Below are 56,607 nucleotides of genomic sequence, written 5' to 3'. Positions count from 1 at the left end.
ATGAGCAACAGCAGCTCCAGAACGTTGTCGCGCTGCGACCAGATCATGATGGACTCGTAGGTGACATCGCCCACGGCGATGGCGGATGCAACAGCTGTCATCTTCACCAGATCGACCACGTTGTTCACCAGCGACGGCAACGCAAAGCGCAGCGCCAGCGGCAACTGCACGCGGGAGAGCAACTGCATGCGCGACAGGCCCAGCGACCTTGCGGCTTCGAGCGTTGTAGAGGGCACCGCCTCGATGCCCGCGCGAAGCGCTTCGGCATGGAACACGCCCTTGTGCAGCGACACCACGACCACCACCCAGATGAAAGGCGTGAGCGGATTGGAGCTCACGCCCCACTCGCGCAGTTGCTGCGTGATGAGCATGTTGAGCACGAGGAAGGCACAGTAGAGCTGCACCAGCGTCGGCGTGCTGCGCGTGATTTCCACGAAGGCGCGCGTCACGCCGGCCAGGGGCCGGTTGCCGGATGTCAGCATGGCGGCCAGGGCGATGCCTGCCAGCAGGCTGCATGGAATGGTCAGCAGGCACAACTCGAGCGTGACGCCCAGGCCCCGGATGAACGCGCCGCGCTCGCTTGCATCCAGCAGGAACTCGTAGTTCAGGCCTGTGGGCTTGAGCGCTTGAACCGCATCGGACAGCAGGGTGTTTTCGATCACGACGCCGTCTTGAGCCTGGTTTGCAGCTCGGGCAGCAGCGGGTTGGGCGGCGTGATGTTCAGGCGCCGTTCGGTATCGATCAGCCAGCCGCTGCGATGCCAGGATCGCACGACCTTGTCCACGGCGGCGATGGTGTCGCTCTCACCTTTGCGGGTCCACACCACGGAGTCGGCAGGCAGGATCTGCCCCTTGATCGGTGTTCCGTATTGCGACCATTCCGGGTTCTGGTTCAGCAGGGGATGGATGAGGGTGCTGTCGTGCACGGCCGCCACGCAGTTGCCTCCCTTGAGCGCGAGCAGCGAGTCCGAGGCGGACTTGTAGCCGTGTACCTGCGCACCATACTCGTTGGCGAGGGGCTTGGCATAGCTGCTGCCCTGCGAGACGCACACGGGCTTGCCGCGCAGATCTTCCCAGCGGGTGATGCCGCTGTCCTTGCGCACCGCGGCAGCGCCGCCCACGCGGTAGAAAGGCGTGGGCGCGTAGCCCAGGCTTTCTGCGCGATCCGGGTTGAGTTCCATTGACGCGATCAGCAGATCCACCTTGCCTGCCTGCAGGAACTGCACGCGTGTGGCCGTCTGAACCTGCACCAGGTCTGCCTGCACGCCCAGGCCCTTGGCCAGCGCCTGCGCGAGTTCGGGGTTCCAGCCCACAAGCTGTTGCGTGGCGGGGTCGATGGAGCCGAACGGTCCTCCGTTGATCAACACGCCGATGGTGACTTTGCCGCGCTCCTTGATCCTGTCCAGCGTGGCATCGGCGTGCGCGGCGCTGCCGCAGAGCATCGCGGCAAGGGCGATGGTGGTGATCAGGCCCGCGCGGTGCGGTGTGTTCAGCGATGCGGGCGCGGCGGAAGAAAATGAAATCACGGGAAAGGAATCCTCTTGAGTTGGAGGCGTGATCTTCCAGCGCGGCGTTTTCCTGAACAACAAAGTTTTTCGCGCATCCTTATGCAGTCTTCAGCGTGGCAATGCCTGCTGGAAGAGACAGTCACCGCGCGTCACCAACGCCGGTACGCGGCGGCAGATCACCTCGCCGGGCGCCGTGAAGGCTATTTCCGAAGGGCTGCGCCCGGGTGTCTGGGGAAAGTGAATGCGTGCGGCGGGCTGCCCGGCCTGCTGCTGCCATTGGCGCAGAAATCTTTCGCATAGGTTGCCTGCAAAGCAGGAATGGTTAACTATTGTTGAAATTCTTTGATCGATTTTTGCTAATGTCCTACAAGGGAATGAGACAACTCATCACAATACTCACGCCAGATTCCGTCAGAATGAAATCCAATTGTCGGACGGCTTCCATGCCACCTCCCGGCGCACAGAATTCATAGGAACCCCTCGCCCCCTAGTGGGGAATTCCGCCCCGGCCCCACTATGCGGCCGGGGTTTTTTTTGCTGCCGGGCCGCCTCGCGGCAAGAGCGGTCCCTGGGGGAAGCATGGGGTTGGCGGATCAGAACTTTCCGGGGAGATGGGTGGATTCCGCCGGGATCGAACGACAATATGCGCCATGAACGCCGCATCCCCCACCTCCACTTCTGCTTCGTCTTCGCAGCCTCGCGTCGATACCCTCACCATCACCCGGCCGGACGACTGGCACCTGCATGTGCGCGACGGCGAGCCGCTGCGCACCGTGGTGCCTCACACCGCCGCCCAGTTCGGCCGCGCGCTGATCATGCCCAACCTGCGCCCGCCCGTGACCACGGCGGAACAGGCTCTCGCGTACAAGCAACGCATCCTGGATGCCGTGCCCGAGGGCGTGCAGTTCGAGCCGCTGATGTCGCTGTACCTCACGGACAACCTTGCTCCCGAGGAAATCGTGCGCGCCAAGGCGGCGGGCGTGGTGGCGCTCAAGCTCTACCCCGCAGGTGCCACCACCAACAGCGATGCCGGCGTGACCGACATCCGCAAGACCTACCGTACGCTCGAGGCCATGCAGAAGGCCGGCATGCTGCTGCTGGTGCATGGCGAGGTGACCAGCAGCGACATCGACCTGTTCGATCGCGAGGCCGCATTCATCGACCAGCAGCTGATCCCGCTGCGCCGCGACTTCCCCGAGCTGAAGATCGTCTTCGAGCACATCACCACCAAGGATGCGGCCGACTACGTGAAGGCGGCCGACAGCCATACCGCCGCGACGATCACCGCGCACCACCTGCTGTACAACCGCAATGCCATCTTCACCGGCGGCATTCGCCCTCATTACTATTGCCTGCCCGTGCTCAAGCGCGAGACGCATCGGCTGGCATTGGTGGAAGCAGCCACCAGCGGCAGCGAGAAGTTCTTCCTGGGCACCGACAGCGCGCCGCATCCGGCGCATCTGAAGGAACACGCCTCGGGCTGCGCGGGCTGCTACACGGCCCACGCTGCCATCGAGATGTATGCGGAAGCCTTCGACAACGCGGGCGCACTCGACAAGCTCGAAGCCTTTGCGAGCTTCAACGGTCCGGCGTTCTACGACCTGCCGCGCAACAACGGCACGATCACGCTGCGCCGCGAGTCATGGACACCGCCCGCCAGCTTCGCGTTCGGCGAGGCCGAGCTCAAGCCGCTGCGCTCGGGCGAGGCGCTGCCGTGGAAGCTTGTGGGCTGATCCGGCACACGCGCATGGCAGCCATGCAGGTTGGAGAGGGGCGGGAGGCATGGGGGCTGGTGGATTGGCACCGCCCCTGGCTCGCAGGGATGGCGCAGGCCGGCCGGCCCGCTGCGGCGCGCATCCTGGCAGGCGCCAGCGTTGCTCAGGCACTGAACGAAGCGCTGGAAGGGGATCAAGCAGGAACCGAAGCGCGCGGCGCCATGCGCTTCGTCGCGCATGAATCCCTGGAGCATGGCGTGGCCTACGAGCGGTTCATCGACGAGCGGTGCTGCATTCCCACGCGCGATAACCTGCATGACTTCCTCAATGGGCTGATCTGGCTGCACTTCCCCCGCACCAAGCGCCTCTTCAATCGCTGGCAGGCGGATGCCATCCGGCAGCGGGGTGCGGGCGGGACGCGGGGTCCGCTGCGTGACGCGATCACCGTGTTCGATGAGAACGGCGCCCTGCTGCTGGCGTCGCAGCCCCTGTGCGAAGCGCTGCGGGAGCGTGCATGGCACAGGCTGGGCGTGCAGTTGCGGCCGCTGTGGCGCGAGGCACGATTGATCCCCTTCGGCCATGCGCTGCTCGAAAAACTGGTGCAGCCGCGCAAGTCGATCACGGCACATGTGGTGATTGCGGACGAGGGCGGCCGTGTGCAATGCGCCAGCACGGGGCCGGATGCCTGGATGGCTTCGCATTTCACGCAGGAATGGTTTGCACAGAAGCCGTTCAATCCCCTGCCGGTTCTGGGTGTGCCCGGTTGGTGGAGCGAAAACGAGAACTTTTGCTTCTATGATGACTCCATGGTTTTTCGCAGCGACGCCAGAAAAATAATCCAACAGCCCGAAATCGCTGCTGCCGCCCGTTGAAATGAGGGCGGGCCCACCCCATATTCGGGCAAGCGCCGGGTGGCACGGGCGGCATGTCCTCCGCCCCGCACAGCTCCCTTGCCGCAGAACGTTATCCCTTGTGGAGAACCAACGATGAAACGCATTGCATTGTTTTTGTTGACCAACATCGCCGTCGTGGTGGTGCTGGGCATTGTCGCCAACCTGCTTGGCGTGAACCGCTTTCTTACCGCGAACGGATTGAACCTGGGCGCGCTGTTGGGCTTCGCCTTCATCATGGGCATGGGCGGTGCCTTCATTTCGCTCCTGATGAGCAAGCCCATGGCCAAGATGAGCATGGGCGTGCAGATCATCAACGAGCCGCGCAACGCCGACGAGGCATGGATCGTGGACACCGTGCGCAAGTTCGCCGACAAGGCGGGCATCACCATGCCCGAGGTCGGCATCTACGAGGGCGAGCCCAATGCCTTTGCCACCGGTGCGTTCAAGAACTCGTCGCTGGTGGCCGTGTCCACGGGGCTGCTGCAAGGCATGACCCGCGAGGAAGTCGAGGCGGTGATCGGCCATGAGGTGGCCCACGTGGCCAACGGCGACATGGTGACCATGGCGCTGATCCAGGGCGTGATGAACACCTTCGTCGTGTTCCTCTCTCGGGTGATCGGCTATGCGGTCGACAGCTTCCTGCGCCGCAACGACGAGAACAGCTCGGGCCCCGGCATCGGCTACATGATCAGCACCGTGGTGCTGGACATCCTGTTCGGCGTGTTGGCATCGATCATCGTCGCCTGGTTCAGCCGCCAGCGCGAGTTCCGTGCCGATGCGGGTGCTGCGCAGCTCATGGGCCGCAAGCAGCCGATGGTGAACGCGTTGTACCGCCTGGGCGGCATGCATCCCGGCGCCCTGCCGCAGAACATGCAGGCGATGGGCATCACCGGCAACATCGGCAAGCTGTTCAGCTCGCACCCTCCGATCGAAGAGCGTGTGGCTGCGCTGCAGAACCTGCAGCAGGCCTGATTCCGGGGCGGCATGCTGTTGTTTGCCGCCTGACACGAGAACAACCGGCAAGAGGCCGCAGTGGCAGACACTGCGGCCTTTTTTGCGCAGGGGCACAATGGCTGTCATCCGATGGTTGTCGTACCGGCTTTGAAAGGAAGAAGATGTCGTTTCCCTTGCGTCCCCTGGGCCGCTCCGCGCTGCAGGTCTCGCCGCTGTGCTTTGGTGGCAATGTGTTCGGCTGGACCGCCGACGAGGCCATGAGCTTTTCGCTGCTCGATGCGTGGCTCGATGCAGGCATGAATTTTGTCGATACCGCCGACGTGTATTCGCGCTGGGTGCCAGGGCACGCGGGAGGGGAGTCGGAAACCATCATCGGCAACTGGCTCCGGAAAAATGCGGGCAGGCGCGACCGGCTGGTGCTGGCCACCAAGGTCGGCAAGGACATGGGGGACGGCAGGGTGGGCCTGCACCCGAGGTACATCCGCCAGGCCGTCGATGCTTCGCTCAAGCGCCTGCAGACGGACTATATCGACCTGTACCAGTCGCACGACGACGATCCTGACATTCCCTTTGAGGACGTGATGGGAACCTTCAGCGATCTCATCCGCGAGGGCAAGGTGCGCGCGGTGGGCGCCTCCAACTACAGCGCCGGGCGCCTGGCCGCCGCACTCGAATGCAGCGAGAAGCATCGCCTGGCGCGCTATGAAAGCCTGCAGCCGCTCTACAACCTGTACGACCGCGCGGTGTTCGAGAAGGAGCTGCAGCCGCTGTGCGAACAGCACGGGGTCGGCGTGATCAATTTCTACGCACTGGCCGCCGGCTTTCTGGCGGGCAAGTACCGCACGGAGGCTGACGTGAACAAGAGCGCGCGCGGCCCGAAGACGGTGGGGCTGTACCTCAATCCACGCGGGCTGCGCATACTCGGCGCGCTGGATGCGGTGGCTGCGCGCCTGAACGCGTCGCAGAGCGAGGTGGCCATTGCATGGCTGCTGACCCGCAAGGCGATTGCCGCTCCGATTGCGAGTGCGAGCAACCTCGCGCAGTTGCAGTCCCTGGTGCGCGCCGCCAGCCTGGTGCTCGACGATGAGGCGTTGAAGACGCTGGATGCCGCCAGCGCGGAGTGACGAGCCCCCGGCGCCTGGTTCTGCGCCTCGGGGCGTCAGTGCACGCTTCGCCAGGTCAGCAGCCGGAACGGCAGCAGCAACAGCAGCCCCATCGTCAGCTTCACACCGAGGTCGCCGAGCGCCCAGGTGAACCATGGGTCGCTGCCACCCGCGAAGGCGATGCTCCAGAACACGAAGGTGTCGAGGATGGCCGCCAGGATGGTGGCGATGAGCGGGGCCTTCCACCAGAGTCCCTGGCGCAGGCGGTGGAATACGCTGATGTCGAAGAGCTGCGAAAGAATGAACGCCGCCCCCGAGGCTATTGCGATGCGCGGCGGCGCCAGCAGCAGGGAGGCTGCGACGGCGACCGCGAAGCCCACCCAGGCCACGCGGCGCGCGGGGACAGGCCCGTGGCTGCGGTTGATCAGGTCGCTGACGAGGTAGGCCACCGGATAGGAGATGGCGCCCCAGGTCAGCCAGTCGTTGATCGGGTATTGAACAAGGATGTTGGACGCGAGCACGACCAGCGCCATGGCAAGCACGCCGAGCAGCATGCGTGTGGCGCTGGGCGTGCTGAAGTCGGCATGGGGAGAGGGCGGCGTCGGCATGGTGCGGCTGGCAAGAGGGAGTTCGTTGGACATGGGTGCGCGGGGGCAACCGCGTATTGTCCGTGACCTGCCATTTCCGCGCAGTTTTTCGCGCGCATTCCCGTGCGGGGCCCGCGCGAGTCCGTGATCGATCGGCCACGGGGAAGGTGTTCCGGCGTCACTCGCTACACTTGTCTCGCCTGAAGCCGCCGGGCAGGCTTGTCGCGGAGCTGAGGGCTGATATCTCAAGGAGTGTTTCCATGGCGCAGTCGGATCGCGAGGATGCTTTGAAGATGGATTTGCCGCTCGAAGGCGTGCGCGTGCTGGACCTCTCGCGCGTGTTCGCGGGGCCGTTGTGCGGCCAGGTGCTGGCCGACTATGGCGCGGAAGTGATCAAGGTGGAGCACCCCGTGCGCGGTGACGATACGCGCGACTGGGGCATGCGCATCGGCAAGACCGAGACCACCTACTACAACAGCATGAACCGCAACAAGCGCTCGATCACGCTGGACCTGCAGACCCCCGAGGCGCTCGCCATCATCCATGAGCTGCTGCCGCAGGTGGACGTGCTCATCCACAACTTCAAGACAGGCGGCGCCGAGAAGATGGGGCTGGGCTACGAGCAGTTGAAGGCCCTGAAGCCCGATCTCGTGTACTGCGCCGTGGCGGGCTATGACAGCAGCGGGCCCGAGGCCACCCGCCCGGGATACGACCTGGTGATCCAGGGGGAAGCGGGGCTCATGGCGCTCAATGGCTGTGCGGGCGATCCGCCGCTGAAGTTCGGGGTGGCCGTGGTCGACCTGATGACGGGCATGTCTGCAGCGCAGGCCGTCCTTGCGGCACTGTTCCGCCGCGAGCGTACCGGGCGAGGACGCTTCATCGAACTGGCGCTCTATGACCACGGCATCATGGTCACGGGGTATTACGGTCTCGATGCGCTCGAACTCGGGCATGACCCGCAGCGTTATGGCAACGCACACCCCTCCATCGTTCCCTACGGCATGTACGAGGCGGCCGACGGGCCGTTCATCATCACGGTAGGCAACAATGCCCAGTTCGACAAGCTCTGCCGTGTCGTGCTCGAGCGTCCCGACGTGGTGGAAGACCCGCGCTTCAGCACCAACGTGGAGCGCGCGAAGAACCGGAAAGAATTGATTCCGGTGATCACGAACGCGCTGGCGCAGTTTCCGCGCGATGTGCTGCTCGAGCGCCTGACGCGGGCGGGCATTCCCTGCGGGCAGGTGAAGGGCCTGCACGAAGCCTTGACCGGGGAGCGCACCCGCCGCAGCCGGCTCGTGCAGGATCTGCCGCACCCCGTGGCCGGCACCACGCCCGTGTTTGCGCCGCCCGTGCGCATGGACGGCAGGCGCCTGCCGATCCGCCATGCACCGCCGACACTGGGCGAGGGCACGCGCGAGATGCTCACCCGATTGCTGTACATGGACGACGCGCAACTGCAGGCGCTGCGCGACAAGGGCGTCCTGACGCTGCCCGACTGAAGGCCGCGATCAGCCGAGCCCCAGCATCTGTCGCGCCACGGCTTCGCCGACCTTGATGCCATCGACACCCGCGGAGAGGATGCCGCCCGCATAGCCTGCGCCTTCACCGGCCGGATAAAGGCCGCGCGTGTTCAGGCTCTGCAGGTCGTCGCCACGGCCGATGCGCAGCGGCGACGAGGTGCGCGTTTCCACGCCGGTCATCACGGCATCGGGCATGTCGTAGCCCCGGATCTTGCGGCCGAAGACGGGCAGGGCCTCGCGCATGGCCTCGACGGCGAATGCGGGCAGGGCCTTGTCGATCTCGGTGAGATGCACGCCGGGCTTGTAGGAGGGCTGCACGCTCGCCAGCGCCTTGGACGGGCGGCGCTTGAGGAAGTCGCCCACGAGCTGGCCCGGCGCACTGTAGTCGCTGCCGCCCACCACGTAGGCGTTCGACTCCAGCTGCCGCTGCAGCACGATGCCGGCCAGCGGATGGGTCTCGCCTGCCTTGATGTTTTCCACACCGTAGGATTTGCCGAGGTACTTCTCGAACGAGGCCGCGTCGCGGGGAAAGTCGCTCTCGTCGATGGCCACCACCATGCCTGCATTCGCATTGCGTTCGGCGCGCGAGTACTGGCTCATGCCGTTGGTCACCACACGTTCGGGTTCGCTGGTCGCGGCGACCACGGTGCCGCCCGGGCACATGCAGAAGCTGTACACAGCGCGGCCGTTGGCGGCATGGTGCACGAGCTTGTAGTCCGCGGCGCCAAGCAGCGGGTGGCCGGCATGCTTGCCCCAGCGCGCACGGTCGATCACGCTTTGCGGATGCTCGATGCGCACACCGATCGAGAATGGCTTGGCCACCATGGAGACGCCGCGCTCATACAGCATGGCGAAGGTATCGCGGGAGCTGTGGCCGAGGGCGATCACCACGTTGGATGCGGGCTGGAAGCTCTCCTTGCCCGTCTCCAGGTCGACCACGGTGAGGCCCGTCACGCGGCGCTCGCCCTCTGCGTCGGACTCGACGTGCACGTCGCTCACGCGCTGGCCGAAGCGCACCTCGCCGCCCAGCGCGATGATCTGCTCGCGCAGCGTCTCCACCACCTTCACGAGCTTGAACGTGCCGATGTGCGGATGTGCGGTGTACAGGATTTCGGCGGGTGCGCCGGCCTGGACGAATTCCTCCATCACCTTGCGGCCGAGATGGCGCGGGTCCTTGATCTGGCTGTAGAGCTTGCCGTCGGAGAACGTGCCCGCACCGCCTTCGCCGAACTGCACGTTCGACTCGGGCGTGAGAACACGCTTGCGCCACAGGCCCCAGGTGTCCTTGGTTCGCTCGCGCACCTGGCGGCCGCGCTCCAGCACGATGGGCTTGAATCCCATCTGCGCGAGCACCAGGGCGGCAAAGATGCCGCAGGGGCCGAAGCCGATCACCACCGGGCGCTCCTGCAAGCCGGAAGGAGCCTGGCCCACGGGCTTCCAGCGCATGTCGGGCGTGGCGTGGATGTGCGGATGCTTCTCGTTGGCGGCCAGCAGTGCGGCCTCCTTCGACGGATCGGCGAGATCCACATCGACGATGTAGACCGCCATGAGTTCCACCTTGCGTGCGTCGAAGCTGCGCTTGAAGACCTGCAGCGCGGCGATCTCGGCGGGCGCGATCTGCAGCGTCTGCGCGACCTGCTCGCGCAGCGCGGCCTCGGGGTGGGTGTCGGCGTCGTATTCGCCAGCGGGCAATGCTGCCAGCGGCAGCTTGATTTCGGAGATGCGGATCATCGTGCGGGTGGCCCGTATCGATCGGGCTGGGCAGGTGGATGGGGGACGGGATTTTATCCGATGGACCGCTTTTCACGCTTTCACAGCACCGGCGCCATCATCCCGATGAAGTTCTGGATCAGTCGCCGGTGGAATGGGCAGGTGCGCGCCGCATCCAGCGTCACCGGATGGCTGACCGAGAGGTAGCGCCGTTGCCGTTCGCGAATCTGCGCCGTGACCTCCCGGTCGGCGATGAGCAGGCTGTTCTCGTAGTTGAGTTCCAGGCTGCGCCTGTCCATGTTGGCCGAGCCCACGAGGGCCAGTTCGCCGTCGATGGTCATGGACTTGGTGTGCAGCAGGCCGAGCGGATACTCATGGACCTCGACGCCGCTGTGCAGCAGGTCCAGATAGGTGCTTCCGCAGGCATTGCCCACGAGCCACGAATCGTTGCGCGCGGGGAAGATGATGGTGGTCTTCACGCCGCGCCGGGGAGCAGCGCAGATCGCGCGCAGTATGGATTCGTCGGGCACGAAGTAGGGCGTGGTGATCACCAGTTCGCTGCGCGCCGCATAGATGCAGGCCACGAACATGTCCGACATGGCATTGAAGCGCGCGGTGGGGCCGGTCTCGAAGGTCTGCGCGACGCTGGTCCCCGGTGCGGGGTCGCCCGGGACCCGCGCGGGCAGGGTGTCCAGGCCTGTCTCGCCCGTTTCGGGAATCCAGCCGCTCAGGAACAGGTACTGCGCCTGCCGCACGATGGGGCCCTCGCAGCGCAGCAGCATGTCGATCCATGGCGCGAACCGTGCCTTGACGCGGAATTCGGGCGAGGCGAAGTTCTGGCTTCCGCAGAACGCGATGCGGTTGTCGATCACCGCGATCTTGCGGTGATCGCGCAGGTCCACGCGGCTGAACGCCATGTGCCGCATGCGCGAGATATCGCTGAGCGTGGCATGCAGTCTCGCACCGGCTGCTGCCATGGCCTTCCAGGTCCCGCTTCCCACGAATTCGCGCGAGCCGAACGAGTCCACCATCACGCGGCACTGCACGCCGCGTTGCGCGGCCGCCGTCACCGCATCAGCGATCTTGCGGCCCACGTCATCGTCGAGCCAGATGTAGACGGCGATGTGCACGTGTGCGTGGGCCTGGCCGATGTCGGCAATCAGCGCGTCGATGGCGGCCAGGGAGTCGCGCCGGGGATCGTCGGCCGGAGCGGAGGCATCTCCGAGCACGGTGATGCGGTTGCCCCCCGCGACCTCGAAGCCGGTGATGGAGCGGCAGAAATCGAACAGCGATGCGGCACCGGGGGCCATGTCCTGCGGTGCGCACGGTGCGCCGCCGGGCTTGGACAGGCGCTCTTCAGCGCGGCGCATGCGCTGGATGCGTGCCTGTCCGATGCTGGTCTCGCCCAGCAGCAGGTAGCCGATCATTCCTGCCAGCGGCACCAGCATGATTACCGAGAGCCACGCGATGCGCGAGGCCGGCGTGCGGTTGGGGCGCGTGAGCGCGCGCAGGGCCACCAGAAAGTGCGCCACGAACAGGACCAGTGCCCAGGAAAGATTCAGGAAATGGTTCATCTTGCATGCGGGGCTGCCGCCGTTCGTCCGGCAGGCCCCGGGGACCATCGTAGCGGAAGTGAGCGCAAGCAGGCCGCGCCGGAACGGGGCAGGCACGCCGCCAAGGAACAACGCCCGTCCAGCGGCTTCGCAGCCGCCGGACGGGCGTTGTTCACCGGGCCTGGGGCTCCGGGCGGTCAGCTTGGCAGGAATCCGTCCACCGACAGATAACGCTCGCCCGTGTCGTAGTTGAAGCCCAGCACGCGGGCGCCGGCAGGCAGCTCGGGCAGCTTCTGTGCGATGGCGGCCAGTGTCGCGCCGGAGGAGATGCCCACCAGCAGGCCTTCCTCCCGTGCCGAACGGCGGGCGTACTCACGCGCGGGTTCGGCGTCGACCTGGATCACGCCGTCGAGCAGCGAGGTGTCGAGGTTCTTGGGGATGAAGCCCGCGCCGATGCCCTGGATCGGATGCGGTGCGGGCTGGCCGCCGCTGATCACCGGCGATGCCACGGGCTCGACGGCGTAGACCTTGAGCTGCGGGAACTTGCCTTTGAGCACGCGCGCCACGCCGGTCAGGTGGCCGCCCGTGCCCACGCCGGTGATGACCGCATCGAGTCCGTCGGGGAAGTCGGCGAGGATTTCCTGCGCCGTGGTCCGCACGTGCACCTCGATGTTGGCAGGGTTCTCGAACTGCTGCGGAATCCACGCGCCGGGCGTCGTGGCGGCCAGTTCCTGGGCACGTGCGATTGCGCCCTTCATGCCCTTCTCCTTGGGCGTGAGGTCAAAGGTCGCACCATAGGCCAGCATGAGGCGGCGGCGCTCGATGGACATGCTCTCGGGCATCACCAGCACCAGCTTGTAGCCCTTGACCGCCGCCACCAGCGCGAGGCCGATGCCGGTGTTGCCGGAGGTCGGCTCGATGATGGTGCCACCCGGCTTGAGCGTGCCGCGCTGCTCGGCATCCTCCACCATGGCCAGGGCGATGCGGTCCTTGATCGAGCCGCCGGGGTTGCTTCGTTCGGCCTTGACCCAGACGTTGGCGCTGGCGCCGAACAGGCGGTTGATGCGCACGACGGGCGTGTTGCCGATGGTCTGCAGGATGTTGTCGAATTTCATGGGAAGTCTCCAGCAACGATGAATGGAACAAAAAGAGGGCTTTGAATGGACCGTCACCGACGGTAACGGCCCATTGTGTCCTAGTTGTTCTCACTTATCGGTATATGGATATGCAGCCTTTGCTGGCCCACCTGTGGTCCACCTGATGCCTGCCCGGCTCAGGGGGTGTCCATGTTCCCGGGGCGCGCCGCCATGCTGCTGCCCGTGGCTTTCCTCGTGCGGGAGAGCGGGGTGATCCACTTTTCGGCAAGCACCACGCCGGCGATCGTGAGCGCGCCGCCCACCCAGTGGTAGGCGTGCAGGTGCTCGTCGAGCCACAGCGACGCGACGATGGCCGTGCTGATCGGGGTGAGATTGAAGAAGATGCTCGACCGGTTGGGCCCCAGGCGCGAGACGGCCGTCATCCAAAGCGCGGGTGCGGCAATCGAGGCCATGGTTCCGGCAAAGGCCACGAGCGCCCAGTTGTCCGCATTGATGCCGGTCTTTTCGCTGGCCAGATAGACGGGAAGCTGTGCGACCACGGCCACCAGCATCTGCAGGTACAGCAGCTGGAAGGTGGGGATCGCGGGCGACATGCGCCAGCGCTTGAGCAGGATGTTGTAGATCGCATAGGCCAGCGCCGCGACGATCATCAGCACGTCACCGCGGTTGAAACCCTGGGCGAAAAGCACTTGCGGCTCGCCGTTGGTGACCACGTGGACCACGCCGGCCAGCGCGATCAGGCTGCCCAGCGCACCGCCCCAGGTCAGCGGCTGGCCGAGCACGCCCACCGAAATCGCCAGCACCATCAGCGGTGACAGGCACAGGATGATGCCCATGTGCGTGGCGGTGGTGAAGCCCGCGGCGAAGTAGGCAAGCGTCTGGTAGATGACCATGCCCAGCATGCCGAGCACCAGGATGCGCGGCAATTGGGGACGGATGCTCTTCCAGTTGCGGATCACGCCGGGAAGGAGCATGGGTGTCAGCAGCACGGCGGCGACCAGCCACCGGAGGAAGCCGATTTCCGCCGGGTGGATGCTGGTTGCGGCCTGCTTGCTGACCACGGTGTTGACCGACCAGATCAGCACGGCCATCAAGGGAAAGAGGTAATTCATGCTCGTTATGATGCGCTTGGCGGCTTCAAGCTGCATATCTGTTTTCGGACATTTCATACCTTGATTGGGACGAAATCCTCATGACCTCGATCCGTGCCGCACGGCCCCGCCAGACCAAGCTCGTTCCCGTCAAGGTGGACGGGATCACCGCGCCGTTCTACGTGCGCTATGACGAATATGGGGCGGGCACCTGGGCCGATGCGCACAGCCACCGGCTGGGGCACCTGAACTACACCCCGCACGGCACGATCAGCATGGAGACGGCCGACGCGCGCTTCGTGGCGCCGCCGCAGTACGGCATCTGGATTCCACCGGGAGTGGAGCACAGCTGCTACATGCAGCAGGCGGCGGTGTACCGCGCGTTCTACATCCAGCCCGAGCTCTGCGAGGACCTGCCCCGCCAGACCTGCCTGCTGACGATCGGGCCGATCGTCAAGAGCATTCTGGCGGACTTCAACCAGCGCGGAGTGGATCTGCCCTCGTCGCCCGAGGACCTGCGGCTCGCGCAGGTGCTGCTCGACCAGATGCGCTGCAGCCAGGTGCAGGGAAGCTATCTGCCCGAGGCGCAGACGCCCGCACTGCAGAGCATCCTGGATGCATTGCGGATGGAGCCCGGGCACCGCGGTTCGGTCGCGCAGCTCGCCGGCCGGGTGTTCATGACCGAGCGCACGCTGGCGCGGCACTGCCAGCAGGAACTGGGCATGAGCCTGGGGGAATGGCGGCAGCGGCTGCGGTACCTGCGGGCGGTGGATTCTCTCGAGCACGGGGCCTCCGTGCAGGCCATCGCGATGGACCTGGGATTCAGCACCGCCTCGGCGTTCATCGCGATGTTTCAGCGCGAGGCCGGCATGTCGCCCGACCAGTTCCGCAAGGAGGTCCTGATGGGCGCGTCCTCCGTCTGACCGGGCCGCGATTCCCTGACGGCCGGCATGTCACTCCAAACGCGAGATAATCATGCCCGTGAAGCACGCCAGACCGCCGCTGGTGCTAGTGCCGAAAGGCCGCACTGGAGGAACGTCCGGACTGCACAGGACAGCGTAGCAGCTAACGGCTGCCCACCGTGAGGTGAGGATCAGAGCAACAGAGACGAGTCAAGGCGATCCCCGTATTCCGGGTGTTCCATGACATCCAGGCGCAAGCCTGCAATGACATGGCCACCCGAAGCGGCGGAGCCGCCTTGGGTGAAACGGGCAATCTCTACGCGCAGCAATACCAAGTAGGCCAGCGTTGATGTGGTTCCGCAGAGTTGGCGGGTAGGTAGCATTGAGCCGTGGTGGCGACACCCGGCCCAGATTAATGGCGGTCACGCCGTGGGCGACCACGGTGCACAGAATCCGGCTTATCGGCGGGCTTCACACTTTATTTTCGTTTCTTCGCGGGATACCGGGCGCGCGCTGCTCAGGCTGTCGTTCTGAAAGCCTCGCGATCATCCCGGCGTACCGCGAGAATCTTTATCTTTCTGCCGGGCAATGCGGCGATCTGCCCTCTTTGAGCTGCCGGGCCCTGGCCACCGTCTCGGGGTGGGTGCTGAGCAGCGAAAACACGCCTTCGTCACCGATCGTGATGTCGGCGCTCTTGTTGTCCCCGGACTGTGCCGCGGTGCTGGCGGAGGATGCGGGCGGCTGCGGTGCGGCATCGCCGCTCTTGCCGTCCTTCTCGTTACCCTCGTCCTTGCCCTCGTTTTTGCGGTCGCTGGCCATGGCCAGCAGCAACGCGCCCATGGGTGCGGTGGAGAGGCCGGAGCCTTGAAGCACCGCTATCGCGAAGCAGTCGGCCTCGCGTTCGTGGTCGCGTTGGTAGGCCAGGCCCGTCAGCATGGTGCTGCCCATCGAGACGATGGATGACACGTCGCCCAGTGCGAGGCCGAGGCCGGTCTGCAGAACTCCCTGCTCGACCACCATGCGCGTGGTGTGGCGGTGCGCGACATGTCCGATCTCGTGGGCCAGCACGCCGATGATGGCGTCGTCGCCGATCTTCTTGCGGCTTGCCGTTTCGACGAGGCCGTCGGTCAGGACGATCGCGCCCCCGGGCAGCGCAAATGCGTTGGCACCCATGCCGCGGCGGAAATGCAGCGTGTACTGCGGCGCGTAGCCGTGGTAGCGCATGAGCGACGGCGGCATCTTTGCCAGCAGCGATTCGAATTCGCCGCGCAATTGCGCCTGCCGCTCCCTGGCCAGCTTGCTGGGCTTGAGCATGCCCTCGTCCATCTGCGCGATGGCCTCCTGCGACAGCGCGGTTTCCCAGTGCAGGGGAACGAAGCGCGTGATCTGGGTGGCTGCCCAGGGTGTTCCGTAGCGGTAGAACAGGCCCATGCCGATCGCGGCCACAACGAACACCCCCAGAAACACCGGCCAACGCGTCTGCATGCGCTGGGCCAGGCCGGGCCGGAAACCGCCCTGTTCCAGGGCCTGCTGCCAGCCCCTGGTGTCGAGGATCTCCAGGCTGCCGCCGTCGTTCAGGTCGAGCACCAGCCGCTCGGGCATGCGCCGGGCGCTCCAGCGCTCGGGCCAGGTGATGTCCTTGTGCGCATAGCGCCGGGGCTGCGAGCCGGGCGATTGCAGCGAATGCATCAGCAGCGCGGGGCCGCTTCGCCCGGCGGGCTCGAGGCTCACCAGCACCCTGCGGGGCTGGCTGCTCATGCCGTCGAACCAGTGGGCGCGGATCAGGGCAGGGGCCGTGGCGGTCATCGGGTCATCATGCGTGGGCCGGAGCAGGCGTCATCCGATCAGGTCGAGTCCCGCGGCATCCGCGAGTGCGTCACCGAAGCCTTCCTTCTGCGCCTGCTCCAGGCGACCGGCGAGCTGATCCATGCTGCCCTTCACATAGAGGGTGACGGAGTCGAACTTCATGCGGTACTCGTTGACGCGGGCAAATGGACGGTAGAAGCCCAGCGTCAGGATGGTCAGCAGCATGTTCTTCAGGCGCAGCAGCACGAAGCCCCCGACGGACAGCGAGCACTTGAAGCGTGCGATGGTGCTGATGCCGGTGTTGTTCCAGACGAGATGGAACATGCGCGCCTCGCGGTAGGCGCGCGCCGGGCCGCTGGCCAGCAGAAGCAGCAGGAGAAGCAGCACGGCGCCGACCAGGAGAATGACCACGAACATCGCTCCGCCGCCCAGCATCAGGCTCTTGATGAGAAGGGCCGCGCCGCCGTAGGCCGCAAAGCCCAGCGCGACGAGCAGCAGCATCGAGAAAAGGAACATCAGCACGGTGCCCGCCCAGATCTTCACGAAATCCATGTACACCGGCTTCCAGCGGCTCACTTCATTGCCGATGCGTGTGCGCAGCACGAGCAGGCTGCGGTAGTTGTACTCGATGCGGATGAAACACAGGACGGTGAGAAACAGCGACAGCGCCAGCACGCCGAATGCGGCTCCGGGAATTCGGGGCATGCGGCGGCGCAGGGATTCCTCGCCTTCGGCCATGGCGTCCGGGATCAGTGCGTCGATGGCGAAGAATGTGCCGATCCACACCAGCGCCAAGGCGAACACGGGCCAGCTGGCCTTGTAGATTTCCTTCCAGTTGGCGGTGAACACCAGGCGCAGGCCGCGCCAGCGCGTGTTCGACAGGCGAAAGCGCATGGCACTGGCCCAGATGAAGGGCGCCAGCGCCGCGCCGCCCAGCAGGAACAGCGACACGGCGGTGTCCTGCCCGGTGCGCAGGGCGAGCTGGTAGGCCGCGGTGAGTGCGAACACCATCAGGAAGCCCATCACCATGCGCTTTTGCTGGGCCGTGAATTCGAGCGCGCTGCCGGCGATCATCGAGTGCCCATAGAAATACTGGGCCGTGCGCTTTCGGGCAAACGGCGTATAGAAACCCAGGGTGACGATCGACAGCAGCACATTGACGATCCAGACGCGGAAATACTCGCCGCCGCTGCCGGTAAAACGCAGGCGGTGCGCGCGGATCTTCTCCGCGGTCTCGCTGGATGGTGCTGTGCTGAGCCGGATGTCGCTTGCGCTTGTGGCATCCATGGCCGGTCTCCCTCGGTGAATGGTGGGCCGAGTATAGGGGCTGCCGGGGAGAAAAGGGTGGCCGTGGGAGGGGGAAGAACGACGGCGGCTCAGAACCGTTCGCCGCGCCCCAGAAAGCGCCACCCGCCTTCTTCCAGCTTGGCGAGCGGAATGCGGCCGATGCGGATGCGGCGGACGCTCACCGCCTTCAGCCCAACGCTGGCACAGAGCGCGGGGATCGCTCGCACCGCCGTGCCCGGGAGCGCGAAGCGCAGGTGGTTTTCGCTCTGGCGGCTGACCTTGGCGGGTGGCAGCGGCTGGCCCGATCGCAGCGATGCCAGATCGGCCGCAGCCACGTCGCCGCTGACCTCGACAATGCACTCGTGCTCCATCGTCTGCGCGTCGTCGATGAGTCTGCGCGCAATGTTGCGGTCCTGCGTGAAAACAGCCAGCCCATGCGCAGCGAGCGGCAGCGGCGCGCAGTCCTGAAGGCGCCTGAAATGGCGCTGCAGCACGCGGATGCGGCCTGCCTGCGGGTCGCTCGCGCTGTGCGTTCCGGGGTGCAGGCAATCGAGCGGATCGGAGCAGTTGGCAGGCTGGTGGAGCAGCAGCGTGACGGGTGCGAGATCGAGCAGGTTCGCGTCGGCCGCCACCTCGACCCGCTGCGCGTCGAGCACGCGCATGCCGGGCTCTTCCTCGACCTGTCCGTCGACGCTGACCCAGCCGCCCTCGATGTACTGTTCGGCCACGCTGCGCGAGCAGCCCTTGTGCTGCATCACACGCTTGGACAGGCGCTGCCCTTCGGCCGGGTTCGCGGCAGATCCTTTGGCTGGTTCTTTAGCCGGTCCCTTGGGGGCACGCGTCGCGCCATCGGTTGCTTGCTTTTCCACCATTCGCACTTTCATCACGCCGCACGCACCGTCCGGCAGGGCGATGATTATTCACCACGCGCCGAATCCCTGCAGGCAGAACGCCATGTGCGAGACAGTCATGCGGGCTGCGCAACGGTCCCATTTCATTCAGTTGCCGGGCTCCATGGCGCGAATGCGGTCCACATGGGCCTGGAGCGAGCGCAGCGCGACCGGCCACATGCGCTCCGGCACGTCGTCATACGCGATCTTCACCCAGTCGTCGACGTCGCCATCCGGAATCGCCTGCATGGCCTTGAGCACCTTGGCTTCGCGGGCGAGGCGGTGCGCGTGCAGCCTGGCGATGGCTTCGCGCGCCTTCTCGATCACGTAGCCATGGGCCGGCGCGATGAAATTGGCGTCGAATTCACCGCAGGCCGCATCGAGCTTGGACAGCGATTCCAGGTAGTCATCCATGTTGCCGTCGGGCGGGCTGACCACGGTCGTGCTCCCGTTCAGGATGTGGTCGCCCGAGAACAGCAGGCCGTCCTCGCGCAGCATGAAGCAGACATGGTTGGCGGCGTGGCCGGGCGTGTGGATGGCCTGCAGCGTGTGCGTGACCTCGCCTTGGGGGCTTGGTCCGCGCAACTGCAGCAGCTCGCCGTCGGCCAGCTCGCGGTCGGGTGTGAAATGGCTGTGGGCCTGCGCCGTGGGGCGCGACGCGAGACCGAGGATCGGCGGCCGGGGCTTGCCATATTGCTCGACCAGGGTCTGCAGCGGCCTGGCACCGGGCGAGTGGTCCGGATGCGAATGGGTGCAGACGATCTGCCGGATGTCGCCACCCGCCGCGCGCCAGAGCCTCTCCAGGTGGCCCGCGTCGTCCGGGCCAGGGTCGATGGCGATGTAGCCGGTCGATGGATCGCCCACGAGGTAGCTGTTGGTGCCGGGGCCGGTCATCACGCCGGGATTGGGTGCGGTCAGGCGCTGCACGTTCTTGAGCAGGGGCACCGCATGCTCGCTTTGCCAGTCGAGCGGGTGCAGGATCTGGCCGTCGGGCGTGACCAGGGCCAGTTCGCCGAACGCCGGCTCATGGTCCATGAAGCGCGTCTCGCGGCCCTTGACCAGGCCACTGCGCGGGCAGCAGTTCCACAGCGGCGCCTCGTCGCGCGAGATGGCATCGAGAAGCGCCTGCACCGTGGGATAGCGCGTGAGGTGGTCCAGCGTGCGGATGGTCGGAAAGATCATGAAGAACTTGCCCTCCTTGTGCAGCGCCAGCGCGTCGGCCGGGCGCACCCAGACGGGCTCGAACTGCTCGGACTCGTCGGCCACCGGCTCCTGCCCCTGCGGCATGCGGCGCACCAGGAATGGCACGGAAAAGCGCTTGGGCGACGTGCGGTCCGCCGTCCAGTGCGCAAGCACGTGCATGTCGTCCGCCGCCAGGCGCAGGCCGAGTGCGGCGCACTGCGGGACGAAGGGCTTGCTGCGGTCGATCGCGGCGATGTCGGTGGCATCGGCAAAGCGTCCGTCCTCCGCGTGGCGGGCGATCAGGATGCCCAGCTCCTCGAAGCTCTCGCGGATGCCCGCGATCGCCTCCGTCACGCGCTGCGCATCCTGGGTCGGGCGGTGGTCGGTCTGCGCGTGCGAGGCGGGGGATGCGTCCTGCGCGTCGACTCCGCCGCCAGGGAATACGTAGGCGCCGGGCAGGAAGCTGGCATGGGGCGAGCGGCGCGTCATCAGCACCTCGAGCACGGTGTCGCCGTTGCCTGTCGGCGCATCACGCATCAACAGCACGGTGGCCGCGGGACGCGTGCTGGCGGGCTCGCGATGGATATGGAGTTGTTGGTTCGAGCGGGGCATGCACGCATTATGGGCATCCGGGCCGGGTTGTGCTGGCGCGCACGTGACGGCACCGCCGCCGCACCGCTACAGCTTATTACGGCAGGGATATGTGCGGGGTGGCTCTGTGGACGGATAATTGGTGCATGCAGATCCGCTTCACCAAAATGCAGGGAGCCGGCAATGACTTCGTCGTGCTGGACGAGACGGCCGGGCGCCGTGGCCTGACGGCCGGGCAATACCGGTTCATCGCCAACCGCCATTTCGGCATCGGCGCCGACCAGATCCTGACGGTGCGTGCAGCGCCGACGCCGGAGGTGGATTTCGAATACGTGATCCACAACGCCGACGGCGGCGAGGTGGAGCAGTGCGGCAACGGCGCGCGCTGCTTTGCGCGCTTTGTGCGTGACAAGGGCCTGACCGACAAGGACTCGATCCGCGTGCAGACCATGAAGGGCGTGATCGCCCCGCAACTGATGCCCGATGGCCGCGTCACGGTCGACATGGGCCGTCCCGAGTTCACCCCTGCCCTGGTGCCATTCGACGCCGAAGGCCTGGTGGCGCGCGTGCTGGGCGATGGCGTGCAATGGCCCGTGGACGTGCGGGACGCGGCCAGCGGCGCGGATACCGTGGTGTGGTGCGCGGTGGCCTCCATGGGCAACCCGCACGCGGTGCAACTGGTGGAGGACGTGGCCACGGCGCCTGTCGAGATCATCGGCAGGCAGATCGAAAGCCACCGCCGCTTCCCCAACCGCGTGAACGCAGGGTTCATGCAGATACTGGGCCGCGCCGAGGTGAAGCTGCGCGTGTTCGAGCGCGGCGTGGGCGAAACCCTGGCCTGCGGAACCGGGGCCTGTGCCGCCGTCGCCACCGGCATCCGGCTGGGCCTGCTCGACCGGCGCGTGGATGTCCACACCCCGGGCGGCCTGCTCACCATCGCATGGTCCGGCGACCCGCAGGACTCCGTTTTCATGACCGGACCGGCCACCACCGTGTTCGAAGGCCAGATCGACATTCCAGACGACCTATGACCCATCCCCACAACGTGAACCCCGCCGTGCCACCCATCACCGAAGAAGACATCGCGGAATTCCTGCTCAACACGCCGGATTTCTTCGAACGCCATGCAGAGGTGCTGTCCAGCATCACCATCACGAGCCCGCACGGCCACCGTGCGGTCAGCCTGCACGAGCGGCAGGCCGAGATGCTGCGCGAGAAGATCAAGGGCCTGGAGCAGCGCATCATGGACATGGTGCGCCACAGCGGAGAGAACACTGCCATCGGCGAGAAGACCCATGAGTGGGCGCGCCGGATGCTGTCCGTGAAGGAGCCGATCAAGCTGCCGGCCGCCGTGGAGAACGGCATGCGCGAGCTGTTCGACGTGCCGCAGGTGGCCCTGCGCGTATGGGGCGTGGGCCCGGTGTTCGCCAGCGAGACCTTCGCGCGTGGCGTGAGCGATGATGCCCGCGCTTTCGCCTCTTCGCTGACCAGCCCGTTCTGCGGCGCGAACATGGGCTTCGAGCCGACGCAGTGGCTGCCCCAGGCCGCCCAGGTGCAGTCGCTTGCGCTGCTGCCGCTGCGCGATGGCGCCATCGACAGCACCGAGCCCGCGTTCGGCATGCTGGTGCTGGGCTCGCACGACCCGGCGCGCTTCGACGCGGCCATGGGAACGGAATTCCTCACGCGCATGGCCGAGCTCGCCAGCTCCGCGCTGTCGCGCCTGCGTTGACCCGGCGGGCAGCGGATCGCGTCGTGGCAACCCGGGGCAAGGCGTCGAGATCCCGGTCCGCTGCTGCGGCGGAAGCTGCCGACCCCGCGCCTTCCGCAGCGCCCGTGGTGCTGCCCCCCGAGGCGCTGCAATACCTGGAATACGTGCGCGTGCAGAAGCGCCTCGCGGCCCGCACGCTCACGCTCTACACGCTCGATCTGGAAAAGCTGGTGCAGTTCGCTGCCGGCGCGAACCGGCCGCTGCTTGAACTGCAGAATGCGCACATCCGCGGCTTCGTCGCGCGCATGCACGGCGCGGGGCGCTCCGGGCGTGGCATTGCGCTGATCCTGTCGGGCTGGCGCGGCTTCTTCGCGTGGGCCGCGCGCCAGGGGCTGGTGCCGAACAACCCGGTGCAGGATGTGCGCGCGCCGCGTGCCCCCAAGCCGCTGCCCAAGGCGCTGGGAGTCGACGACGCCGTGCGGCTGGCAGAACATGAACAGCCGGGTGCCGATCCATGGCTCGAGGCGCGCGATGCGGCCATCGTCGAGCTGCTCTATGGTTGCGGGCTGCGCGTGGGCGAACTGGTGGGCCTCGATGTGATCGCCACCTCGGCGGCGCATGCCCAGGGCCGGGGCTGGCTTGACCTGCAGGCGGGCGAGGCCCACGTGTTCGGCAAAGGCGCCAAACGCCGCAGCGTGCCCATGGGGGCCGCGGCGATGCAGGCCGTGCGGTCCTGGCTCGAGGTGCGCGCGCAGCCGTTTGGTGGCGCGCAATCCGGCGGCCCGTCGGCCCGGCTCGATTCAGCGCTCTTCGTGGGCCGGCGCGGAGCGCGCCTGACCCCGCAGTCCGTCTGGCTGCGCCTGCGCGAGCGCAGTCAGCTGGCGGGGCTGACCACGCCCGTGCATCCGCACATGCTGCGTCATTCGTTCGCCAGCCACCTGCTGCAGTCCAGCGGGAACCTGCGCGCGGTGCAGGAGCTGCTGGGCCATGCCAACATCACGACGACACAGGTCTACACCCGCCTCGACTTCCAGCATCTCGCGCAGGTCTATGACGCGGCCCACCCGCGCGCGCGACGCAAGTCGGAGGACTGAGCCTCCATCCGCACCCGGCGCATCCTGTCTCGGCTTATTTCGCGGCGGTGGCCTCCGTTGCCTCGGTGCCCAGCCACTTGAGCAGCTCGCGCAGGCGCTGCTCGCCCCCGGCATCAAAGCGCTCGATGCCGATGCCCTTGAGCACGGCCTGGCCGGCGGGAGTCTCCCCCAGGCTCAGCACCGCCTTGCGCGCGGCGGCCACCTGGGCTTCCGGAATCTCGCCACTGGCGATCAGCGGGAAGTAGGGCTGCTCCACGCTCTTGTGGATCACCCGGTTGCCCGCCTGCAGCCATTTTTTGGCGGCGCCGGAATACGAGGCCAGGCCGCCCACGTCGGAGAAGTGGTTGTCCATGTAGAAGGTCACCGCGCCCTGCTCACGCACATACTTGACGTTTTCCTTGTCGAGAAGAATGCCCTGATCGCGGAGTTCCGCGGCGCAGAAACGGCTCATGTAGGAGACCTTTTCCGGCATGACGAAGCGTTTGCCCTTTGCATCAGCCAGCGTCTTGATCGGTGAATCCCTGGGTACGACGATCAGGCATTGCCCGTCGGGCTTGGCGCTCGCGACAAAGCGGTACTTGTAGTCGCGCAGGCCGCGTGCCGGGTAGTCGCTGGGGCGGGCCATCATGAAGTCAAAGCGGTTGGTCTGCATGCCACTTTCGAGCGCCTTGAACTCGCGCACGAACACCACATCGACCTTTGCGCCGATGGCCGCGGCGATCACGTTGGCCAGCGGCTGGTACTTGGCAATCACCTGCGCGTGATCCAGCCCCCCTGAGGTGCCCTCGCTGATCCCCATGGTCAGGTCGGCGGCGTTCGCGGCGCCGGCAGCAAGCCCGGTGGCGAGCACGGTGCCGGCAAGGCCTCGGGCCAGCCTGCGCAGGGAAGACGCGACGAGCGGGCGGCCGCTGGCGTGACCAGGGCTCCCTGGGGTGGCCCATGGGCGATTGGACATGCTTGCTCCTGTATGTAAATTTTTGTTTGCTCGTTAAATTATTAATCCAGACCTCTGATTTGTGAACCAGGCAGCGGCTCATGAACATCCCGGATTGTGGAAACAGGTGAAAAATACTGGCCATGTTTCAGTAATCGCTCTCTTGCAAAGGACATGAGAGCCCTTATCTAGGGGCGGCGTCCCGCATGGCTAAACTTGCCAGGAATATTTCTCGGCACGCCCCCGGACATTCCGGCGGCGTGCCTTGGGCTTTTTGCAGAAAGTGAATCCCATCATGTCCCTGATTCCCGCAACCATCCTCACCGGCTTTCTGGGTTCCGGTAAAACCACCTTGCTCAAGCGTGTGCTGCACGAGGCACACGGGCAGAAGATCGCGGTGATCGAGAACGAGTTCGGCGAGGAGAACATCGATACCGACATCCTGAAGACCGAGTCCAAGGAACAGATTGTGCAAATGAGCAACGGCTGCATCTGCTGCACGATCCGCGAGGACCTGCGCCAGACGCTGCAGCTGCTGGCGGCCAAGCGCCGCAAGGGACTGGTGGAGTTCGATCGCATCGTGATCGAGACCACCGGCTTGGCTGACCCCGGACCGGTGGCGCAGACGTTCTTCATGGACGACGAGATCGCCGAGACCTATCTGCTCGACTCCATCATCACGCTGGTGGATGCCAAGCATGCCAACCAGCAGCTCGACGACCGCCAGGAAGCGCGCCGCCAGGTGGGCTTTGCCGACCAGATCTTCCTCTCCAAGACCGACCTGGTCAGCGAGGACGAAAAGAACGCCCTGATCCACCGCCTGAAGCACATGAACCCGCGGGCACCGATCCGCGCGGTGCACTTCGGCGATGTGCCGCTCCAGGAAGTGCTGGACCTGCGGGGGTTCAACCTGAACTCCAAGCTCGACATCGATCCGGACTTCCTCAAGGCAGACGACCACGGGCACGACCATGATCATGATCACAGCCACTGCGATCACGACCACGGCAAGTGCGAGCACGACCATGCCCATGAAGGCCATGACCACCAGCACGACGAGCACTGTGGGCACGACCACCACGACCATGAGCATGGCGAGCACTGCAACCACCCCCATCACCACCACTATGACGACGATGTGAAGAGCTTCGTCTTCCGTGCCGAGCGCGCATTCGACCCCGTAAAACTTGAAGACTTTCTGGGCGCGATTGTGAACATTTATGGGCCGAGGATGCTGCGCTACAAGGGCGTGCTTAACATGCAGGGAACCAACCGCAAGGTGATCTTCCAGGGCGTGCACCAGCTCATGGGAAGCGACCTGGGGCCGGAGTGGGCCGAGGGTGAGCAACGCCTGAGCAAGATGGTGTTCATCGGCATCGAATTGCCCAAGGACATCCTGGTGCAAGGCCTGGAGCAGTGCCTGGTCTGACGCGGAATCGTTCCTTTTGTGATGAGGGATTGAGAAAGTACACGTGGAATGCGCACCACTTTTCCCCCATCCGATGAATAGATCGCTACAATCGCGCCCCGAAAAACCCGGGATCGTTGTGCCATCAATGATTCCGGCTCCGCCCGTATTGCGAGGAGACAGGAAGTGAAAGCCGTACCCAGCAAGTCCAAGGCGACCGCCCAGGCACCCAGCGCTGGCAAGGCGGTGGGCAACGCGCCGGCCGCTTCGGCCGGAGCACGCAAGCCCGAGGACGCAGGGGAATCCCGGCACACTTCCCGATCCACGCATTCGCCCGTACCATCACCGGCAAAAGCGGGGGCCAATCCGGCCTCCGTCGCCAGCAGAAACGACACTATGCCTACGACATTGCAAGCTACCGCGGCGGCCGCCAAGAAGGATCCCAAGTTGGCCAACAACTGGAAAACGAAGAACGGAGAAGAGCTCTCCGACGCCGAAGTGCTCGCCATGCCCGAGAGCGAGTACATGAACGACAAGCAATTGGCGTTCTTTCGCCACAAGTTGACGCAAATCAAGCAAGATATGCACAACAATGCCGGCGAGACCACCGAGCATCTGCGCGAAGACACCGTCGTCGTGCCTGATCCGGCGGATCGTGCGACGATCGAGGAAGAGCACGCGCTGGAGTTGCGCACGCGCGACCGCGAGCGCAAACTGTTGAAGAAGATCGAGCAGTCCATCGCCAGAATCGATGCAGGAGACTATGGCTACTGCGACGAAACCGGTGAACCGATCGGTGTGGGTCGCCTGATCGCCCGCCCCACGGCCACGCTGTCGCTCGAAGCGCAGCAGCGTCGTGAGCTGAAGCAAAAGATGTACGGAGATTGATGGCGTACGCGCCCGCGGCGGACATGGCTGGTCCATGGACACTGCGACGCGCAAGCCATGCTGCCCCATGAGCAAGGAAGATTCTGCCCGCGGCTTGTTGTCCAAGGTGGTGCGTTTTGTGCGCAACCCGACCGTGCAGTGGTCAGAATTGGACGCGCCCGAAGAGGACAAGGAGGGCCTGTACAGTAAACAGGTGCTCAAGGAGATGATCGAGCGCAAGCGGCGTAACGACTTCGTGCGCCGCAGGGAGTTCGATCAGCTGCGCAAGATTCGCCGCAAGGAGGTCGTGCAGGGGCAGAAGCTCGAGGACGCCACGGGGCGCACGTCGTTTGCCCAGAGCACGCTGCTGCAGCAGCAGGCGGCCACGGCGTCACCCGACGGCCGGGCGGTCACGCTCAAGAAGATCGACGAGATCGAGGCGCAGATGTCGCAGCAGTGGTGGCGTGCCAAGCCGGGCGCTGCTGGCGGCGACGCTCCTGCGGTGCCGCGCGTGGTGCCGCCCATCCATGATGGGCCGGGAACGGCGGAGGTACCCCTGGAGTTTGCTCCTACGGCGCCTTTGACGGCATCGATGGGATTTGCCCCGACGACTCCGTTGGTGGACGGCGCAGTGGCGTCGACCCTTCCGATGGGGCTCCCGGGTGCTCCCGCAGGGGTTGAGGTGCCCACGTTGGGGATGGATGCGGTTGTTTTCCACGAGGAACTGGAGAAATTTGTGCACGAACCTGATCTTGAAGAGGCCGCCATACGCTTCGCCAATGGCGACTACGCGGGCGCCGAATCAGGCTTGCTGGAAGTGCTCGCTCAACACGCGAAGGATCAGCCCAAGGAGCAGATCGACATCTGGATGACCCTGTTCGATCTGTACCGGGCCACGGGCCAGCAGGATCGCTTCGACAAGCTGGCCATCGAATATGCAGGTCGCTTCGGGCGGTCGGCTCCATTGTGGTTCTCGCTGCCCGAGCAACTGGGGCTGAGCATGGCCGCATCTGCCAGCGCAGCCGCCGCGATTCAGCGTGAATTCAACTGGAGCGCGCCCTCGACGCTGACGCAGCAGTCGCTCACGGCGCTGCTGGCCTCCATCGCGCGCAAACCCGCACCGCCATGGACGCTGAACTGGTCGCGCATGGCCGATATCGAGACGGCCGCCATCGCGGGACTGGCTGATCTCTTCCAGCGCTGGGCGGACGAACCTGTCGAACTCAAGTTCGTCGGCGTGCCTGCCCTCAGCGCACTGCTGCAATCGAAGACGCCCTCGGGCGATCGTGCGGTGGATGACCAATGGTGGCGCCTGCGCATGGCGACGCTGCGCCTGATGAGCCTGCCCGATGAGTTCGAACTGGTGGCGCTCGACTACTGCGTGACCTACGAGGTCTCCCCGCCATCCTGGGCCGCCGTCAAGTGCCGGTTCTCCGGGGACGACAGTGCCGCGAACGCGGCCCTGGAACAGGCACGCCAGCGTGAGGGGGATGCTCCCGGCGCGGCAATGGGAGCTTCCCGCGCCGCCGCGCAGGAAAAAGCGCATCTGCCGGGCCTCTCGGGCCATATCGATGGCGATGCCGTCCCGCTGCTGCAGCCCTTCGAGGCAGAGGCCAAGCCGGATGCGCCGCTCATCATTGCCTGCGACAACCTGATCCGCATGGATTTCCCGGCGGCGGGCTCGGTGCTGAACTGGGCCGCCGAGCAGCAGGCCAAGGGGCAGGTGGTGCAGTTCACCAACCTGCATCGCCTGATCGCTGTGTTCTTCAACGTGATCGGCGTCGGCGAGCATGCGTGGGTGGTTCCGCGCCGCAATTGACGCCAGCCCCTCCCTCAAACGCCGGAACCGAAAGCGCGCACCTCCTGCGCGCTTTTTCTTTTTTTGTTGCGGGGTTCAAAAAGACGCAAAAAGAGGGGCCTTGTCGCCTTGAGTTTTCCTCCTTCGGCACCATCTTTCACACCCATGGAACAGTATCACGGCACCACCATTCTCAGTGTCCGACGCCAGTTGGCCGACGGCAGCATCCAGGTCGCCATCGGCGGCGACGGCCAGGTCACGCTCGGCAACATCGTGGTCAAGGGCACCGCGCGCAAGGTTCGCAAGCTCTATGGCGGCAAGGTGCTGGCCGGATTTGCGGGGGCCACGGCCGACGCGTTCACCTTGTTCGAGCGCTTCGAGGCCAAGCTCGAGAAGCACAACGGCCAGCTCACCCGCGCGGCCATCGAGCTCACCAAGGACTGGCGTACCGACCGCGTGCTGCGCCGCCTCGAGGCCATGCTGGCCGTGGCCGATGAAACCGCCTCCCTCATCATCACCGGCAACGGCGACGTGCTGGAGCCCGAGCAGGGCATCGTCGCCATCGGCTCCGGCGGCGCCTATGCGCATTCAGCGGCCAAGGCGCTGCTGAACAACACCGAGCTTTCCGCGGAAGAGGTGGTGCGCAAGTCGCTGGCGATTGCGGGCGAACTGTGCATCTACACCAACATGCATCACACGATCGAGACGTTGTGATCGACGGGCTCCCTTCTTCCCCTCGGGGAGAGGGAGCACAAGCAAACGCCTTCCTTTTCACTCAGCACAGACATTGCCGGGACGCCATGTACTCGATGACCCCTCAGGAAATTGTTTCCGAACTCGACAACCACATCGTCGGACAGAACAGCGCCAAGCGCGCAGTCGCCATTGCCCTGCGCAACCGCTGGCGCCGTCAGCAGGTGGACATAAGCCTGCGCCACGAAATCACGCCCAAGAACATTCTGATGATCGGCCCCACGGGCGTGGGCAAGACCGAGATCGCGCGCCGCCTGGCGCGGCTCGCCGATGCACCATTCATCAAGGTCGAGGCCACCAAGTTCACCGAGGTGGGTTATGTGGGCAAGGATGTGGACTCCATCGTGCGTGACCTCGTCGAGATCGCCGTCAAGCAGACGCGCGAAGCCGACATGAAGAAACTGCGCATGCGTGCCGAAGACGCGGCCGAGGAGCGCATCCTTGATGTGCTGATTCCGCCCGCCCGCGGCAGCGAACCCGCGCCCGACGGCGCGGCGCGCCAGACCTTCCGCAAGAAGCTGCGCGAGGGGCAGCTCGATGACAAGGAGATCGAGATCGACCTGGCCGAGGCGCGCCAGCAGCTCGAGATCATGGGCCCCCAGGGTATGGAGGAGATGACCGAGCAGTTGCGCGGCATGTTCAGCCAGATGGGTGGCGAGAAACGCAAGACGCGCAAGCTCAGGATCGCCGAGGCCATGAAGCTGCTGATCGACGAGGAGGCCGCCAAGCTGGTGAACGAGGACGAGGTGAAGAGCCGCGCCCTCGCCAACGCGGAGCAGAACGGCATCGTCTTCATTGATGAAATCGACAAGGTCGCCGTGCGCCAGGAGTCCTCGGGCTCCGACGTATCCCGCCAGGGCGTGCAGCGCGACCTGCTGCCGCTGGTGGAGGGCACGACCGTGTCCACCAAGTACGGCATGGTCAAGACCGACCACATCCTGTTCATCGCCTCGGGTGCGTTCCATCTCGCCAAGCCCAGCGACCTCATCCCCGAGCTGCAGGGCCGTTTCCCGATCCGTGTGGAGCTTGAATCGCTGTCGGTGAAGGATTTCGAGGCCATCCTCACGCAGACCCATGCGTCGCTTGTGAAGCAATACCAGGCGCTGCTCGCGACCGAGGGCGTGACGCTGGAGTTCGCCCCCGACGGCATCACCCGCCTGGCGCACATCGCCTATGACGTGAACGAGCGCACCGAGAACATCGGCGCGCGCCGCCTGTCCACGGTGATGGAGCGCCTCCTGGACGAGGTCAGCTTCGATGCGGTCAAGCTCTCGGGCCAGACCGTGCGGATCGACGCCGCATATGTTGATGCACGTCTACAGATGCTCAGTCAAAACGAAGACTTGTCCAGATACATTCTCTGACGGTTTTGTCGAATTAGCTCACAAGGCTCAAGTGTCACTTCCACAGCAAACCCTAAGTGCTTAATAAATAAGGGTTTTATCGGGTGGCAAACCTTTGATGGTGAGCCTAAGTCATTGATTTCATTGCAAATTTGTGTTGCTTGACCTCTTGCGTGGTGTTCTTTTCCTGCTACAGTGCAAAAAAGTGCAATTAAGTGGTGAAAAGTGCCGGCGATTTTCGAAAATGCCGGTCAACCAAGCTGAGGTCCAACGGTGTTTCAAGGGGCGTCATCCATCAGTCTCGATGCAAAGGGTCGGTTATCTGTACCGACCCGGCATCGTGACGTCCTGATGGCGACGGCTGCCGGCCAACTCACCATCACCAAGCATCCGCATGGGTGTCTGATGGTGTTTCCGCGCCCCGAATGGGAAAAGTTCCGCGAGCGCATCGCCCAGCTGCCCATGTCGGCGCAATGGTGGAAGCGCATCTTCCTGGGCAACGCCATGGATGTGGAGATGGACGGCACCGGACGCGTGCTGATCTCTCCGGAGCTGCGCCAGGGCGCAGGCATCAGCAAGGACACCATGCTGCTGGGTATGGGCAATCACTTCGAGCTTTGGGACAAGGCGAAATACGACGCCGATGAGGCCGAGGCAATGCAAGGTGAGATGCCGGATGTTTTCAAAGATTTTTCTTTCTAGGGGCCGCGAGTGAACCAGCCATTGCTGCACACCACGGTCCTGCTGAACGAGGCGGTCGATGCCCTGTTCAGTCCTGACCACGACGCTTCGGCGACCTATGTCGACGGCACCTTCGGCCGGGGCGGCCACTCGGGCCTGATCCTGCAGAGGCTGGGGCCGGGCGGACATCTCGTGGCGTTCGACAAGGACCCACAAGCCATCGAAGCCGCAACGCGCATCACTGATGCGCGTTTTTCAATCCGGCACGAAGGCTTTCGCCATCTCGGCGAACTGCCTGAGCGCAGCGTGGACGGGCTGCTGCTGGACCTGGGGGTGAGCTCTCCACAAATCGATGATCCGGAGCGTGGCTTCAGCTTCCGCTTCGACGGCCCGCTGGACATGCGCATGGACACCACCCGTGGTGAAAGTGTGGCCCAGTGGTTGGCAGAGGCTGAAGCAAAGCAGATAGCGGAGGTGATACGTGACTACGGCGAAGAACGGTTTGCTGGCCCCATTGCAAAGGCGATTGTTGCTCGGCGCGAGGAACGGGGTCCAATTACAAACACCTCCGAATTGGCCGACGTCGTGGCTGGCGCGGTCAAAACCCGCGAGCCGGGCCAGAACCCTGCAACGCGCACATTTCAGGCTCTTCGGATTTTCATCAACGCCGAGCTTGAAGAGCTGCAACAGGCGCTAGAAGGCAGCCTGCGCATTCTCAAGCCGGGCGGCCGCCTGGTGGTGATCAGCTTTCATTCGCTTGAAGACCGCATCGTCAAGCAGTTCATCGCGCAGCACTCCAAGGAGGTCTACGACCGCCGTGCACCCTTTGCGCCGCCGACACCGATGCGCCTGAAGGCGCTCGACCGCATCAAGCCCGGTGCCGACGAGGTGCAGGGCAACCCACGCTCGCGCAGTGCCGTGATGCGCGTGGCCGAGCGCACGGAGGTGCCGGCATGATGCTGCGCCTGAACCTGTTGCTGCTGTTGGCGGTGATGCTGAGCTCCATGTACCTGGTGAACAACCAGTACGACGCGAGGCGCCTGTTCACCGAACTCGACCGCGCACAGGCGGAGGCGCGCCGTCTTGAAACCGAACACCAGCGGCTGCAGGTCGAGAAACGCGCACAGGCCACGCCGCTGCGCGTGGAAACACTGGCGCGCGAGAAGCTGCAGATGACTTCCGCCACGCCGGCGATCACCCAATATGTCACCGATGACGGAACGCCCGTCGTATCGGTGACCAGCACGGCCACCGCTTCAGCGCCCGCGGCCGGCGGGAGGCGCCCGTGAGCACGCGCAGCGTCAACTACATCTCCAGCCCGCTGCTTGCGAGCAAGACGCCCGTCTGGCGCAGCAAGTTCATCGTCGCTGTCGTCGCCCTGGGATTCGTGGGTCTGGCGGCGCGCGCGGCCTATGTGCAGGTCATCGGCAACGACTTCTTCCTGCGCCAGGGTGAGGTGCGCTTTGCCCGTACCCTGGAGCTGCCGGCCAACCGCGGCCGCATCCTCGATCGCAACGGGCTCATCCTCGCGTCCAGCGTTCCCGCCGCCAGCATCTGGGCGATCCCCGAAGACGTGGAGCAGGACAAGCCCGAGGTGCAGGCCAAGCTCAAGCAGCTGGCCAAGCTGATGGACATGCCGTATGCATCGCTCAAGGCGAAGCTCGCCGACGAGGACAAGAGTTTTGTCTGGATCAAGCGCCAGCTTGACTGGGGCGTGGGCCAGGAAATCGCCAAGCTCGAGATCAAGGGCATCTTCCAGCGCAAGGAATACAAGCGCGAGTATCCCGAGGGCGAGTCGGCGGCTCACATCGTCGGCTTCACCAACGTGGAGGACCACGGCCAGGAAGGCATGGAGCTCGCATTCGACAAGGAGCTCGCCGGCAAGCCGGGTTCGCGCCGCGTGATCAAGGACCGCCTGGGCCGCATCGTCGAAGGCGTGGGCGTGGAAGTGCCTCCGCTCGACGGCAAGGACATCCAGCTGTCGGTGGACAGCAAGGTGCAGTTCTTCGCCTACCAGAAGCTGCGCGACACAGTGATCGAGAAGAAGGCCAAGGCCGGCAGCGTGGTGGTGCTGGATGCCCATACGGGCGAGGTGCTCGCGCTGGCCAACTATCCCACCTACGATCCGGGCAACCGCAAGAACCTGACCGGCGAGCAGCTGCGCAATCGCGCAATGACCGATGTATTCGAGCCGGGATCGACCATCAAGCCGATCACGATCGGGCTGGCGCTGAACTCGGGCCGCGTGAAGCCGGAGACGACGATCGACACCACGCCGGGCCGGATCAACATCACGGGCTCCACCATCTCGGACACGCACAACTACGGGGCGCTGACCGTCGAGGGCGTGATCCAGAAGTCGAGCAACGTCGGCACGACCAAGATCGCGATGAACATGCCCGCCAAGGACATGTGGGAGACGTTCTCGGCCGTCGGATTCGGGCAGAAGCCCAACATCTCCTTCCCTGGAGCCGTCGCCGGGCGCTTGCGTCCCTACAAGAGCTGGCGCCCGGTGGAGCAGGCCACCATGTCGTACGGCTACGGCCTGTCGGCCAGCCTGTTCCAGATGGCGCGCTCCTACACCGTGTTCTCCAACGACGGCAAGGTGATTCCGGCCACGATGCTCAAGAGCAGCGAGCCCGCCGTGGGTGTTCCGGTGTTCACGCCCAAGACGGCGGCGCAGGTGCGCAAGATGCTGCACATGGCGGCCGGCCCGGGTGGTACCGGCCAGCGCGCACAGACGGTGGGCTACTCGGTGGGCGGCAAGTCCGGTACCGCGCGCAAGCAGATCGGCAAGACCTATGCCACAGGCAAGTACCGTGGCTGGTTCACGGGCATGGCGCCGATCGACAACCCGCGCATCATCGTGGCGGTCATGATCGACGAGCCCACCGTGGGCTCGGCCTATGGCGGTATCTCCGCGGCACCGGTCTTCAGCGAAGTGGTGCAGCAGACGCTGCGCATGATGGGCGTGCCGCCCGACATGGCCGTGCGTCCGCAGATCGTCGCCGACCCCGTGGAGGAGTTGCCCCTATGAGCGTTCTCCTTCACCTCGCCTCTGCCCAGGACGCCGTGCGTTGGCTGCGTGAGCGCGTGACCGGCACATTGCAGACCGACAGCCGCCTGATCCAGCCGGGTGACGGATTCATTGCCTGGCCCGGCGCTGCGACCGACGGCCGGCTGCACGTGGGCAACGCGCTGGCCAATGGGGCCGTGGCATGCCTGGTCGAGCAGGAGGGCGTCGACGCCTTCGGTTTCGACGGCGCGCACATGGCGACCATGCGTGGCCTCAAGGCGACCACGGGCCCGATCGCTGCGGCGTGGTTCGATCTGCCCACCACGCGGCTCGACGTGATGGCTGTGACGGGCACCAATGGCAAGACCAGCACCGCGTGGTGGCTGGCCGAGGCGCTCAATGCACTGGCCGGACAGGCCGACGTGCTGACCTACAAGGGCTGTGCGCTCATCGGCACGCTGGGCGTGGGCCTGCCCGGCCGCATGGAGTCGACGGGGCTGACCACTCCCGATCCGGTGCGGCTGCAGCGAGCGTTCGCACAGTTCATCGAAGAAGGCATTGGTGCGTGCGCGATCGAGGCATCGTCCATCGGCCTGGCCGAGCACCGCCTTGCCGGCACGCGCATCCGCACCGCGCTGTTCACCAACCTCACCCAGGACCACCTGGACTACCACCCGTCCATGCAGGCCTACTGGGAGGCCAAGCGCGAGCTCTTCGACTGGCCAGGCCTGCGCACAGCGGTGATCAACATCGACGACCAGCACGGCGCGCAACTGGCGCAGGAGCTCGAGGCGTCGCAGCTCGACATCTGGACCGTGTCGCTGCGCGGGAATGCGCGGCTGAAGGCGCGTGACATTCGCCACAGCGATGACGGCCTGGTGTTTACGGTGGTCGAGGGCGTGCATGCCTTCATGCTGCAGACACAGGTGATCGGCCTGTACAACGTCTCCAATCTGCTGGGGGTGATCGCCGCCCTGCGTTCACTCGGCATTGCGCTCGAGCATGCGCTGTGGGCCTGCGCGCAGCTCACTCCGGTGCCGGGGCGCATGGAGCGCATCACCTCCGCGGGCCAGCCCATGGTGGCTGTCGACTATTCGCATACGCCCGATGCGCTCGAAAAGGCTCTGCAAGCCCTGCAGCCCATGGCCAGGGAGCGCGGCGGCAAGCTTTGGTGCGTGTTCGGCTGCGGCGGCAACCGCGACCCGGGAAAGCGCCCCCACATGGGCGCGATCGCGCAGCGATTCTCGGACGAGGTGGTCGTCACCAGCGACAACCCGCGCAATGAAGAACCGATGAGCATCATCGAGCAGATACTGAAGGGCACGACGCCCGCGCAGACGCTGCGCGTGCAGGCCGATCGCGCCCAGGCCATCTCCGAGACCCTGGCCGCGGCGGCCGCGCAAGACGTGGTGCTGATCGCCGGCAAGGGGCACGAGGACTACCAGGAAGTGCGGGGCGAACGCCACCACTTCTCCGACATCGAGCAGGCACGGGCCGCACTGGCGCAACGCGGAGGTGCGGCATGAGCGCGCAGAAGAAGGCATTGATGACCCTGGGCGACGCGTTCGCGCTGGTGTCCGAGCGCATGCCGTCGGCCCGCCTGATCGGGGATGGCAGCCTGCCACTGCAGCGCGTGCATACCGACACGCGCACGCTGGCAGCGGGCGACCTGTTCGTGGCACTCAAGGGCGAGCGTTTCGATGCCAACCAGTTTCTCGCGCAGGCGCGCGAGGCCGGTGCCATTGCCGCCATCGCGCACGGCGGGCTGGAGGACGCGGGTCTTGCCGGTATCCATGTGCCGGACACGCTGCGTGCCCTGGGGGCTCTTGCCGCGGGTTGGCGCAGGCACTGGCATGGCCCGCTGATCGGCGTGACCGGCAGCAACGGCAAGACTACCGTGACGCAGATGATCGCGTCCATCCTGCGTGCCTGGAAGGCCGAGGCCGCGTTCGCGACCCAGGGCAATTTCAACAACGACATCGGCGTTCCGTTGATGCTGCTGCGCATGGGCGCGCAGCATGAGGCAGCGGTGATCGAGATGGGCATGAACCATCCCGGCGAGATCGCCTACCTTGCCGACCTTGCGCGCCCGACGGTGGCGCTGGTCAACAACGCACAGCGCGAGCACCTGGAGTTCATGCAGACGGTGGAAGCCGTCGCGCGCGAGAACGGCAGCGTGTTCGCATCACTGCCGCGCGATGGCGTGGCGGTGTTCCCGGCCGAGGATGCCTACACGCCGCTGTGGCGCGAGCTTGCCGGCAAGCGCCGCACGCTCATGTTCGGCGAGCGGGCGGGCGATGTGCAATGTGCCCGGGCCGAGTGGCAGGGCGCGGGCTGGCAGGTGCGGATCTCGACACCGCAGGGCGCATTCGACACGGAACTGCACATTGCAGGCAGCCACAACGTGGCCAACGCCCTGGCCGCCACGGCCTGCGCGGTGGCGGCGGGCGTGCCGCTGTTCGCGATCGCCAGGGGCCTCACGCAGTTCGAGCCCGTCAAGGGCCGCTCGCGTGCGATGGTGCTGCCGCTGGCGGGTGGTCATGCGATCACGCTGGTGGACGACAGCTACAACGCCAATCCTGATTCCGTGCGTGCCGCGATCGACGTGCTTGCCAGTCTCCCCAGGCCGCAGTGGCTGGTGCTGGGCGACATGGGCGAGGTCGGCGACCAGGGGCCGCAGTTCCATGCCGAAGCCGGTGCCTATGCACAGGGGCGCGGCATCGACCGGATGTTCGCACTGGGTCACCTGGCGACCCACGCTGCCGAGGCCGCAGGGCCTCTTGCGCAGCATTTTGAAGACATGGCATCGCTGCTTGCAGCGGTGCAGGCCAGCCTGCCGAAGGACGGCAGCGTACTGGTCAAGGGATCGAGATTCATGAAGATGGAACAAGTGGTGCAGGCGCTGCAGGCGCGGTCGGCCGAAGACACCACCCGCGGGGAAGGTCAACCAACTGGAGGTCGCGCATGCTGCTGACGCTCGCTCAATGGTTGCAGACACTGTCGCCGGAATTCGGATTCCTGCGCGTGTTCCAGTACATCACCTTCCGCGCGGTGATGGCCGCGCTCACGGCACTGCTGATCGGCCTGGCCGCGGGACCTCGTGTGATCCGCATGCTCACCTCGCTCAAGATCGGCCAGCCGATCCGCGAGTACGCGATGCAGTCGCACCTGGCCAAGAGCGGCACGCCGACCATGGGCGGCGTGCTGATCCTGCTGGCGATCACCATCTCCACATTGCTGTGGGCCGATCTCTCGAACCGCTTCGTATGGATCGTGCTCGCCGTGACGCTGGGCTTCGGTGCCATCGGCTGGGTGGATGACTGGCGCAAGGTGGTCAACAAGGACCCGGAGGGCATGCGCTCACGCGAGAAGTATTTCTGGCAATCCGTGATCGGCCTGCTCGCTGCGCTCTACCTGGTGTTCAGCATCTCCGAGAACTCCAACTGGCGCGTGTTCGAGCTGTTCATCTCGTGGGTGCAGTCGGGCTTCTCGCTCGACCTGCCGCCCAAGGCCGGCCTGAACGTTCCCTTCTTCAAGGAGGTGACCTACCCGCTGGGCGTGCTGGGTTTCGTGATCCTGACCTATCTGGTGATCGTGGGATCGAGCAATGCGGTGAACCTGACCGACGGCCTCGATGGCCTGGCCATCATGCCGGTGGTCATGGTGGGCGCGTCGCTGGGTGTCTTCGCCTATGTGACCGGCAGCGTGAGCTATTCCAAGTACCTGCTGTTCCCGCACATCGCGGGCGCGAGCGAACTGATGATCTTCACGTCCGCCATGGCCGGCGCGGGGCTGGCATTCCTGTGGTTCAACACGCATCCGGCGCAGGTGTTCATGGGCGACGTGGGCGCGCTCGCGCTCGGCGCGGCGCTCGGCACCATCGCCGTGATCGTGCGCCAGGAAATCGTGCTGGCGGTGATGGGCGGCATCTTCGTGGTCGAAGCGCTCTCCGTGATGCTGCAGGTCACCTGGTTCAAGTTCACCAAGAAGCGGTATGGCGAAGGACGCCGTCTCCTGAAGATGGCGCCGCTGCACCACCATTTCGAGAAAAGCGGATGGAAGGAAACGCAGGTCGTCGTGCGTTTCTGGATCATCACCATGCTGCTGTGCCTCATCGGCCTCACGACCCTGAAACTCAGATGAGTCCGCTGCCGAACGACCCCCTCCGTCATGAAGCCGCCCAGGCACCCGAAGTGGTGCCGGAGGTGGCTTCGGTCGTTTCCGAACTGCAGGCGTCGAATGCCCTGCAGCAGGATGCTCCGGTGGCCGTACCGGATCCGATGTCGGAACCGTTGACGGAGCTGGCACCGGAACTGGTGCCCCCGACGCCCGGGCTGGATGCCGAAGTTTCGCTGGCTGCCCCGGATGACGGCCTGGCGGCTGCAGACGAGGCAGTGACCGCATCGCCAGACGAAGCGCAGCCCGAGCCCGAACCCAAGCCCGCCTACCTGGGTGCCGCCGAGAACTTTGTCGCACCGGCGAAGTCCGCCGCTGCGGAAGCGGCCGAATTCGTCGCACGCATCTTTGCCGATGTCCAGGGCAAGGACGAGGCGGAGCCAGCGGCCGATGCCGGCGAGCCTGCCGATGCATCGACATCTGCATCGACCGAAGAGGGCGCGGAGAACGCTGCCCAGGAGCCGCAGGACGAAGCGATTCCCGTGCCCGCATTCGAGCCCTACCTGCAGGGCAAGCGCGTATTGATCCTGGGTCTGGGGGCATCCGGCATGGCGATGGCGCGCTGGTGCGCCCGCAGCGGTGCCGACGTGACGGTGGCCGATACGCGCGAGGCGCCGCCGCAAAAGACCCAGCTGCAGCAGGAGTTGCCGCAGGTGCGCTTCGTTGCTGGCGCCATGGGAGCCGACCTGGTCGAAGGGCAGTCGCTCGATGCCGTGTATCGCTCGCCGGGGCTGTTCCCGGCCGCCATCGCTGCCGTGGTCGAGGCCGCCCACGCAGCGCAGATTCCTGTGGGCGGCGAACTCGACCTGTTCACGCTGGCATTGCGCGAGCTAGCTGCCGAGCGCAGCTACCAGCCTTCCGTGCTGGCGATCACGGGAACGAACGGCAAGACCACGGTCACGTCGCTCACCGCACTGCTGGTGGAGTGTGCCGAGAGGACGGTGGCCATGGCCGGGAACATCGGCCCCACGCTACTCGACACGCTGTCGCAGCACCTCGATGCCGGCACGCTGCCGCAGGTGTGGGTGCTGGAGCTCTCCAGCTTCCAGCTCGACGGCGTCAAGGGTTTCGAGCCCACGGCAGCCACCGTACTCAACATCACCCAGGACCATCTGGACTGGCACGGCAGCCTGCAGGCCTATGCGGCCGCGAAGGCGCGCATCTTCGGCGACCAGGCGCTCATGGTGCTGAACCGCGACGACCAGATGGTGATGGACATGCTGCCGCCGCCCGTGCGCGTCAAGCTGCAGAAGCCGCAGTTGCGCACGCATGTCACCTTCGGCGGCGACATGCCGCAGCGCCCCGGCGATTTCGGCATCGAGATGGTCGGCGGAATGGCGTGGCTTGTGCGCGCGCACGAGGCCGACGAAACCAGCCGCAAGTCGCGCTCGGCGCAGGAGGTTGATCTCTATATCCAGCGCCTGATGCCGGCCGACGCGCTGCGCATCCGCGGTCGCCACAACGCAATGAACGCGCTGGCGGCACTGGCGCTGGCGCACGCCGCGGGCTGCGCACTGGCGCCGATGCTGTTCGGGCTGCGCGAGTACCGCGGCGAACCGCATCGCGTGGAGCCGGTGGGGATCGTGAACGACGTCGAGTACTTCGACGACAGCAAGGGCACGAATGTGGGCGCCACGGTGGCGGCACTGAGCGGCCTGGGGCCGGATCGCCGCCTGGTGGTGATCCTGGGGGGCGATGGCAAGGGCCAGGACTTCTCTCCACTCGCCTCCCCGATCTCCCGCTATGCACGGGCCGTGGTGCTGATCGGGCGCGATGCCGCGCAGATCGAGGCGGCGCTGCAGGACACCGGCGTACCGCTGCTGCATGCGGCCACCATGCCGGAGGCTGTGCAGCTGTGCGCGCAGAACGCGCAGGCCGGCGACGCCGTGCTGATGTCCCCGGCATGTGCCAGCCTGGACATGTTCGACAACTATGCGCACCGCGCGCGGGTGTTCTGCGATGCGGTGCAGGCGCTGGCCGATGATGCCGGCCAGGTTCTGGGAGGACAGGCATGACGGCCGATGTGGAACGCCCGAGCCTGTGGCAACGTCTTGCCAGCCCGTTTGGCGGCCTGTTCGGCGGCCTTCCAGCGAAGGCGGCGGACGTGCTGCCGGTGCGCATCGGCGGCACCGAATACCGTCAGACCGCCGCAACGCCGGCGCGCATGGTGGGATTCGACCAGGCGCTGCTGTGGGTCGTGATCTTCCTGCTCGCATGGGGCGTGGTGATGGTGTACTCGGCATCGATCGCGATGCCGGACAACCCGCGCTTCGGCAATATCGAGCACTACCACTTCGTCAAGCGCCATGTGCTGTCGCTGCTCATCGGCTTCTTCTGCGCATGGTTCACCTTCAAGATCCCGATGAAGCTCTGGGAGCGCTATGCGCCGTGGATGTTCGTCGTCGCTATCCTGCTGCTGGTCGCGGTGCTGATACCGCACGTGGGTACCGTGGTGAATGGCGCGCGCCGCTGGCTGTCGCTGGGTTTCATGAACTTCCAGCCGTCGGAGCTCGCCAAGCTGGCCGTCGTGATCTATGCATCCGACTACATGGTGCGCAAGATGGAGGTGAAGGAGCGTTTCTTCCGCGCCGTGCTGCCGATGGCCATTTCGGTCGCCGTGGTCGGCGCGCTGCTGTTGGCCGAGCCCGACATGGGGGCCTTCATGGTGATCGCCGTCGTCGCCATGGGCATCCTGTTCCTGGGTGGCGTGAACGCCCGCATGTTTTTCCTGATCGCGGCCGTGCTGCTGCTGGCCTTCGCCTGCATGGTGTGGTTCTCCGACTGGCGCCGTGAGCGCATCTTCGCGTACCTCGATCCGTGGAGCGAGAAGCACGCACTCGGCAAGGGCTATCAGCTCTCGCACGCGCTGATCGCGATCGGCCGTGGCGAGATCTTTGGTGTCGGCCTGGGCGGCAGCGTGGAGAAGCTGCACTGGCTGCCCGAGGCGCACACCGACTTCCTGCTGTCGGTGATCGGCGAGGAGTTCGGCCTGATGGGTGTGCTGATCCTGATCGTCGCCTTCCTCTGGCTCACGCGCCGCATCATGCACATCGGCCGCCAGGCGATCGCGCTGGACCGTGTGTTCTCCGGACTCGTGGCGCAGGGCATCGCGATGTGGATAGGTTTTCAGTCATTCATCAACATGGGCGTGAACCTGGGCGCTCTGCCCACCAAGGGGCTGACCCTGCCGCTGATGAGCTTTGGAGGATCGGCGGTGCTGATGAACCTGGTGGCGCTGGCGGTGGTCCTGCGCGTCGACTACGAGAACAAGGTCCTGATGAGAGGAGGCCGCGTATGACGACAGCGACACGCACCGCGCTCATCATGGCAGGCGGCACGGGCGGGCACATCTTCCCGGGACTGGCCGTGGCGGAGGAACTGCGCGCGCGCGGCTGGAGCGTGCACTGGCTCGGCACGCCGGGCAGCATGGAGTCCCGCATTGTTCCGCCCAAGGGTTTCCAGCTCGAGACCATCGATTTCTCGGGCGTACGCGGCAAGGGGCTGGTGACGCTGGCCCTGCTGCCGCTGCGCCTGCTGCGTGCGTTCTGGCAGGCACTGTCGGTGGTGCGCCGCGTCAAGCCCGACGTGATCGTGGGCATGGGGGGCTACGTCACCTTCCCCGGCGGGATGATGGGGGTGATGGCCGGCAAGCCGCTGGTGCTGCATGAGCAGAACTCGGTGGCCGGCATGGCCAACAAGGTGCTCGCGGGAGTGGCCGACCGCATCTTCACGGCGTTCCCGAACGTGTTCAGGAAGGGGCAGTGGGTGGGCAACCCCCTGCGCGCGGCATTCACCCGCATGCCCGATCCCGCCACCCGGTTTGCCGGGCGCACGGGACCGCTCAGGCTGCTGGTGGTCGGTGGCAGCCTGGGAGCGCGGGCGCTGAACGACATCGTGCCGCAGGCGCTTGCCCTGATCCCCGAGCAACAGCGTCCGCAGGTGACCCACCAGAGCGGTGCGACGCAGATCGATGCGCTGCGCACGAACTACGAAACGGCGGGCGTGCAAGCCACGCTCACGCCGTTCATCGACGACACCGCGCAGGCGTTTGCCGACGCGGACCTGATTGTCTGCCGCGCGGGCGCCAGCACCGTGACCGAGATCGCGGCGGTCGGTGCCGCTGCCGTGTACGTGCCGTTTCCCGCCGCCGTCGACGACCACCAGACCACGAATGCGCGGTTCCTGGTCGATGCGGGCGGTGGCTGGCTGGTCCAGCAGCGCGACCTCACGCCGCGCGGACTGGCGGACATGATCATGAATTTGCAGCGCCCTGCGCTGCTGGAGAAGGCGCTGAAGGCCAAGGCTATGGAAAAGATCAACGCCACCCGCGAGGTGGTGACCGCATGTGAGGAACTGGCACGATGAAGCACGCCATCCGTCACATCCATTTCGTGGGCCTCGGTGGTGCGGGCATGAGCGGCATTGCCGAAGTGCTGCACAACCTGGGCTACATGGTGTCGGGCTCTGATCTGTCGGACAGCGCTACGCTGCGCCGCCTGCAGCAGCTCGGCATCCGCACGCATGTCGGCCATGCGGCCGCGAACATCGAGGGGGCGAATGCCGTGGTCACCTCGACGGCCGTGCAGGGCGACAACCCCGAGGTGCTGGCGGCGCGCGAGAAGAAGATTCCCGTGGTGCCCCGTGCACTGATGCTGGCCGAGCTCATGCGCCTGCGCCAGGGCATCGCGATTGCCGGCGCCCACGGCAAGACCACGACCACCAGCCTGGTCGCGAGCGTGCTGGCCGAGGCCGGGCTCGATCCCACCTTCGTGATCGGCGGCCGATTGAACAGCGCGGGCGCGAACGCCAAGCTGGGCAAGGGCGAGTACATCGTGGTCGAGGCCGACGAGTCTGACGCATCGTTCCTGAACCTCCTGCCGGTGATGGCGGTGGTCACGAACATCGATGCGGACCACATGGAGACCTACGGGCACGATTTCGAAAAGCTCAAGAGCGCATTCGTCGAATTCCTGCACCGCATGCCGTTCTACGGCACGGCGATCCTGTGCGTGGAAAGCCCGGCGGTGCGCGACATCCTGCCGCGCCTCACGCGCCCGGTGATCACCTATGGCTTCGGCGAGGACGCCCAGGTGCGCGCCGTCGATGTGCGCGCCGTCGGCACGCAGATGCATTTCCGCGTGCAGCGCAGCGGCCCCGCGGCCGGCCCGGATCTCGACGTGGTGCTCAATCTTGCGGGCATGCACAACGTGCTCAATGCGCTCGCGGCCATCGTGGTGGCTGCCGAAGTGGACGTGTCCGACGAGGCGCTGCTGCGCGGGCTTGCCCACTTCAACGGTGTGGGGCGGCGCTTCCAGCGCATCGCCGACCTGCCGGCGAGCGATGGCGGCACCTTCGACCTGATCGAGGATTATGGCCACCATCCGGTCGAAATGGCCGCGACGATGGAGGCCGCGCGTGGGGCATTCCCGGGCCGGCGTCTCGTGATGGCGTTCCAGCCGCATCGCTACAGCCGCACGCGCGACTGCTTCGAGGATTTCGTGAAGGTACTCGGCGAGGCCGACGCGGTGCTGCTGACCGAGGTGTACGCCGCCGGGGAGCAGCCCATCGTCGCCGCCGACGGTCGTGCGCTCGCGCGCGCCGTGCGCGTGGCGGGCAAGGTGGAGCCGGTCTTCATCGACGACGTGGCCGAGCTGCCAGAGCGCATCCTGAGCGGTGCCAGGAGCGGCGACGTGGTGATGTGCATGGGCGCGGGCTCGATCGGTGCCGTGCCCGCCAAGGTGTCCGAGATCGTATCGGGCAAGGGTCAGTCTGCGCAGGAAGGAAAGGCGCAATGAGCAGCAACAACAAGCAATTGAACATCGATGCCCGCGGCCTCGGCAAGGTCGCCGTGCTGATGGGGGGTACGTCGGCGGAGCGGGAAGTCTCGCTGATGTCCGGCGGTGGCGTACTGCAGGCACTGCAATCGCGCGGCGTGGATGCGCATGCGTTCGACCCGTCGCTCAACAACTTGTGCGACCTGAAGGCGCATGGCTATGACCGCTGCTTCATCGCGCTGCACGGTCGCCATGGCGAGGACGGCACGGTGCAGGGCGCGCTCGAGTTGCTGGGCATTCCCTACACCGGCCCCGGCGTGATGGCTTCGAGCATCTCCATGGACAAGATCATGACCAAGCGGATCTGGCGTGCCGAAGGCCTGCCGACACCCGACTGGAAGCTCGTGTCCAGTGCCGCCGAGACCGCGCAGGCCTTCAAGGACCTGGGTTCTCCGATGATCGTCAAGCCTGCGCGCGAAGGCTCCACCATCGGCCTCACCAAGGTGACGTCGGTCGGCCAGTGCGAACAGGCCTATCGCCTCGCATCCCAGTTCGATCCGGAAGTGCTGTGCGAGCAGTTCATCGATGGCGACGAGACCACCTGCCCGATCCTGGGCCAGGGCCATGACGCCCGTGCGCTGCCCGTGATCCGCATCGTCGCCCCCGAAGGCAACTACGACTACCAGAACAAGTACTTCACCGACGTCACGCAATACCACTGCCCGAGCGGCCTGCCCGAGGCGGAGGAGCGCGAGATCCAGCGCCTCGTCGTCGAGGCCTTCCGCACCCTGGGCTGCCGCGGCTGGGCACGTGCGGACATCATGATCCGCAAGAGCGACCGCAAGCCGTTCCTGCTGGAAATCAATACATCGCCCGGCATGACGGGCCATTCGCTGGTGCCGATGTCGGCACGGGCCGAAGGCATCGACTACCCCGAGCTGTGCCTGCGCATCCTGTCGATGGCCTCGCTCGACGCACGCCAGGGCACCCCGAAGAATGAACCGCAAGGAGCCGGCGCGCAATGAACGACGCACTGCCAGCACCTCTCGACGTCAGAGTCATGAACATGATCGCCACGATCCTGTTCGTGTGCTGCGCCGTGGGCCTGCTGGTGGGCGGCGGCTGGTGGTTCCTGCGCAATCCGGCGTTCAGCATCGGGCGCATCGTGGTGCATGGCGATCTCTCGCACATCAATCCGGTGAGCCTGCGCGCCAACGTGGCGCCGCAGCTGATGGGCAATTTCTACACGCTGAACCTGCAGCAGGCGCGCGAGGTGTTCGAGGGCGTTCCATGGATCCGCAAGGCGCAGGTGCGCCGCGAGTTCCCGAACGGCCTTGCCGTCGAGATCCAGGAGCACCAGGCGCGCGCGTTCTGGGGCGCCGAGGGCAGCCCCACGCTGGTGAACAACTACGGAGAGGTCTTCGAGGCGGATGCGGATGACGACGAGGACTCGCGCCTGCCGCGCCTGATCGGGCCGGATGGCCGCTCGCTCGAAATGCTGCAGATGTATGACCGGCTCGCTCCCGCGGTGAAGCCGCTGGGGTCGGCCATCGACACGCTGGCGCTCAACGGACGTGGCAGCTGGCGCATGACGCTCGAAGGCGGCGCGAGCATCGAGATGGGCAGCGGCAGCACGATCGACGTGCTGCAGCGGCTGGACCGCTTCGTGCGCACGGTATCGAAGGTCGCTGCGCAGCAGGGCCGCAAGGTGGATTCGCTGGAGACCGCTGATCTCCGGCAGATGGATGGATATGCGTTGCGCCTGCGCGGCGTGACCACGGTGAGCGCAGAGACGGCTGCCGCACGCGCGAGGACTGCGGCGGCGCGGGCGACCGCACGGCCGGCGGCGGCGCGCACGACGACAACGACACGCACACCCGGGCGCAACAACTGAGGGCAGGACGGATTTATGGCAAGAGAATACAAAGATGTGGTTGTCGGGCTGGACATTGGAACAGCCAAGGTGATGGCCGTCGTGGCCGAGGTGATGCCGGACGGCAACCTCAAGCTCGCGGGCCTGGGCATCGCGCCGAGCAACGGCCTCAAGCGTGGCGTGGTGGTCAATATCGACGCGACCGTGCAGAGCATCCAGCAGGCCCTGAAGGAGGCCGAGCTGATGGCCGACTGCAAGATCCAGCGCGTCTACACCGGCATCACCGGCAGCCACATCCGGGGCCTCAACTCGAGCGGCATGGTGGCCGTGAAGGACAAGGAGGTCTCGCCCACCGACGTCGCACGCGTGGTGGAAACCGCCAAGGCCATCAACATCTCGAGCGACCAGCGGCTGCTGCTGGTCGAGCCGCAGGAGTTCGTGATCGACGGGCAGGACGTGAAGGAGCCCATCGGCATGAGCGGCATCCGTCTCGAAGCCAAGATCCACATCGTGACCGGCGCGCAGAGCGCCGCCGAGAACATCATCAAGTGCGTGCGCCGCTGCGGCCTGGAGGTCGAGCAGCTCATGCTCAATCCGCTCGCCAGCAGCCAGGCCGTGCTGACCGACGACGAGCGCGAGCTCGGCGTGGCCGTGGTCGACATCGGTGCGGGCACGACGGACGTGGCCATCTTCACCGGCGGCGCGATCCGTCACACGGCCGTCATCCCGATCGCCGGCGACCTCATCACCAGCGACATCGCGATGGCGCTGCGCACGCCGACCAAGGACGCCGAGGACATCAAGGTCGAGAGCGGCTATGCCAAGCAGCTGCTGGCCGATCCGGACGCGCAGGTCGAGGTGCCGGGTCTGGGCGACCGCGGCCCGCGCATGCTCTCCAAGCAGGCGCTGGCCGGCGTGATCGAGCCGCGCGTCGAAGAAATTTTTTCACTCGTGCAACAAGTGATACGCGAGTCCGGGTTTGAGGAAGTGCTGTCGTCTGGCATCGTGCTGACGGGTGGCAGCGCGGTGATGCCGGGCATGGTCGAACTGGGCGAGGACATCTTCCTCAAGCCGGTGCGACGCGGCATCCCGAAGTATTCAAGTGCCCTGTCCGACATGATCGCCCAGCCTCGCGCGGCGACTGTCATGGGGCTTTTGGAGGAAGCGCGGCTCGCACGCCTGCGTGGATTCAAGGTCGCGGCCAAGAGTGGCTCTGTGAAAACAGCGTTCGGTCGTTTCAAGGACTTCATCGTGGGGAACTTTTGAAATGACGGAGCATCTTCTCTGGCTTGCACGCGCGGGACCACCGTCCCCGTTCGTTCGCGACCGATGGCGAAGCACGGGACCTCCACCATCGAGGAACATCACCGACGAGAAATCCCATTCATATTTGGCAATTGCATTTGAAGAACTAGCGTTAGGAGCACCAACATGACCATCGAAATGATCGAGTCCGAAGAGTTCAACCAGGGCACGCAGATCAAGGTGATCGGTGTGGGCGGCGGCGGCGGAAATGCCGTTGAACACATGATTTCCCGCAGCGTGCAAGGTGTGGAGTTTGTTTGCGCCAACACGGATGCACAGGCTCTGACACGCAGCAGCGCACATCGCACCATCCAGCTGGGCGGCAGCGGCCTGGGCGCGGGCAGCAAGCCCGACAAGGGCAAGGAAGCCGCCGAGCAGGCCGTCGAGGATATCCGCCAGGCCATCCAGGGTGCTCACATGCTGTTCATCACGGCGGGCATGGGCGGCGGCACCGGCACCGGTGCGGCTCCCGTGATCGCACGCGTTGCCAAGGACATGGGCATTCTCACCGTCGGCGTGGTGACCAAGCCATTCGACTGGGAAGGCGGCCGTCGCATGAAGAATGCCGACGAAGGCCTGACCGAGCTCGAGGCCAATGTCGACTCGCTGATCGTTGTGCTCAACGAAAAGCTGCTCGACGTGCTGGGCGACGAAATCACGCAGGACGAAGCGTTCGCGCATGCCAATGACGTTCTCAAGAACGCCGTGGGCGGCATTGCCGAAATCATCAACGAGTACGGCCAGGTGAACGTCGACTTCGAAGACGTGCGCACCGTGATGGGCGAGCCGGGCAAGGCGATGATGGGCACGGCCACCGCGAGCGGCCCCGACCGCGCGCGCATCGCTGCCGAGCAGGCGATTGCCTGCCCGCTGCTGGAAGGCATCGACCTGTCGGGCGCCAAGGGCGTGCTGGTCCTGGTCACGGCAAGCAAGGGCAGCCTCAAGCTGTCCGAGTCGCGCCTGGCCATGAACACCATCAACGCCTACGCGTCGCAGGATGCGCACGTGATCTTCGGTGCGGCCTACGACGAGTCGCTGGGCGACGACATCCGCGTGACGGTGGTGGCCACCGGCCTGTCGCGTGCCAACGCACGTCGCCAGCCGATTTCGGTGGTGCAGGGCGGCCTGCGCACCGGCACCGACAACCTGCCCTACACCATGGCTGTTGGCGGCGTGACTGCATCGGGAGGCATCAGCGGTGGTGCTGCACAGCCCGGCTACGACAACATGTCGGTGCCGAGCGTGTGGCGCACCAACCGCACCCATGCGACAGCGCGCGTGGATGCCCTGTCCTCGGGCGGCATGGAGGAGCTGGAAATCCCCGCCTTCCTGCGCAAGCAGGCGGACTGAGGTCCGGCGCGACGCCCTTGCCGCGTGCAGGGGCACCCGTTTCACGAGCGCCGTGTCAGCGCGCGGCGCCCGTGAAACGTTGAATATGAGCTACGTTCGGTTAAACAGAGAAGAGTGGAGGGAGCGGGCGACCGCTTCCTCTTTTTTTTGCTTCCGGCTTTTGTTTTTTTGCTTCCGATTTCGTAGCGCAAGGAGATTCTCTATTGGGGAAATAGAGAGATTGCTTCAGCCGGGTTACACCTGTTCACCTACAATCGAATGATGCTTCAGCAACGTACCATCAAGACTCTGACACGCGCCGTGGGCGTGGGTCTGCACAGCGGCCAGAGGGTCGAGTTGACGTTGCGTCCGGCACAGCCCGATACCGGCATCGTGTTCCGGCGGGTGGATCTTCCCGAGCCCGTGGACATTCCCGTGAATGCGCTGGCGATCGTCGATACGCGCATGGCGTCGACGATCGGCGTGGGCGGTGCCAAGGTCCATACCGTGGAGCATCTGATGTCGGCCTGCGCCGGCCTCGGCATCGACAACCTGTACATCGACATCACGGCCGAGGAAGTGCCCATTCTGGACGGGTCTTCCGCGTCGTTCGTGTTCCTGCTGCAAAGCGCGGGTGTCGAGAAGCAGAACGCTCCCAAGAAATTCATCCGCATCACCAAGCCCGTCGAGATCCGGCAGGGCGAGGGCGCCAACCTCAAATGGGCGCGTCTCGATCCGTACCACGGCTTCAAGCTGCGCTTCGAGATCGATTTTGCACACCCCGCGGTCGACTCCACCGGCCAGTGCGTCGAGTTCGACATGGGCGCGGGCAACTACACCCGCGACATCGCCCGGGCGCGCACCTTCGGCTTTACGAAGGACGTGGAGATGATGCGCGCCAACGGCCTCGCGCTCGGGGGCGGCCTCGACAACGCGATCGTGATGGACGACTACAAGGTCCTCAATTCCGACGGCCTGCGCTACGACGACGAGTTCGTGAAGCACAAGATCCTCGACGCCATCGGCGACCTGTACGTGGTCGGCAAGCCGTTGCTGGCGGCCTACAGCGCCTTCCGCTCGGGCCATGGCCTCAACAATCTGCTGCTGCGCGAACTGCTTGCGCACGAGGATTGCTGGGAGATCGCCACCTTCGACAGCGAGCGCCAGGCGCCCGCGGGCTTCGCGATGCCCGCGCACGCATGGTGAACAGGCACCTGCCGCCAGCGCCCTTGCCGTTGTCACTGCCATTGAGTTGCGCATGCTGATCTTCCGTGCCCTCGTCATGTTCCTGGTGGTGGCCGCGGCCCTGTGCTTCGGCTTCTATGCGGCCACGGGACAGCAGCAGTACAAGCGCTATGGCTTCATCATCATCAAGTGGACCCTGATCGCGGCGTTGGTGTTCTTTGCCGTGCTGTTCCTCGAACGCATTGTCTGAAAATCCGGTTTTTGAGACGGGCGGTTTGATTTTTCGCAATCAGTGATTGCATTTCCCCGCTTTGCACCTATACTCGCGCTTGCTCCGGGGTGCACGTATGGCGTGCTGAGACGGTGGACTTGACCACTGGAACCGCGAACTTGATCTGGTTAGTACCAGCGTAAGAAGAGCTGCAGTTGGATCTGCATGGGTGCCATGTCGCACGCATGCAGGCAATGGTTTGTGATGCCACAAGTCCATGTGCCCGGTCCGGCCGATTGCGGAGCATTCCATTCGAGAAATCCAAGGAGTGCCGCCATGAACGCCATCGACAAGTTTTCCCACCTGCTTTCGCTCACACGCGAACCCTTTCCTGCTTCCACCAAGAACTACCTGATCGGCAGCCAGCCCGACGTGCGCGTGCCCGTGCGCGACATCGCGCTGACCAATGGCGAGACGGTGAGCGTCTATGACACCTCGGGTCCCTACACCGACCCGAAGGTGGGGATCGACGTGCGCCAGGGCCTGCCCAGCGTGCGCGGCAGCTGGATCGATGCGCGTGGCGACAGCGAATACTATGCGGGCCGCCTGCGCGTGGCGCTTGACGATGGCCGCAAGGGCGACGCCGACGACATCCGCCTCGACCAGCTGCGTGCCGAAGCGGCCGCGCTGCAGCGCCAGCCGCGCCGCGCGAAAAGCGGTGCCAACGTGACGCAGATGCACTACGCCAAGCGCGGCATCATCACTCCCGAAATGGAATACGTGGCGATTCGCGAAAACGGCCGCCGCGAGTGGATGCAGCAATACATGCAGGACACTGCGCGCGAGCAGCGCCTGGCCGGCAATCCCATGGGTGCGAACATTCCCCGGATCATCACCCCCGAGTTCGTGCGTGACGAGGTGGCTCGCGGCCGCGCGATCATTCCCGCCAACATCAACCACCCCGAGGTCGAGCCAATGGCGATCGGCCGCAACTTCCTGGTGAAGATCAACGCCAACATCGGCAACTCCGCGGTGACCTCGAGCATCGAGGAAGAAGTGGAAAAGCTGGTGTGGGCGATCCGCTGGGGCGCCGACAATGTGATGGACCTCTCGACCGGCAAGAACATCCACACCACGCGCGACTGGATCGTGCGCAACTCGCCGGTGCCGATCGGCACCGTGCCGATCTACCAGGCGCTGGAGAAGGTGGGCGGCATCGCCGAGGACCTGACCTGGGAAATCTTCCGCGACACCCTGGTTGAGCAGGCCGAGCAGGGCGTGGACTATTTCACGATCCATGCTGGCGTGCGCCTGGCCTATATCCACCTCACCGCGCAGCGCCGCACCGGCATCGTCTCGCGCGGCGGCTCGATCATGGCCAAGTGGTGCATGGCGCATCACCGCGAAAGCTTCCTGTACGAGCATTTCGAGGACATCTGCGACATCATGAAACAGTACGACGTGAGCTTCTCGCTCGGCGACGGCCTGCGTCCCGGCTGCGCATCCGATGCGAACGACGAGGCACAGTTCGCCGAGCTGCACACGCTGGGCGAACTCACGCAGATCGCCTGGAAGCATGACGTGCAGACCATGATCGAAGGCCCCGGCCACGTGCCCATGCACATGATCCAGTCGAACATGACCGAGCAGCTCAAGCACTGCAACGAGGCGCCGTTCTACACCCTGGGCCCCCTGACGATCGACATCGCACCGGGCTACGACCACATCGCCTCGGCCATCGGCGCTGCGATGATCGGCTGGTTCGGTACCGCGATGCTGTGCTACGTGACGCCCAAGGAGCACCTGGGCCTGCCCGACCGCGACGACGTGAAGCAGGGCATCATCGCCTACAAGATCGCGGCGCACGCGGCCGATGTGGCCAAGGGACATCCGGGCTCGCGCTCGCGCGATGATGCGCTCAGCCAGGCGCGCTTCGATTTCCGCTGGGAAGACCAGTTCAACCTGGGTCTCGACCCCGATACCGCACGCGAATTCCACGACGAGACGCTGCCCAAGGACAGTGCCAAGGTGGCGCACTTCTGCTCGATGTGCGGACCGAAGTTCTGCTCGATGAAGATCACGCAGGAGGTGCGTGAGTTCGCGGCCAAGGGCATGCAGGAGAAGGCCGGCGAGTTCCGTGAAGGCGGCGGCGAGCTCTACATTCCGATCCAGCCCGTGGCGTGACGCTGATGCGAAGCCACGGTTCTTGCAATGGCAAAGCCGTGCAACGTAAAGCAAAGCTGACGTAAATCCGCCGCCTGCCGACTTGGCAGGCGGCTTTTTTCATGCAACATGGAATCGTGTGCAAGGCATCGGCTGCAGGGTGTTCCGCCCGTATGTCCGTATTGCTTGCCTGCCTGCCAACACAAGGAGGTTCACATGACTGCAAAGATTCGCATCGCGACGAGGACATTCACGGCGGCTGCCGTGGCGCTGGTGCTGGGCGTCACCACCCTGGGAACGGCCTTCGCACAGCCGGCCCGCCCGGACATCACGCGCAATGATCACCGGGATCACGACCGTCGTGGCCATGATGACCGTCGCGGCTATGACCGCCATGACAACCGTCGCCCGAATCCCCCGGGCCATGTGCGCAATGATCACTATCCGCGAGGGGCAGGCCCGGATCATCGATGGCATCGCGGGGACCGCATCCCGCCGGCCTATCGCACGCGCAGCTATGTGGTGGAGGACTGGCGTACGCACCGCCTGACTGCTCCGCCTCGGGGGTATCAGTGGGTGCAGTATGGGTCGGACTATCTGCTGGTCGCGATTGCGACCGGGGTGATTGCCTCGCTGATTCTCAGCAACTGATAAGAGGAGGTATGTTGTGTCGTCGGGGTTCGGCTTCTGCTTGCTTGTTTGAGGGTGGAGGCCGGGACTGCCCCCGGCGGGGCAGTAACTTTTTGCGCGCGCAAAAAGTCACCAAAAAGGCGTCTTAATACCCACGGCAGAACTCTCTTCGTTCCTTCGTCACTCCGTTCAAACAGCCGCCGTGAGTCAGTTGAAGGGGAGGAGTATTCGGCACGTCGCTGCGCTCGTGCTTTGGGCTTCGGTTGAATTGGGTTGAGTGGTATTTGCCCGCTACTCGTTTTTTGGACGCGCCCTTCGAAACTGGCGTGGCCTGATGCGCGGGCAGCCGTGCAAGGGCCGCCCCGCCGCACCGGCTGCGTCCCCCTTCCCGAATTGCGTAGCAATTCGAGAGAAGGGGGAAGGCGCGCAGCGCCTCAGGGAGATGCCATAAAACCTCGAGCGCGGCCTGTAAAACCGGCGCACCCCAAGGCGAGGGCAGCCGAGCAAGGGCCGTCCCGCAGCGAGGGCTGCGTCCCCCTTCCCGAATTGCGCAGCAATTCGAGAGAAGGGGGAAGGCGCGCAGCGCCTCAGGGGGATGCCTCTTAATAACTTCGTCCAGCCCTGTACATCGCATGCTGCTTGCGCTGCAACTGAGCCACTTCGTTCACCCTGGCCATCGCCATGCCCGCATGGGCATGCGTGATCGCCAGACCCAGGGCGTCGGCCGCGTCGGTGCCGGGCAGGCCGGGGAGTTGAAGGAGCCTGCGCACCATCTCCTGCACCTGGCTCTTGGCGGCGCGGCCGTGGCCGACCATGGCTTTTTTCATCTGCAGGGCGGTGTACTCGGCCACGGGCAGGTCCTGCGAGACCAGCGCGGCCAGGGCTGCGCCACGGGCCTGGCCCAGCAACAGGGTCGATTGCGGGTTCACGTTCACGAACACGATCTCCACCGTGGCCTGGTCGGGTTGGTAGCGCTTGACGACCTCGGTGACGCCCTCGAACAGCACCTTCAGGCGTCCCGGCAGGTCGCCGCGTGCGAGCGCGGTGGTCCGGATGGTGCCGCTGCCCACGTAGCCCAGTCGATGGCCGTCGACGTCCACGACCCCGAATCCGGTGGTCTGCAGTCCAGGGTCGATTCCCAGAATTCTCACGCGCTGTGCTTCCTGTCTTGGGGTATGAGCCTTGCAACTGGCTTGCATTTGGCTCATAGAATGTGTGGAAAGTTCAAAGATTCCGATAGACGGAACATCAAGAATTGTCCAACAAAAGTTTTCGCAAACTTCTAGACTGTAGCCGGAATGGAGCCAAGCCGTCTGGAGACAAGAGGGCGAACTCCTTGTTTGATGAAATGAGGTGATGGCCACGCTTGCCGTGGCTGCTGTCACCATAACAGGCGATCCGGGACGGTGCGAGGTGGTGGTCCGCCGGATTGGCCGATGAAAGAACTCATGAGCACCGAAGTCCGTTCCGTGCAGCGCGCGCTGCAGATTCTCCGGGTGATGAACGAGCGCGTGAGCTGGACGTTGCAGGAGTTGCACCAGCGCACGGGCCTTGCCAAGTCGACACTGCACCGCCTGCTCAGCACGCTCGAATCCGAGAAGTATGTGCGCACCGATCCGCATGTCTACGGCCACTATCAGCTCACCCAGGCAGTCGGCAACCTGAGCTGCGGCGTGACCACGCAGATGCAGCTGGCCGAGCTCGCGGCGCCCATCATGGTGAGCACCACGCATGCGATCAAATGGCCGCTGTCGCTGGGCGTGATCGACCACCACCAGATTCGCGTGGTGTACTGCACCATGCCCTACAGCCCCTATGCGATCCGTCCATCCAGCGTCGGCCGACGCTATGAGTTGACCGAGTCGGCCTCGGGGCGCGCCTACCTGTCGTTCTGCGGGCCGGTCGAGCGTCGCATCCTGATCGAAGAGATGAACAGCCGCGAAGACGATGGCCCGCGCCTGACCGACCTGCGTGCCATGCGCCGCATGATCCGCGAGACGCGCCGGCAGGGGTTTGCCGTGCGCTACGGCCATCACCGCTCGGAGAGTGCCGCGCTGGCCGTGCCGGTGTTCAGCGCGGGCATGCTGCGGGGGGTGCTGGTCTACACGACCTTTGCGCGCCAGATGGATGAGCGCATGCTCAAGCGCGCGGTGCCCACCGTGCTGGGAACGGCCCAGCGGATCGGCGAGGCCCTCGCACCCGTGCTGCGCGCGGCGGGTTCCAGCGAGGGTTTTGCGCCCGCGCGCGCGGAGCCGATCTCGCGCGTGGCCTGAACCTGGGCGCGCTCGGCTCAGGGCAGTTCGGTGCGCCCCATGCGGCCCATGATCACGCGCGTGCGGCCGTTCAGGTAGGCTGACTGCGGCTGCTTTTCAAAGCGCTTGGGCGCGGGCAGCATCACGGCAAGGCGTGCGGCCTCGGCAGAGCTGAGTTGTGATGCGTTCTTGCGGAAGTAGCGCTGCGCCGCAGCTTGCGCACCGAAGACGCCTTCACCCCATTCCACGTTGTTGAGATAGATCTCCAGGATGCGCTGCTTGCTGAGGAACTGTTCCAGCACCATGGTCAGCATCAGCTCCTGCCCCTTGCGCAGCATGCTGCGTTCGCCGGAGAGCAGCAGGTTCTTGGCAAGCTGCTGGGTGATTGTGGAGCCCCCGCGGATCTTTACCGGCTTGATCTGCCGGTCGGGATGGGCTTCCTGGCGCTGCGCGGCCTGCTCGGCAAGCCGGTTGTTGCGCTCCCAGTTCTTTTCGATGGCAGCCCAGTCCACGCCGTCGTGGTTGGCAAAGCCATCGTCTTCCGAGGCGATCACGGCCCGCTTGAGGGTCGGGGAGATCTGCTCGTAGGGCACCCATTCCTGCCTCCAGCGCAGCGTTCCCTGCGATGCCAGCTGCTGCCAGGCCTGCGATCGCTGGAAGGTCGTGGATTCGGGATCGAGCACTGCCATGAGCGCGATGCGCAGCACGAAGAACAGCTGCAGCGCAATGAAGGCCAGCACCAGCAGCGCCAGCCAGCGGATGGTTGCCTTCCATGCCGTTCCCATGCCCATGTCCTTGTTGCGTTACTTGCGTTGCCCGCCCCGGGTCCTTACGCCTTGCCTGAGGGCCGGGCGCCTTGCGCCGCGTCGATTTCCGCACGTAGCTCATTCAGCACCTGAGCCGCCGGTGGCCGCACGCCACGCCAGATGGAGAAGGACTCCGCCGCCTGCTCGACCAGCATGCCCAGGCCATCGCGCGCGATGGCGCCATGCTGCGCGGCCCAGTCGAGGAACCCTTGTGCGGCGGGCCCGTACATCATGTCATAAGCGAGGGCCCCGTTGCGCAGCACGCGGGCCGGCACGGGGGACGCCGCACCGGCGAGGCTGCTGGCGCTGCCGTTGATGACGATGTCGAAATCGCCCGCGATCTCCAGCAGCGGACTGGCCTCGAGCTGCGTGCCGGTGTCCAGGGCGATGACGGCATGCGTGTCCACGAGGTGCTGGGCCTTCTGCACCGTGCGGTTGGCGATGACGATGCGCCGCGGCTTCTCGCGCAGCAGCGGCCCGAGCACCCCGGCGGCGGCGCCGCCCGCGCCGATCAGCAGCACGTCGCGGCCCTGGAGCGGCACCCGCGCATTGCGGGTGATGTCGGCGACAAGCCCCAGGCCATCGGTGTTGTCCGCGCTGATGCGTCCGTCGGCATGCAGCACCAGCGTGTTGGCGGCACCTGCCAGCAGCACGCGCTCGCTTTTCTCGTCGGCGCAGTCGGCCGCCTCGAGCTTGAAGGGAACGGTGACGTTGCAGCCCTTGCCGCCCCGGGCGGCGAACTCCCTGACGGCCTGGGCGAAGCCCTCGATCGGCACGAGCATGCGCTCATAGTGCACGGGCTCGCCGGTGAGTGCGGCGAAACGGGCGTGGATGGCCGGCGAGCGGCTGTGGGCGATGGGGTTGCCCATCACGCAGTAGTGGAGCTGCTTGTCCTGCATGTGGCTGTTCTTTC

Annotated in this window: 50 protein-coding genes, 1 other RNA gene, 1 pseudogene and 1 riboswitch (1 of these 53 running past the window's edge); of the genes and pseudogenes, 35 read left to right on the top strand and 17 right to left on the bottom strand. The window is 65.5% G+C overall.

The features are described from left to right. From H9K76_RS19860 to H9K76_RS23515, 3 genes and pseudogenes are all read right to left on the bottom strand, one after another. Window positions 1-659 carry the 5' portion of an amino acid ABC transporter permease gene (locus tag H9K76_RS19860; RefSeq protein ID WP_425489714.1) on the bottom strand. It extends 91 nt beyond the left edge of the window, so the window shows 659 of its 750 coding nt (coding positions 1-659); the start codon lies at window positions 657-659; its stop codon lies off the left edge, out of view. Continuing rightward, entirely contained in the window at window positions 659-1,441 is a 783-nt protein-coding gene (locus H9K76_RS19855) for a transporter substrate-binding domain-containing protein (RefSeq protein WP_187600755.1), read from the bottom strand. The genes H9K76_RS19860 and H9K76_RS19855 overlap by 1 nt, the downstream gene beginning before the upstream one ends. Before the next feature lie 174 nt (window positions 1,442-1,615). Further along, window positions 1,616-1,774, bottom strand: a pseudogene (locus tag H9K76_RS23515) (deacylase); the annotation flags it as partial. 383 nt (window positions 1,775-2,157) lie between these two features. Here H9K76_RS23515 and pyrC point away from each other — a divergent pair. The 4 genes from pyrC to H9K76_RS19835 all read left to right on the top strand — a co-directional run bounded on the left by pyrC (window position 2,158) and on the right by H9K76_RS19835 (window position 6,193). Continuing rightward, window positions 2,158-3,240 (top strand): dihydroorotase, encoded by a 1,083-nt coding sequence (gene pyrC / locus H9K76_RS19850; RefSeq protein ID WP_187597005.1) that lies wholly within the window; start codon window positions 2,158-2,160, stop codon window positions 3,238-3,240. A gap of 14 nt (window positions 3,241-3,254) precedes the next feature. Continuing rightward, window positions 3,255-4,094 (top strand): DUF3025 domain-containing protein, encoded by an 840-nt coding sequence (locus H9K76_RS19845; protein ID WP_246475166.1) that lies wholly within the window; start codon window positions 3,255-3,257, stop codon window positions 4,092-4,094. Between the two features lie 114 nt (window positions 4,095-4,208). After that, window positions 4,209-5,087 carry a protease HtpX gene (htpX, locus tag H9K76_RS19840; RefSeq protein WP_187597004.1) on the top strand — a complete coding sequence of 293 codons (879 nt, stop codon included), beginning with the start codon at window positions 4,209-4,211 and terminating at the stop codon, window positions 5,085-5,087. Between the two features lie 143 nt (window positions 5,088-5,230). Beyond that, window positions 5,231-6,193: an aldo/keto reductase gene (locus H9K76_RS19835; RefSeq protein ID WP_187597003.1), complete on the top strand. Its 963-nt coding sequence runs from the start codon at window positions 5,231-5,233 to the stop codon at window positions 6,191-6,193. Between the two features lie 35 nt (window positions 6,194-6,228). On the opposite strand, the gene H9K76_RS19830 is transcribed toward H9K76_RS19835, so the two are convergent. Then, complete coding sequence (locus H9K76_RS19830; protein ID WP_246475565.1) at window positions 6,229-6,726, bottom strand: queuosine precursor transporter; 498 nt, start codon at window positions 6,724-6,726, stop codon at window positions 6,229-6,231. Between the two features lie 293 nt (window positions 6,727-7,019). Between H9K76_RS19830 and H9K76_RS19825 the strand changes: the two genes are divergently transcribed. Then, the gene (locus tag H9K76_RS19825; protein ID WP_187597002.1) at window positions 7,020-8,258 is read left to right on the top strand and encodes a CaiB/BaiF CoA transferase family protein; all 1,239 of its coding nucleotides are present in this window, start codon (window positions 7,020-7,022) and stop codon (window positions 8,256-8,258) included. A gap of 9 nt (window positions 8,259-8,267) precedes the next feature. Here the strand turns inward: H9K76_RS19825 and H9K76_RS19820 are convergent, their stop codons facing one another. From H9K76_RS19820 to H9K76_RS19805, 4 genes are all read right to left on the bottom strand, one after another. Then, the gene (locus H9K76_RS19820) at window positions 8,268-10,010 is read right to left on the bottom strand and encodes an NAD(P)/FAD-dependent oxidoreductase (RefSeq protein ID WP_187597001.1); all 1,743 of its coding nucleotides are present in this window, start codon (window positions 10,008-10,010) and stop codon (window positions 8,268-8,270) included. A gap of 80 nt (window positions 10,011-10,090) precedes the next feature. Next, the gene (locus H9K76_RS19815) at window positions 10,091-11,563 is read right to left on the bottom strand and encodes a phospholipase D-like domain-containing protein (RefSeq protein ID WP_187597000.1); all 1,473 of its coding nucleotides are present in this window, start codon (window positions 11,561-11,563) and stop codon (window positions 10,091-10,093) included. Between the two features lie 176 nt (window positions 11,564-11,739). Continuing rightward, window positions 11,740-12,657: a cysteine synthase A gene (gene cysK / locus H9K76_RS19810; protein ID WP_187596999.1), complete on the bottom strand. Its 918-nt coding sequence runs from the start codon at window positions 12,655-12,657 to the stop codon at window positions 11,740-11,742. 158 nt (window positions 12,658-12,815) lie between these two features. Further along, the gene (locus H9K76_RS19805; protein ID WP_187596998.1) at window positions 12,816-13,751 is read right to left on the bottom strand and encodes a DMT family transporter; all 936 of its coding nucleotides are present in this window, start codon (window positions 13,749-13,751) and stop codon (window positions 12,816-12,818) included. An 80-nt stretch (window positions 13,752-13,831) separates the two neighbouring features. On the opposite strand from H9K76_RS19805, the gene H9K76_RS19800 reads away from it, so the two are divergent. Both H9K76_RS19800 and rnpB read left to right on the top strand, forming a co-directional pair. Continuing rightward, a complete protein-coding gene (locus H9K76_RS19800) occupies window positions 13,832-14,653 on the top strand; it encodes an AraC family transcriptional regulator (protein WP_187596997.1) in 822 nt (273 codons plus the stop codon). Window positions 14,654-14,713: 60 nt separating this feature from the next. Beyond that, window positions 14,714-15,109, top strand: an RNA gene (gene rnpB / locus H9K76_RS19795) — RNase P RNA component class A. Between the two features lie 93 nt (window positions 15,110-15,202). Here the strand turns inward: rnpB and H9K76_RS19790 are convergent. The 4 genes from H9K76_RS19790 to H9K76_RS19775 all read right to left on the bottom strand — a co-directional run bounded on the left by H9K76_RS19790 (window position 15,203) and on the right by H9K76_RS19775 (window position 20,409). Further along, on the bottom strand, window positions 15,203-16,438 hold the full coding sequence (locus H9K76_RS19790; RefSeq protein WP_187596996.1) for a M48 family metallopeptidase: 1,236 nt from the start codon (window positions 16,436-16,438) through the stop codon (window positions 15,203-15,205). Between the two features lie 30 nt (window positions 16,439-16,468). Further along, entirely contained in the window at window positions 16,469-17,725 is a 1,257-nt protein-coding gene (locus tag H9K76_RS19785) for a YjgN family protein (RefSeq protein WP_187596995.1), read from the bottom strand. A gap of 89 nt (window positions 17,726-17,814) precedes the next feature. Next, a complete protein-coding gene (locus H9K76_RS19780) occupies window positions 17,815-18,480 on the bottom strand; it encodes an RNA pseudouridine synthase (protein WP_246475563.1) in 666 nt (221 codons plus the stop codon). Between the two features lie 243 nt (window positions 18,481-18,723). Next, complete coding sequence (locus H9K76_RS19775; RefSeq protein ID WP_187596993.1) at window positions 18,724-20,409, bottom strand: MBL fold metallo-hydrolase; 1,686 nt, start codon at window positions 20,407-20,409, stop codon at window positions 18,724-18,726. A gap of 125 nt (window positions 20,410-20,534) precedes the next feature. Between H9K76_RS19775 and dapF the strand changes: the two genes are divergently transcribed. The 3 genes from dapF (at window position 20,535) to H9K76_RS19760 (ending at window position 23,190) form a co-directional block, all read left to right on the top strand. Beyond that, window positions 20,535-21,419, top strand: a complete 885-nt coding sequence (dapF, locus tag H9K76_RS19770) for a diaminopimelate epimerase (protein ID WP_187596992.1) — start codon at window positions 20,535-20,537, stop codon at window positions 21,417-21,419. Next, on the top strand, window positions 21,416-22,117 hold the full coding sequence (locus tag H9K76_RS19765; protein ID WP_187596991.1) for a DUF484 family protein: 702 nt from the start codon (window positions 21,416-21,418) through the stop codon (window positions 22,115-22,117). The genes dapF and H9K76_RS19765 overlap by 4 nt, the downstream gene beginning before the upstream one ends. Before the next feature lie 104 nt (window positions 22,118-22,221). Next, window positions 22,222-23,190, top strand: coding sequence for a tyrosine recombinase XerC (locus H9K76_RS19760; RefSeq protein WP_187600752.1), 969 nt, complete (start codon window positions 22,222-22,224; stop codon window positions 23,188-23,190). A gap of 34 nt (window positions 23,191-23,224) precedes the next feature. On the opposite strand, the gene H9K76_RS19755 is transcribed toward H9K76_RS19760, so the two are convergent. After that, window positions 23,225-24,145: a phosphate/phosphite/phosphonate ABC transporter substrate-binding protein gene (locus tag H9K76_RS19755; RefSeq protein ID WP_223196262.1), complete on the bottom strand. Its 921-nt coding sequence runs from the start codon at window positions 24,143-24,145 to the stop codon at window positions 23,225-23,227. Between the two features lie 274 nt (window positions 24,146-24,419). Here H9K76_RS19755 and H9K76_RS19750 point away from each other — a divergent pair, with 274 nt between their 5' ends. The 3 genes from H9K76_RS19750 (at window position 24,420) to H9K76_RS19740 (ending at window position 28,218) form a co-directional block, all read left to right on the top strand. Further along, entirely contained in the window at window positions 24,420-25,553 is a 1,134-nt protein-coding gene (locus tag H9K76_RS19750) for a CobW family GTP-binding protein (RefSeq protein ID WP_187596990.1), read from the top strand. Window positions 25,554-25,676: 123 nt separating this feature from the next. Next, on the top strand, window positions 25,677-26,420 hold the full coding sequence (dksA, locus tag H9K76_RS19745; RefSeq protein ID WP_246475562.1) for an RNA polymerase-binding protein DksA: 744 nt from the start codon (window positions 25,677-25,679) through the stop codon (window positions 26,418-26,420). A gap of 67 nt (window positions 26,421-26,487) precedes the next feature. Further along, a complete protein-coding gene (locus H9K76_RS19740; RefSeq protein WP_187596989.1) occupies window positions 26,488-28,218 on the top strand; it encodes an STAS domain-containing protein in 1,731 nt (576 codons plus the stop codon). Between the two features lie 14 nt (window positions 28,219-28,232). On the opposite strand, the gene H9K76_RS23605 is transcribed toward H9K76_RS19740, so the two are convergent. Next, complete coding sequence (locus H9K76_RS23605; RefSeq protein ID WP_281394114.1) at window positions 28,233-28,364, bottom strand: hypothetical protein; 132 nt, start codon at window positions 28,362-28,364, stop codon at window positions 28,233-28,235. Here H9K76_RS23605 and hslV point away from each other — a divergent pair. From hslV to H9K76_RS19635, 21 genes are all read left to right on the top strand, one after another. Beyond that, window positions 28,363-28,911: an ATP-dependent protease subunit HslV gene (gene hslV, locus H9K76_RS19735; RefSeq protein WP_187596988.1), complete on the top strand. Its 549-nt coding sequence runs from the start codon at window positions 28,363-28,365 to the stop codon at window positions 28,909-28,911. The two genes, H9K76_RS23605 and hslV, sit on opposite strands and share 2 nt — an antisense overlap. Before the next feature lie 86 nt (window positions 28,912-28,997). Then, the gene (gene hslU / locus H9K76_RS19730) at window positions 28,998-30,314 is read left to right on the top strand and encodes an ATP-dependent protease ATPase subunit HslU (RefSeq protein WP_187596987.1); all 1,317 of its coding nucleotides are present in this window, start codon (window positions 28,998-29,000) and stop codon (window positions 30,312-30,314) included. A 252-nt stretch (window positions 30,315-30,566) separates the two neighbouring features. Continuing rightward, window positions 30,567-30,995, top strand: coding sequence for a division/cell wall cluster transcriptional repressor MraZ (gene mraZ, locus H9K76_RS19725; protein ID WP_187596986.1), 429 nt, complete (start codon window positions 30,567-30,569; stop codon window positions 30,993-30,995). A 9-nt stretch (window positions 30,996-31,004) separates the two neighbouring features. Continuing rightward, the gene (gene rsmH / locus H9K76_RS19720; RefSeq protein ID WP_187596985.1) at window positions 31,005-31,931 is read left to right on the top strand and encodes a 16S rRNA (cytosine(1402)-N(4))-methyltransferase RsmH; all 927 of its coding nucleotides are present in this window, start codon (window positions 31,005-31,007) and stop codon (window positions 31,929-31,931) included. Next, window positions 31,931-32,263 carry a cell division protein FtsL gene (ftsL, locus tag H9K76_RS19715; protein ID WP_187600749.1) on the top strand — a complete coding sequence of 111 codons (333 nt, stop codon included), beginning with the start codon at window positions 31,931-31,933 and terminating at the stop codon, window positions 32,261-32,263. Before rsmH ends, ftsL begins: the two co-directional genes overlap by 1 nt. Then, entirely contained in the window at window positions 32,260-34,011 is a 1,752-nt protein-coding gene (locus H9K76_RS19710) for a peptidoglycan D,D-transpeptidase FtsI family protein (RefSeq protein ID WP_187596984.1), read from the top strand. The genes ftsL and H9K76_RS19710 overlap by 4 nt, the downstream gene beginning before the upstream one ends. After that, window positions 34,008-35,516 carry a UDP-N-acetylmuramoyl-L-alanyl-D-glutamate--2,6-diaminopimelate ligase gene (locus H9K76_RS19705; RefSeq protein WP_187596983.1) on the top strand — a complete coding sequence of 503 codons (1,509 nt, stop codon included), beginning with the start codon at window positions 34,008-34,010 and terminating at the stop codon, window positions 35,514-35,516. The genes H9K76_RS19710 and H9K76_RS19705 overlap by 4 nt, the downstream gene beginning before the upstream one ends. Then, the gene (locus tag H9K76_RS19700) at window positions 35,513-36,964 is read left to right on the top strand and encodes a UDP-N-acetylmuramoyl-tripeptide--D-alanyl-D-alanine ligase (protein WP_187596982.1); all 1,452 of its coding nucleotides are present in this window, start codon (window positions 35,513-35,515) and stop codon (window positions 36,962-36,964) included. Before H9K76_RS19705 ends, H9K76_RS19700 begins: the two co-directional genes overlap by 4 nt. Beyond that, a complete protein-coding gene (mraY, locus tag H9K76_RS19695; protein WP_187596981.1) occupies window positions 36,955-38,133 on the top strand; it encodes a phospho-N-acetylmuramoyl-pentapeptide-transferase in 1,179 nt (392 codons plus the stop codon). The genes H9K76_RS19700 and mraY overlap by 10 nt, the downstream gene beginning before the upstream one ends. A 137-nt stretch (window positions 38,134-38,270) precedes the next feature. Beyond that, window positions 38,271-40,181: a UDP-N-acetylmuramoyl-L-alanine--D-glutamate ligase gene (gene murD, locus H9K76_RS19690; protein ID WP_187600748.1), complete on the top strand. Its 1,911-nt coding sequence runs from the start codon at window positions 38,271-38,273 to the stop codon at window positions 40,179-40,181. Further along, on the top strand, window positions 40,178-41,464 hold the full coding sequence (gene ftsW / locus H9K76_RS19685; RefSeq protein ID WP_187596980.1) for a putative lipid II flippase FtsW: 1,287 nt from the start codon (window positions 40,178-40,180) through the stop codon (window positions 41,462-41,464). Before murD ends, ftsW begins: the two co-directional genes overlap by 4 nt. Then, window positions 41,461-42,531: an undecaprenyldiphospho-muramoylpentapeptide beta-N-acetylglucosaminyltransferase gene (gene murG, locus H9K76_RS19680; RefSeq protein ID WP_187596979.1), complete on the top strand. Its 1,071-nt coding sequence runs from the start codon at window positions 41,461-41,463 to the stop codon at window positions 42,529-42,531. The genes ftsW and murG overlap by 4 nt, the downstream gene beginning before the upstream one ends. Beyond that, entirely contained in the window at window positions 42,528-43,961 is a 1,434-nt protein-coding gene (gene murC, locus H9K76_RS19675; protein WP_187596978.1) for a UDP-N-acetylmuramate--L-alanine ligase, read from the top strand. Before murG ends, murC begins: the two co-directional genes overlap by 4 nt. Then, window positions 43,958-44,965: a D-alanine--D-alanine ligase gene (locus H9K76_RS19670; RefSeq protein WP_187596977.1), complete on the top strand. Its 1,008-nt coding sequence runs from the start codon at window positions 43,958-43,960 to the stop codon at window positions 44,963-44,965. Before murC ends, H9K76_RS19670 begins: the two co-directional genes overlap by 4 nt. After that, window positions 44,962-45,834 carry a cell division protein FtsQ/DivIB gene (locus tag H9K76_RS19665; RefSeq protein ID WP_187596976.1) on the top strand — a complete coding sequence of 291 codons (873 nt, stop codon included), beginning with the start codon at window positions 44,962-44,964 and terminating at the stop codon, window positions 45,832-45,834. Before H9K76_RS19670 ends, H9K76_RS19665 begins: the two co-directional genes overlap by 4 nt. Window positions 45,835-45,849: 15 nt before the next feature. Continuing rightward, entirely contained in the window at window positions 45,850-47,079 is a 1,230-nt protein-coding gene (gene ftsA, locus H9K76_RS19660) for a cell division protein FtsA (protein WP_187596975.1), read from the top strand. Window positions 47,080-47,244: 165 nt separating this feature from the next. Continuing rightward, window positions 47,245-48,468, top strand: a complete 1,224-nt coding sequence (gene ftsZ, locus H9K76_RS19655; protein ID WP_187596974.1) for a cell division protein FtsZ — start codon at window positions 47,245-47,247, stop codon at window positions 48,466-48,468. A gap of 261 nt (window positions 48,469-48,729) precedes the next feature. Further along, window positions 48,730-49,653: a UDP-3-O-acyl-N-acetylglucosamine deacetylase gene (gene lpxC, locus H9K76_RS19650; protein ID WP_187596973.1), complete on the top strand. Its 924-nt coding sequence runs from the start codon at window positions 48,730-48,732 to the stop codon at window positions 49,651-49,653. 52 nt (window positions 49,654-49,705) lie between these two features. Then, complete coding sequence (locus H9K76_RS19645; RefSeq protein ID WP_187596972.1) at window positions 49,706-49,882, top strand: hypothetical protein; 177 nt, start codon at window positions 49,706-49,708, stop codon at window positions 49,880-49,882. Window positions 49,883-49,957: 75 nt separating this feature from the next. Then, a riboswitch (TPP riboswitch) is annotated at window positions 49,958-50,066 on the top strand. A 113-nt stretch (window positions 50,067-50,179) separates the two neighbouring features. Next, entirely contained in the window at window positions 50,180-52,027 is a 1,848-nt protein-coding gene (gene thiC, locus H9K76_RS19640; RefSeq protein ID WP_187596971.1) for a phosphomethylpyrimidine synthase ThiC, read from the top strand. 195 nt (window positions 52,028-52,222) lie between these two features. After that, the gene (locus H9K76_RS19635) at window positions 52,223-52,657 is read left to right on the top strand and encodes an RcnB family protein (protein ID WP_187596970.1); all 435 of its coding nucleotides are present in this window, start codon (window positions 52,223-52,225) and stop codon (window positions 52,655-52,657) included. Between the two features lie 581 nt (window positions 52,658-53,238). Here the strand turns inward: H9K76_RS19635 and ruvC are convergent. Next, a complete protein-coding gene (gene ruvC / locus H9K76_RS19630) occupies window positions 53,239-53,787 on the bottom strand; it encodes a crossover junction endodeoxyribonuclease RuvC (protein ID WP_187596969.1) in 549 nt (182 codons plus the stop codon). A gap of 297 nt (window positions 53,788-54,084) precedes the next feature. Here ruvC and H9K76_RS19625 point away from each other — a divergent pair, with 297 nt between their 5' ends. Continuing rightward, window positions 54,085-54,909 (top strand): helix-turn-helix domain-containing protein, encoded by an 825-nt coding sequence (locus H9K76_RS19625; RefSeq protein WP_187596968.1) that lies wholly within the window; start codon window positions 54,085-54,087, stop codon window positions 54,907-54,909. 17 nt (window positions 54,910-54,926) lie between these two features. Here H9K76_RS19625 and mtgA read toward each other — a convergent pair whose 3' ends face one another. Both mtgA and aroE read right to left on the bottom strand, forming a co-directional pair. Continuing rightward, a complete protein-coding gene (gene mtgA / locus H9K76_RS19620) occupies window positions 54,927-55,673 on the bottom strand; it encodes a monofunctional biosynthetic peptidoglycan transglycosylase (RefSeq protein WP_187596967.1) in 747 nt (248 codons plus the stop codon). A 44-nt stretch (window positions 55,674-55,717) separates the two neighbouring features. Then, window positions 55,718-56,593 (bottom strand): shikimate dehydrogenase, encoded by an 876-nt coding sequence (gene aroE / locus H9K76_RS19615; protein WP_187596966.1) that lies wholly within the window; start codon window positions 56,591-56,593, stop codon window positions 55,718-55,720. Window positions 56,594-56,607 lie beyond the last annotated feature (14 nt).

The organism is Diaphorobacter ruginosibacter, assembly GCF_014395975.1.
GTDB classification, from domain to species: domain Bacteria; phylum Pseudomonadota; class Gammaproteobacteria; order Burkholderiales; family Burkholderiaceae_C; genus Diaphorobacter_A; species Diaphorobacter_A ruginosibacter.
Note: the sequence above shows the minus strand (reverse complement) of the source record. Positions and strands in the feature narration are given on the sequence as shown.

Bases quoted from the DNA above. Each gene is read 5' to 3' on its own strand.
- thiC (WP_187596971.1), top strand. From the start codon at position 50,180: ATGAACGCCATCGACAAGTTTTCCCACCTGCTTTCGCTCACACGCGAA.
- H9K76_RS19775 (WP_187596993.1), bottom strand. From the start codon at position 20,409: ATGCCCCGCTCGAACCAACAACTCCATATCCATCGCGAGCCCGCCAGC.
- htpX (WP_187597004.1), top strand. From the start codon at position 4,209: ATGAAACGCATTGCATTGTTTTTGTTGACCAACATCGCCGTCGTGGTG.
- H9K76_RS19785 (WP_187596995.1), bottom strand. From the start codon at position 17,725: ATGGATGCCACAAGCGCAAGCGACATCCGGCTCAGCACAGCACCATCC.
- H9K76_RS19705 (WP_187596983.1), top strand. From the start codon at position 34,008: ATGAGCGTTCTCCTTCACCTCGCCTCTGCCCAGGACGCCGTGCGTTGG.
- lpxC (WP_187596973.1), top strand. From the start codon at position 48,730: ATGCTTCAGCAACGTACCATCAAGACTCTGACACGCGCCGTGGGCGTG.
- H9K76_RS19805 (WP_187596998.1), bottom strand. From the start codon at position 13,751: ATGAATTACCTCTTTCCCTTGATGGCCGTGCTGATCTGGTCGGTCAAC.
- ftsW (WP_187596980.1), top strand. From the start codon at position 40,178: ATGACGGCCGATGTGGAACGCCCGAGCCTGTGGCAACGTCTTGCCAGC.
- H9K76_RS19835 (WP_187597003.1), top strand. From the start codon at position 5,231: ATGTCGTTTCCCTTGCGTCCCCTGGGCCGCTCCGCGCTGCAGGTCTCG.
- H9K76_RS19790 (WP_187596996.1), bottom strand. From the start codon at position 16,438: ATGACCGCCACGGCCCCTGCCCTGATCCGCGCCCACTGGTTCGACGGC.
- H9K76_RS19820 (WP_187597001.1), bottom strand. From the start codon at position 10,010: ATGATCCGCATCTCCGAAATCAAGCTGCCGCTGGCAGCATTGCCCGCT.
- ftsA (WP_187596975.1), top strand. From the start codon at position 45,850: ATGGCAAGAGAATACAAAGATGTGGTTGTCGGGCTGGACATTGGAACA.
- H9K76_RS19670 (WP_187596977.1), top strand. From the start codon at position 43,958: ATGAGCAGCAACAACAAGCAATTGAACATCGATGCCCGCGGCCTCGGC.
- H9K76_RS19635 (WP_187596970.1), top strand. From the start codon at position 52,223: ATGACTGCAAAGATTCGCATCGCGACGAGGACATTCACGGCGGCTGCC.
- ftsZ (WP_187596974.1), top strand. From the start codon at position 47,245: ATGACCATCGAAATGATCGAGTCCGAAGAGTTCAACCAGGGCACGCAG.
- H9K76_RS19830 (WP_246475565.1), bottom strand. From the start codon at position 6,726: ATGCTGCTCGGCGTGCTTGCCATGGCGCTGGTCGTGCTCGCGTCCAAC.
- H9K76_RS23605 (WP_281394114.1), bottom strand. From the start codon at position 28,364: ATGGGTGTGAAAGATGGTGCCGAAGGAGGAAAACTCAAGGCGACAAGG.
- murC (WP_187596978.1), top strand. From the start codon at position 42,528: ATGAAGCACGCCATCCGTCACATCCATTTCGTGGGCCTCGGTGGTGCG.
- H9K76_RS19800 (WP_187596997.1), top strand. From the start codon at position 13,832: ATGACCTCGATCCGTGCCGCACGGCCCCGCCAGACCAAGCTCGTTCCC.
- H9K76_RS19855 (WP_187600755.1), bottom strand. From the start codon at position 1,441: ATGCTCTGCGGCAGCGCCGCGCACGCCGATGCCACGCTGGACAGGATC.
- ftsL (WP_187600749.1), top strand. From the start codon at position 31,931: ATGCTGCGCCTGAACCTGTTGCTGCTGTTGGCGGTGATGCTGAGCTCC.
- murG (WP_187596979.1), top strand. From the start codon at position 41,461: ATGACGACAGCGACACGCACCGCGCTCATCATGGCAGGCGGCACGGGC.
- H9K76_RS19645 (WP_187596972.1), top strand. From the start codon at position 49,706: ATGCTGATCTTCCGTGCCCTCGTCATGTTCCTGGTGGTGGCCGCGGCC.
- dapF (WP_187596992.1), top strand. From the start codon at position 20,535: ATGCAGATCCGCTTCACCAAAATGCAGGGAGCCGGCAATGACTTCGTC.
- H9K76_RS19625 (WP_187596968.1), top strand. From the start codon at position 54,085: ATGAGCACCGAAGTCCGTTCCGTGCAGCGCGCGCTGCAGATTCTCCGG.
- hslU (WP_187596987.1), top strand. From the start codon at position 28,998: ATGTACTCGATGACCCCTCAGGAAATTGTTTCCGAACTCGACAACCAC.
- H9K76_RS19740 (WP_187596989.1), top strand. From the start codon at position 26,488: ATGAGCAAGGAAGATTCTGCCCGCGGCTTGTTGTCCAAGGTGGTGCGT.
- H9K76_RS19815 (WP_187597000.1), bottom strand. From the start codon at position 11,563: ATGAACCATTTCCTGAATCTTTCCTGGGCACTGGTCCTGTTCGTGGCG.
- H9K76_RS19700 (WP_187596982.1), top strand. From the start codon at position 35,513: ATGAGCGCGCAGAAGAAGGCATTGATGACCCTGGGCGACGCGTTCGCG.
- H9K76_RS19750 (WP_187596990.1), top strand. From the start codon at position 24,420: ATGTCCCTGATTCCCGCAACCATCCTCACCGGCTTTCTGGGTTCCGGT.
- cysK (WP_187596999.1), bottom strand. From the start codon at position 12,657: ATGAAATTCGACAACATCCTGCAGACCATCGGCAACACGCCCGTCGTG.
- H9K76_RS19765 (WP_187596991.1), top strand. From the start codon at position 21,416: ATGACCCATCCCCACAACGTGAACCCCGCCGTGCCACCCATCACCGAA.
- H9K76_RS19780 (WP_246475563.1), bottom strand. From the start codon at position 18,480: ATGCAGCACAAGGGCTGCTCGCGCAGCGTGGCCGAACAGTACATCGAG.
- mtgA (WP_187596967.1), bottom strand. From the start codon at position 55,673: ATGGGAACGGCATGGAAGGCAACCATCCGCTGGCTGGCGCTGCTGGTG.
- pyrC (WP_187597005.1), top strand. From the start codon at position 2,158: ATGAACGCCGCATCCCCCACCTCCACTTCTGCTTCGTCTTCGCAGCCT.
- H9K76_RS19755 (WP_223196262.1), bottom strand. From the start codon at position 24,145: ATGTCCAATCGCCCATGGGCCACCCCAGGGAGCCCTGGTCACGCCAGC.
- aroE (WP_187596966.1), bottom strand. From the start codon at position 56,593: ATGCAGGACAAGCAGCTCCACTACTGCGTGATGGGCAACCCCATCGCC.
- mraY (WP_187596981.1), top strand. From the start codon at position 36,955: ATGCTGCTGACGCTCGCTCAATGGTTGCAGACACTGTCGCCGGAATTC.
- H9K76_RS19825 (WP_187597002.1), top strand. From the start codon at position 7,020: ATGGCGCAGTCGGATCGCGAGGATGCTTTGAAGATGGATTTGCCGCTC.
- H9K76_RS19845 (WP_246475166.1), top strand. From the start codon at position 3,255: ATGGCAGCCATGCAGGTTGGAGAGGGGCGGGAGGCATGGGGGCTGGTG.
- hslV (WP_187596988.1), top strand. From the start codon at position 28,363: ATGGAACAGTATCACGGCACCACCATTCTCAGTGTCCGACGCCAGTTG.
- murD (WP_187600748.1), top strand. From the start codon at position 38,271: ATGTCGGAACCGTTGACGGAGCTGGCACCGGAACTGGTGCCCCCGACG.
- H9K76_RS19665 (WP_187596976.1), top strand. From the start codon at position 44,962: ATGAACGACGCACTGCCAGCACCTCTCGACGTCAGAGTCATGAACATG.